The following is a 45,555-nucleotide window of genomic DNA, read 5'->3' on the forward strand; positions in this document are numbered from 1 at the left end:
AAGATACCGATAACTTTCAGCATCTTTCGCGAACTTGTCGCCAAGCCACGGTAATACTTTGAAAGAATACAGGTCATACGCTTTTTTCAGCGGATCCCAGACTTTCGAGAATTCCAGCACCATCACGCGGCCGCCCGGCTTCGCGACGCGGCGCATCTCGGCCAGCGCGGCGTCCTTGTGCGTCATGTTGCGCAGCCCGAAAGCGACCGTGACCACATCGAAGTAGTTGTCCGGAAAGGGGATTTTCTCGGCGTCGCACAGCAGCGACGGCGTCACGATGCCCTTGTCGAGCAGCCGGTCGCGGCCCACGCGCAGCATCGATTCGTTGATGTCGGTGTGCCAGACCTCGCCGGTCGGCCCGGCCGCCTTCGCGAACGCCTTGGTCAGGTCGCCGGTGCCGGCCGCGATATCGAGCACCTTGAAGCCGGGGCGCACGTTCGCCTGCGCGATCGTGAACGCCTTCCACGCGCGGTGCATGCCGGCCGACATCAGGTCGTTCATCAGATCGTAGTTGCTCGCGACCGAATGGAACACGCCCGCCACTTTCTTCGCTTTTTCGGTTTCCTCGACGCTTTCGAAGCCGAAGTGGGTTTTGCTCATCGCGTTGATCCTCAGTAAATGGCAAGACGGCGCCGAGCGGGCGCCGTCGATTTCAGTGGCAGTGGCCGTGCGGCGCGGGGGCCGCCGGCATCGGCGCGTCGCGCTCGACGCCCGCCGCCTGCAGTTTGTCGAAATAGTCGCGCCACAGCGCGTCCTGCTGCGTCGCCAGTTCGTACAGCAGATCCCACGAGTAGATGCCGGTCGAATGACCGTCGGAGAACGTCGGCTGCAGCGCGTAGTTGCCCACGCCCTCGAGCGCGGTGATCGTCACCTCGCGCTTGCCGGTCTGCAGCGTCTCCTGGCCCGGCCCGTGGCCGCGCACCTCGGCCGACGGCGAATAGACGCGCATCAGCTCGAACGGAATCCGGTAATTTTCGCCGTTCGGGTACTGCAATTCGAGCACGCGCGACACCGCGTGCACGACGACGCCGGACGGAATCGGCGTCGTGGAAGTCAAACCGCTCATGGCTGCCTCGAATCGGTCATGCGTTGAATTTCCTCGCGCACCGCATTGTGCAGCAGCGAGGCCTGCGCCGCGCGCGTGCGCAGCAGCGCCTCGGACACGCTGCGCTGGCGCGGCGCCCAGACGGGCTGCGGAAAATGGGCGTCGTTGGAGAAGCGCGGGATCACATGCCAGTGCACGTGCGGCACCATGTTGCCGAGGCTCGCGAGATTCACCTTGTTCGGCTGCATCACGCGGCGCACGGCGCGCTCCACCGCATACACCACGCGCATCAGATGTGCCCGCTCGGGCTCGCCGAGATCGGAAAACTCGGCCACGTGCGTGCCCCAGATCACCCGGCAGAAGCCAGGGTAATCGTGCTCGCCCGTCGCGAGCACGACGCGCAGCGCATCGTCCTGCCAGAGCACCTCGCCGCCGTCTTCACGGCAAAACACGCATTCCATCGTCGCTCCCATGTGGACGGGCGCCGGCGCATCTGCGCCGGCGCCCGCTCATTCCTGGCCCGCCCGGGCGGTCGTCATGCCCGCATTAGACCAGCACGCGCTCGATCCCGCCATTGTTCGCGTGTGCGACATAGTCGGCCATCCAGTTCTCGCCGAGCACCTGGCGCGCGATCTCGACCACGATGTAGTCGGCCTCGAGGTTCGCATCCTCGTTGTAGCGCGACAGGCCCTGCAGGCACGACGGGCAGCTCGTCAGGATCTTCACGTCCGGGCCGTTCGCGCTCGCGGCGGCCGGCGCCGGCGCGTTGCCGGCCACGACCGGGATGCTGCGCAGCTTCGCGGCGCCCTTGCGGATTTCCTCTTCCTTGCGGAAGCGGACCTGGGTGGAGATGTCCGGACGCGTGACCGCCAGCGTGCCCGATTCACCGCAGCAGCGCTCGTTCTTCTCGATCTTGTAGCCGTCCTTCTCCGCGCCCATCAGCTCGTTGACGAGCTTCACCGGGTCCATCGTCTTGATCGGCGTGTGGCACGGGTCGTGATACATGTAGCGCGTGCCCGTCACGCCGTCGAGCTTCATCCCCTTCTCGAGCAGGAACTCGTGGATGTCGATGATCCGGCAGCCCGGGAAGATCTTGTCGAATTCGTAGCCTGCGAGCTGGTCGTAGCAGGTGCCGCACGACACGACCACCGTCTTGATGTCGAGGTAGTTCAGCGTGTTCGCGACCCGGTGGAACAGCACGCGGTTGTCGGTGACAATCTTCTCGGCCTTGTCGTACTGGCCCGAGCCGCGCTGCGGATAACCGCAGCACAGGTAGCCCGGCGGCAGCACGGTCTGCACGCCCGCTTCCCACAGCATCGCCTGCGTCGCGAGGCCGACCTGCGAGAACAGGCGCTCGGAGCCGCAGCCCGGGAAGTAGAACACCGCTTCCGAATCGACGGTCGTCGACTTCGGGTTGCGGATGATCGGCACGATCTTGTTGTCCTCGATGTCGAGCAGCGCGCGCGCCGTCTTCTTCGGCAGGTTGCCCGGCATCTTCTTGTTGACGAAGTGGATCACCTGCTCGACCACGGGCGGCTTGCCGACCGTCGCGGGCGGATGCTGGGTCTGCTTCGTCACGACCTTCTTCAGCATGTCGTTCGCGAAGCGCTGCACCTTGTAGCCGACGCCCATCATCACGCCGCGCGCGGCGTTGATCGTCTGCGGATTGGTCGCGTTCAGGAAGAACATGCCCGCCGCATTGCCGGCGTTGAACTTCTTCTTGCCCATCTTGCGCAACAGGTTGCGCATGTTCATCGTGACGTCGCCGAAGTCGATCTTCACCGGGCACGGCGTCGCGCACTTGTGGCACACCGTGCAGTGGTCGGCCACGTCGTTGAACTCGTCCCAGTGCTTGATCGACACGCCGCGGCGCGTCTGCTCCTCGTACAGGAACGCCTCGACCAGCAGCGAGGTCGCGAGGATCTTGTTGCGCGGGCTGTACAGCAGGTTCGCGCGCGGCACGTGGGTCGCGCACACCGGCTTGCACTTGCCGCAGCGCAGGCAGTCCTTCACCGAATCGGCGATCGCGCCGATGTCGGACTGCTGCATGATCAGCGACTCGTAGCCCATCAGCCCGAAGCTCGGCGTGTACGCGTTGCGCAGGTCGGCACCGTCGAGCAGCTTGCCCTTGTTGAACCGGCCGTTCGGGTCGACGCGCTGCTTGTACGCGCGGAATTCGGCGATCTCGTCGTCGGTCAGGAACTCGAGCTTCGTGATGCCGATCCCGTGTTCGCCGGAGATCACGCCGTCGAGCGAGCGCGCAAGCGTCATGATGCGCGCGACCGCCGCGTGCGCATCCTGCAGCATCTCGTAGTTGTCGGAGTTGACCGGGATGTTGGTGTGGACGTTGCCGTCGCCCGCATGCATGTGCAGCGCGACGAACACGCGGCCGCGCAGCACCTGCTTGTGGATCGCCTGTGCTTCGTCGAGGATCTGCTTGAACGCGCCGCCGTTGAAGATCGCGCGCAGTTCCGCGCGAATCTCCTGCTTCCACGAGATGCGGACCGTGCGGTCCTGCGTGACGTGGAACACGGTCGCGCCCGGCTGCTCGTCCGCGCGATCGGCGAACTTCTCGGCAAGCGCCTCGTAGCCGAGCTGCACGAGGTAGTGCTGCGCCTCGCGAAGCGGCTGGTCGAGCCGGTCGCGCACGAATTCCCAGCGTGCGCGCACGCGCTTGAGCAGCTCCAGCGCCTGCTGCACGCGATCCTCGAGCAGTTCGGCGCTCGGGATCTCGTTCGCGTCGTCGGTCTTGCCGAGCGGCAGGTTGCCGGCGCGGAAGAACGCCTCCAGCGCGTCGACCAGCTGCAGCTTGTTCTTCAGCGACAGCTCGATGTTGATCCGCTCGATGCCGTCGGTGTACTCACCCATCCGGTTCAGCGGGATCACGACGTCTTCGTTGATCTTGAACGCGTTGGTGTGCTTCGCGATCGCGGCCGTGCGGCTGCGGTCGAGCCAGAAGCGCTTGCGCGCCTCCGCGCTGATCGCGACGAAGCCTTCGCCGCTCTTGCCGTTCGCCATCCGGATCACTTCGGACGTCGCGTGCGCGACCGCGTCGGCGTCATCGCCGACGATGTCGCCGATCAGCACCATCTTGGGGAATGCGTTGCGCTTGCTCTTCGTCGCATAGCCGACCGCGCGCAGGTAGCGCTCGTCGAGGTGCTCGAGGCCCGCGAGGATCGCGCCGCCCTGCTTCGACGTTTCGAACAGGTAGTCCTTGATCTCGACGATGCTCGGGATCGCCTCGCGCGCCTGGCCGAAGAATTCGAGACAGACGGTGCGCGTGTGCGCGGGCATCTTGTGCAGCACCCAGCGCGCGGACGTGATCAGCCCGTCGCAGCCTTCCTTCTGCACGCCCGGCAGGCCGGCGAGGAACTTGTCGGTCACGTCCTTGCCGAGGCCTTCCTTGCGGAACCGGCGGCCTTCGATCTCGAGCATCTCCGTCTTCAGCAGCTTCTCGCCCGGCGCGTACGCGCCGTCGAACCACTTCAGTTCGAAACGCGCGACCGCGATGTCGTGGATCTTGCCCTGGTTGTGCTCGTGGCGCGTGACTTCGAGCCAGTTGCCGTCCGGGTCGACCATCCGCCACCAGGCCAGGTTGTCGAGCGCGGTGCCCCACAGCACGGCCTTCTTGCCGCCGGCGTTCATCGCGACGTTGCCGCCGATGCACGATGCGTCGAGCGAGGTCGGGTCGACCGCGAACACGTAGCCGGCCGCCTCCGCCGCTTCCGTCACGCGGCGCGTGACGACGCCCGCGCCGGAGAAGATCGTCGGCACCTTGTGCGCGACGCCCGGCAGTTCGGTCAGCTCGACCGCGCCGAGCTGTTCGAGCTTCTCGGTGTTGATTACCGCGGAGAACGGCGTGAGCGGCACCGCGCCGCCCGTGTAGCCGGTGCCGCCGCCACGCGGGATCACGGTCAGGCCAAGCTCGAAGCAGGCCTTGATCAGGCCCGCGATCTCGGCTTCGGTATCGGGGGTCAGCACGACGAACGGGTATTCGACGCGCCAGTCGGTCGCGTCGGTCACGTGCGACACGCGCGACAGCCCGTCGAAACGGATGTTGTCCTTCTGCGTGCAGCGGCCGAGCGCCTTGGTCGCGCGGCGGCGCAGGTCGGCCATCTTGTCGAATTCGTCGGCGAACTCGTCGACCGCGCGCTGCGCGGCGGCCTCGAGCATCTCGACGCGCTCGGCGCGTTCGCGGCCCGCGTCGTCGTGGTGCGCGGTCAGGTCGGCGCGGCGGCGCTTGCCGATCTCGGTCAGGCGGTGGTTCAGCGCCTCGATCAGCAGCGCACGGCGCTTCGGGTTGTCGAGCAGGTCGTCCTGCAGGTACGGGTTGCGGCGCACGACCCAGATATCGCCGAGCACCTCATACAGCATCCGTGCCGAGCGGCCCGTGCGGCGTTCGGCGCGCAGTTCGTCGAGCACCGACCACGCCTCCGCGCCGAGCAGGCGGATCACGATCTCGCGGTCGGAGAAGGACGTGTAGTTGTAGGGAATCTCGCGCAGACGGGGCGCGGGGTCGGCGGCGACGGCGGCGGCCGCGCCATGCGGATCGAAAACTTGTGGTGCGTTCATGTTCGGACGACTCGGAGGGCCGATACACCGTGCAGGGGCGTCGGCAAGCGCGTGGGCGCAATCTTGGGGAAATCTGTTCTGTTGCCAGGCGTGCGACTAACTCGCATGGGGCCGGAACGGGACTGAACTCACCGTTCCCGACGGGTGGGGCCTGGCGGCACTCGGAGCCATCAGCACGATCGCGCGCGGCGCGCATGCCGCTCCGCCGCGGGGCTGGCTGCGCGCGGCGTCGGCTTCAACGGGGCGATCCGAGGGTGCCTCTGCATCTTCCGATCCTTGATTCAAAACGGAATTCTAACCCATGATCGGGCCACGCGTGACACGCCGGACAGGTCGTGGGGCTATCGCCGCAAGCCGCGCCGGGCTTGGCTCGGCACGTTTTCGCGCCGGAATTCGCCGTCCGTCCGGTCGGTAACCATGCGGTTAAACCGGTAAAAAGGGACGCCTCATGCGGCCAACACGCCGGCCGGCGCGGTTCCGCGACCGTGCGCCCGGCATGCCGCTTGCGTGCGGACCGACCCTTGGCGCTATCATTGATCCTTTACCGTCTGCTTCCGCACTGCACGCGAGCGCCCATGGCATCCCACGATTACCTGAAGAAAATCCTCACCGCGCGCGTCTACGACGTCGCGCTCGAGACGGAACTCGAACCCGCCCGCAACCTGTCGGCCCGGCTGCACAACCCTGTTTACCTGAAGCGCGAGGACAACCAGCCGGTGTTCTCGTTCAAGCTGCGCGGCGCGTACAACAAGATGGCGCACATTCCGGCCGACGCGCTCGCGCGCGGCGTGATCACGGCATCGGCCGGCAATCATGCGCAGGGCGTCGCGTTCTCGGCGGCCCGGATGGGCGTGAAGGCCGTGATCGTCGTGCCGGTCACGACGCCGCAGGTGAAAGTCGATGCGGTACGCGCGCACGGCGGCCCGAGCGTCGAGGTGATCCAGGCGGGCGAGTCGTACAGCGATGCATACGCGCACGCGGTCAAGGTTCAGGCGGAGCGCGACCTCACGTTCGTCCACCCGTTCGACGATCCGTACGTGATCGCCGGCCAGGGCACGATCGCGATGGAAATCCTGCGTCAGCACCAGGGTCCGATTCACGCGATCTTCGTGCCGATCGGCGGCGGCGGGCTCGCGTCCGGCGTGGCGGCCTACGTCAAGGCGGTGCGGCCGGAGATCAAGGTGTTCGGCGTGCAGGCCGAGGATTCGTGCGCGATGGCGCAGTCGCTGCAGAAGGGCGAGCGCGTCGAACTGAGCGAGGTCGGCCTGTTCGCGGACGGCACGGCGGTAAAGCTCGTCGGCGAGGAAACCTTCCGGCTCTGCCGCGAATTCCTCGACGGCGTGTTGACGGTCGACACCGACGCGCTGTGCGCGGCGATCAAGGACGTATTCCAGGATACGCGCAGCGTGCTCGAGCCGTCCGGCGCGCTCGCGGTCGCGGGCGCGAAACAGTATGCGGAACGCGAAGGCATCGAGAACCAGACGCTCGTCGCGGTCACGTCCGGCGCGAACATGAACTTCGACCGGATGCGCTTCGTCGCCGAACGCGCGGAAGTGGGTGAAGCGCGCGAAGCCGTGTTCGCCGTCACGATCCCCGAGGAGCGCGGCAGCTTCAAGCGCTTCTGCTCGCTCGTCGGCGATCGCAACGTGACCGAGTTCAATTACCGGATCGCCGATGCGCAGTCCGCGCACATCTTCGTCGGCGTGCAGATCAAGCGGCGCGGCGAGTCGGAGGAGATCGCCGCGAACTTCGAGTCGCACGGCTTCAAGACCGTCGACCTCACGCACGACGAGCTGTCGAAGGAACATATCCGCTACATGGTGGGCGGCCGCTCGCCGCTCGCGCTCGAAGAGCGCCTGTTCCGCTTCGAATTCCCGGAACGGCCGGGCGCGCTGATGAAGTTCCTGTCGTCGATGGCGCCGGACTGGAACATCAGCCTGTTCCACTACCGCAACCAGGGCGCGGACTACAGCTCGATCCTCGTCGGCCTGCAGGTGCCGCAGGCCGATCGCGCCGAGTTCGAACGCTTCCTCGCGGCGCTCGGCTATCCGTATGTCGAAGAGAGCGCCAATCCCGCGTACCGCCTCTTCCTGTCGTAAAGGCTTCGTGCAATGAATCCCGAACATTCCCCGCTCGGCAAGGCGACCGTCTACGCAGCGCAGTACGACGCGTCGCTGCTGTTCCCGATCCCGCGCGCCGGGGCGCGCGAGCAGCTCGGCATCACGTCGGCGCTGCCGTTCTTCGGCACCGACATCTGGAACGCGTACGAACTGTCGTGGCTCAACGCGCGCGGCAAGCCGCAGCTCGCGGTCGCGACGTTCTACGTGCCGGCCGAATCGCCGAACATCGTCGAATCGAAGTCGTTCAAGCTGTACCTCGGCTCGTTCGCGCAATCGAAGTTCGACTCGCTCGACGCGGTGCGCGACGTGCTGAAGCGCGACGTGTCGGCCGCGTGCGGCGCGAGCGTGTCGGTGCAGCTGGTGTCGCCGCACGATTTCGGCAAGCTCGAGATGGAGGAGCTCGACGGGCTGTCGCTCGATCGGCTCGACCTCGACACCGACGTGTACGAACCCGATCCGTCGCTGCTGTCGGCCGCCGACGCCGAGGACGAAGCGCCGGTCGAGGAAACGCTCGTGTCCGACCTGCTGCGCTCGAACTGCCCGGTCACCGGCCAGCCGGACTGGGGCAGCGTGCAGATTCACTACGTCGGGCCGCAGATCGATCATGCAGGGCTGCTGCGCTACATCATCTCGTTCCGCAATCACACGGGCTTTCACGAGCAGTGCGTCGAGCGGATCTTCCTCGACATCCTGCATGCGTGCAAACCGGTGAAGCTCGCGGTGTATGCGCGCTACACGCGGCGCGGCGGGCTCGACATCAATCCGTTCCGCACGAATTACAACCAGCCGATGCCGGACAACGCGCGGACGGCGCGGCAGTAATAGCGGCCCGCCTGTCACGAAACAGCCCCGCCGGCTCGCGCCGACGGGGCTGTTTCACTGTGCGCAGGGGGGATGCCCGCCCGCATTACTTCACCGGCGGCTTGTAAGCGATGCAATCGATGACCATGCTCGACTGCACGCACGCGCGTGCCAGCGGATGCTCGCCGAAGTACGAAACGAACACCTTGTTGAACGACGCGAAATCGCGCGCGTCGTCGATGCCACACGCCGCAGTGCACGACAAGCTCGAGGCTGTAGCCTGCTCTCTTCAGGAGGTGAGGGGGTACTAGCAGGCGTTTTGGGCCTGCCATCGATCCTGATCCCGTTCTTTGAAATCCGGTCCGACACGCGTGGAGACCCGGCCTTTCACTGCATTGCGGCCAATCGCGCAGCGTTCCATTTTCTTTCTACGGCTGCACGATGCAGCATCGCGAGCGTAATCGATTCCCGCTTGAAGTCGTGGGGCTTTCGTCGCACCCACCGCTGGAATAGCGAATAGAGCAACCCCTCGCCTTCCATCAAAAAATACCGGTGGAAATCGAAATCGCCGGTGTCGACGGCAAATCGCTCAAAAAAATGCCCCATGAAGTCGTTGGCTTCGTCACCGGTCTGCCCAAGGTCTTCCCAGAGCCGAGTGCCGGCGGAGAGCGGCTTCGATGGACCGAGCCCGACCTCTGACCTGACAAAGGCTTCGATCTCGTCCCAACGCACGTTTTCCATCAGAACACCTTATCCTCAGGTTTGACGAGGCTGTTGTACCTTGAGACCGTGCCATGAACGATCCCGAACACGTCGCGCGCCAGCAGCGCCCAACCCACGCCCGGAACGGCGCGCCCGACGAATACGCTGAGCTTCCGGGTCAGGATGATCCGAAATGACTTGATGCTTTGAAGCGTGACGGTTGGCAAAACCTTCCTGTTCAGCTGGTAGCGAAAAATCGAACGCGCCATCACGGATGCGACGGACGTTCCTTTCGTCGCACCGCCGAATTTTTGCCGCGTCGGCAAAACGGGCCAGCCAGCTAGAATCAGGACCACTGCTTCGACATCGTCGATCCCGACCCGTGCGCACGTCTCTTCCACGGCAACGAAAAAGAAAAGTTCGGCGGGCGTGAGATCCGAATGAACGCCATAGCGGCATGTAGTGCTCGTCATGATTCGATTTCACGAAATCGTTGATTGGAATGACGACCATACCCAGCGATCCACCCAATTTGCTCTATCGAGATTCATCGACGCCGCTGGCGTATTGCGCGTCCATTACCGGAGCCGCCCGCCAGACGCGGCATATCGAGTCACGCTCGAGTCACAAGGATTTCATTCAGAGTGTAAAAATTCGGCGCTACTCAGGTCACTCATGCTTGCGTTCCCCACCGAATTATTGCGCTTGCCAGAAGACAAGTGCTCCCGATACCAACCGCCCGCGACATTTCTATTCCGCCAAAACGCAACGAGGCCGGCGCATGTTACTGCGCCGGCCCTGTGACACGACAATTCGCCCGCCCGCGTTACTTCACCGGCGGCTTGTATGCGATGCAATCGACCTCGACCTTGCAGTCGATGACCATGCTCGACTGCACGCACGCGCGTGCCGGCGGATGCTCGCCGAAGTACGACACGAACACCTTGTTGAACGACGCGAAATCGCGTGCGTCGTCGAGCCACACGCCGCAGCGCACGACGTGCTCGAGGCCGTAGCCGGCTTCCTTCAGGATCGCGATCACGTTCTCGATCGTCTGCTTCGACTGCGTGACGATCCCGCCTTCGACGACCTCGCCGTTCACCATCGGCGTCTGGCCCGACACGTACAGCCAGCCGTCGGCCTCGACCGCGCGTGCAAACGGCATCACCTGCCCGCCGGTACCCTTCGCTTCGCCCACGCCATATCGCTTCATCGTTTCACTCCTGGTTGGTCGACCGGCCTCGGCGCGCAAGCGCCGGCGCCGGTCCCATGCAACACACGGTTGCGGATGCGCGCGCCGGCATGGCGCACGCGGCAAATCGGATCAGGACCGCGTTCAGAACGCGGCGTCGGCACTCGCCGCCACGCGCTCGCCGCGCGCGACGAAACCGCCGGCGCGCTCGCCGGTCGGCTGGCCGTTCTCGTAGGTCAGCACGCCGTTCACCCACACCGCGTCGATCCCGTGCGCGGGCTGTTGCGGCTTCTCGAACGTCGCCGCATCGATCACGCGCGCCGGATCGAACAGCACGAGATCCGCGTGGTAGCCGACGTGCACCTCGCCGCGCCGCGCGATCCCGTAGCGGCGCGCGGACAGCGACGTCATCTTGCGGATCGCCTCCTCGAGCGGCAGCAGGTTCGTGTCGCGCACGTAGTGCCCGAGCACGCGCGGGAACGCGCCCCACAGCCGCGGGTGCGGCAGCGGATCGTTCGGCAGGCCATCCGAGCCGACCATCGTCGCCGGATGCGACAGGATGCGGCGCACGTCGTCCTCGGACATGTTGTGGTACACGGCGCCGGCCGGGCGGATCCGCTGCGCGGCCTCCTGCTCGGTCACGCCCCAGTCGGCCGCGATCGCCTTCAGCAGCTTGCCCGCGACTTCCGGATGCGGCTCCGACCACGTGATCGTGATGTCGATGTCGCCCGTCACCTGCTTCAGGTCGAGCGTCGACGAACTGCGGCTGTACGGATAGCAGTCGCAGCCGACCGGCTGGTAGCGGCGCGCGCCTTCGAGCGACGCGAGCACCTCGGTGCTGCGCCCCCAGTTCGACGGGCCTGCGCACTTCAGGTGCGAGATCACGACCGGCACCTGCGCGTGACGGCCGACGCGGTACGCCTCGTCCATCGCGTCGAGGATCGCGTCGAATTCGGTGCGCATGTGCGTCGTGTAGAGCGCGCCCGCGTTCGCGAGCGGCTCGGCGAGCGCCATCACTTCCTCGGCCGGCGCCGCGAACGCGGAGCCGTACGCAAGGCCCGACGACAGCCCGAGCGCGCCGTTCGCGAGCGCTTCCTCGAGTTGCGTGCGCATCCCGGCGATTTCGCCGTCGGTCGCCGCGCGGTCGAGGCGGTCCATCTGGTTGTTGCGCAGCGCGGTGTGCCCGACGAGCGCCGCGACGTTCACGGCCGGACGCGCGTCGTTGACGGCCGCGACGTAGGCAGCGAAGGTCGGATAGCGGAACGCGTCGCGATCGCCGAGCAGGTTCATCGGGTCGGGCGGATCGCCAGCGAGCGTCACCGGCGACGCGCTGATCCCGCAGTTGCCTACGATCACGGTCGTCACGCCTTGCGAGATCTTCGGCAGCATCTGCGGCGCGCGGATCACGTGCGTGTCGTCGTGCGTGTGGACGTCGACGAAGCCCGGCGCGAGCGCGCGGCCGTTCGCATCGACGACGGTCTCGGCGAGCCAGTTCGACAGGTTGCCGATCGCCGCGATCACGCCGTTGCGGATCGCGACGTCGCGCGTGACGGGCGGTGCGCCCGTGCCGTCGTACAGCTGCGCGCCGACGATCAGCGTATCGGCGGCTTCGGGATGCGAATGCATGGTCAGTCTCCTACCGGTTGACGGTCTCCGCCGCCGCGGTGCGCATCGAGCGCATGCTTGATGCGGCGCAGCGATTCTCGGCCCGCATCGCCGAGCCGCAGCGCGACTCCGGTGACGAGCACGTCGATCGCCATCATCATCGCGTAGCGCGATGTCGAAGGCTTGTAGATGAAATCGGTTTCGAACGCGACGACCGGGATCAGGTGGTCGGCGAGCTTCGCGAGCGGCGAAGCCGGCGCGGTGATCGCGATCAGCTTCGCGCCGTAGCGCTTCGCGAGGCGGCAGCTCTCGAGCAGCTCGGGCACGCGCCCGCTCACCGACAGCGCGATGACCACGGTGTCGCGCGACAGCGTCGCCGATACCATCCGCTGCAGCACGCTGTCCTGGTAGCTCGCGACCGGCCGCCCGAAGCGCACGAGCCGGAAGCGCAGTTCGTCGGCGAGCGCGGTCGAGCCGCCGCCCTGCCCGTACACGTAGACCATCTTCGCGCCGGCGAGGAGATCGGCCGCGGCATCGAACGACGTGTTGCGCAGCAGCTGGTGGTTGTGCGCGAGCGCGACGCGGATCTCGTCGTAGACGACCGATGCCGGGCTCGCGTCCGCTTCCGCAGGCTCGCCGGACGGCACGAGAAAGCGCTGGCCGACCGCCGCCGCCTGCGCGACGAGCACCTTCAGTTCGCGCACGTCGCGGCAGCCGACGGCCTTCGCGAACCGCGTGACCGTCGCGACGCTGACTTCCGCGTCGCGCGCGAGCGCGCCGATGCTCGCATGCGCGGCGCGCGCGAGATCGGCGAGGATGAAGGCCGCGACCTTGCGTTCGGCCTCGCGCAGCTCGGGCGCGCATTCGGCGATCCGCGCGACGATGTCGAGGACCGGCTGGGCAACCGGTTGCTCGGCGGTGAACGGAACGGACGGAGTGGCGGACGAATTCATCTGCTGAAAAGGGTGTGGCGCTTTATGTTACTAAATAACATCACCGCGCCGATGCTACTTTCTGTACCATCTGCATGTCAACTTCAATGCAATGCATAGTGATGATGGAGCGGGATGACATGAAAGTTACAAACTATCAGGAACCGACAATCAATCCGTTGGGCAAGGGCCTCGGCAACCTGCCGAGCGCGAGCGTGCCGCTCGACGACGCAGGCCGCCTCGAGTGGAACCTGCTCGCGGAAGACGTCAGCCTGCCGGCAGCGGTGCTGTACGAGGATCGCATCGAACACAATCTGAACTGGATGCAGGCGTTCGTCCAGCAGTACGGCGCGCAGTTCGCGCCGCACGGCAAGACGACGATGGCGCCGCAACTGTTCCGCCGCCAGCTCGCCGCCGGCGCGTGGGGCATCACGCTCGCGACCGCGCACCAGACGCAGGCCGCGTATCACGGCGGCGTGCGCCGCGTGCTGCTCGCGAACCAACTGGTCGGCCGCCAGAACATGACGATCATCGCGGGGCTGCTGTCCGATCCCGACTTCGAATTCTTCTGCCTCGTCGATTCGGCCGACAGCGTCGACCAGCTCGGCCGCTTCTTCGGCGAAGCGAAGAAAACGCTGAACGTGCTGATCGAGCTCGGCGTGCCGGGCGGCCGCGCAGGCGTGCGCGACGCCGCGCAGCGCACCGCCGTGCTCGACGCGATCGCGCGCTATCCGGACACGCTGAAGCTGGCCGGCATCGAACTCTACGAAGGCGTGCTGAAGGAGGAAGGCGAGATCCGCGCGTTCCTGCAGGACGCGGTCGCGTTCACGCGCGAGCTGACCGAAGCCGGCCGCTTCGCGCGCACGCCGGCGATCCTGTCGGGTGCCGGCTCGGCGTGGTACGACGTGGTCGCGGAGGAATTCGCGAAGGCGTCCGATGACGGTTTCGCGGAAGTCGTGCTGCGTCCGGGCTGCTACCTGACGCACGACGTCGGCATCTACAAGAAGGCGCAGACCGACGTGTTCGCGCGCAACCCGATCGCCCGCAGGATGGGCGAAGGGCTGCTGCCGGCGCTGCAGCTGTGGGCGTACGTGCAATCGGTGCCGGAAGCCGACCGCGCGATCATCGCGCTCGGCAAGCGCGACGCGGCGTTCGACGCGGGCCTGCCCGAGCCGGCGCGCCACTTCCGCCCCGGTCGCGACAGCGCGCCGCGCGACGTCGCCGCGAGCGAAGGCTGGGCCGTCACCGGGATGATGGACCAGCACGCGTACCTGCAGATCCCGCCGGGCGCGGACGTGAAGGTCGGCGACATGGTCGCGTTCGATATCTCGCATCCGTGCCTGACGTTCGACAAGTGGCGCCAGCTGCTCGTGCTCGATCCGCAGTTCCGCGTGACGGAAGTCGTCGAAACCTTCTTCTGACGCCTGGCGCCATCGCGCCGCCTCGCCGCCCCACCGCAGCGCGGGGCGGCCGTCACGCGCGCTTCAATCTGCCGGAGTACACTGCGCTTTCGTCCTCGGGGCTGCTTCGCCGCCGCAGCGCATGCCTGCCGCGCCCGGCGCGAACGGCCCCTCAACGCTGTTCAATGGAGAAAGCCATGGCCGCGAAGAAGATCCTGTTCCTGACCGGTGATTTCGCCGAAGACTACGAAACGATGGTGCCGTTCCAGGCGCTGCAGGCCGTCGGCCATCACGTCGATGCAGTCTGCCCGGGCAAGCGCGCGGGCGACAAGGTCAAGACCGCGATCCACGATTTCGAGGGCGACCAGACCTACACCGAGAAGCCCGGCCACAACTTCACGCTGAACGCGACGTTCGACGACGTCGATGCGGCGGGCTACGACGCGCTCGCGATCGCGGGCGGCCGCGCGCCGGAATACCTGCGTCTCGATGCGAAGGTGATCGCGCTGGTGCGCGCGTTCGCCGAAGCCGGCAAGCCGATCGCCGCGATCTGCCATGCGGCGCAGCTGCTCGCGGCCGCCGACGTGATCCGCGGCAAGCGCATCTCGGCCTACCCGGCCTGCGCGCCCGAAGTGAAGCTCGCGGGCGGCGAATATGCGGACATCCCGGTCGACGCGGCCGTGACCGACGCGCCGTTCGTCACCGCGCCCGCGTGGCCCGCGCATCCGGCATGGCTCGCGCAGTTCCTCGCGCTGCTCGGCACGCGCATCGAGCTGTGAACGAGGTGGAATGAATTGAAGTGAAACGCCGGCCGGCGGCGGGTTCGTGCGACCCGTGTGCCGCGCCGGTCGCGAGCGGCCGGGGCGTGCGCCCCTTCGGGCCGCTCCCCGCCCCGCCCTTCAGCGCGATGCCGGCGTCGAGCCGACATCCGCAATCCGCGACTCCAGCATCGCCAGCGCGCCCGACAAGGCGGTCAGCACGTCGTCCGGCAGTTGCGCCATCGTCTGGTCGAGGAACGCCTTGCGGCGCGGCAGGCACGCGTCGAACGCGGCGCGGCCCTCGGCGGTCAGCGTGACGTTGGTCACGCGGTTGTCGCGCGCATCGGACGCGCGCTCGATCCAGCCGAGCGCGTCGAGCGACTTCAACTGGCGCGTGAGCGCGCCCGGATCGATGCGCAGCACCTCGACGAGCTTCTTCTGCGACGAATGCCCGTCCATCGTGTGCAGCGCGACCATGATGCGCCAGCGCGGCATCGGCTGCCCGACGTGCGTTTCGAACGCGGTCATGAACGCGCGATACGTGCGTCCGAATTGCTGCAAGATCGCGACGCGGTCCTGTTCTTCCATGCGCTGATGCCTACTCGTTCAATCGGTGAATCGTTCAATCGGCCGCGACACGCGGCTCGATCTTGTGCCGCAGCGCGATCGGCGGCACGCGGCGGGACTGCCACACCGACACCACGGCGACGACGGCCGCCATCGCGACACCCAGGTGAATCGCGCCGACCAGCGATTCGCGGGCCGTTTCCAGCAGCAGCGCGCCATTATGCCCGGCGCGGGTCAGCTCCGCGACCAGACCGCCTTGCGCGGCGCGGTCGATCAGGATCTGCGGATCGGCGAGCTGCGCGTGCCACTGCAGCGCGTGCTCGCCCGACAGCGCGTCGCGCACGCCGCTCGAATACATCTGGTTGACCAGCGTGCCCGTGAGCGCGGTGCCGATCATCCCGCCGACCATGCGCAGCGACTGCAGCAGCGCGGTCGCGATGCCGAGGTGCTCGCGGCCGGCCGTCTGCTGCGCGAACACGGTGAGGTTCGGCAGCACGAAGCCGAGGCCGATACCGCCCGCGACCATCAGCGCCATCAGCATCCAGGTCGGCGTCGTGTGCGTCGACACGACGATGCCCGCGCATGCGATCGCGAACAGCACGAAACCGACATGCAGCATCGCGTTCGGATTGCGGATGCGCGTGACGACGCGGCCGTTCATGATGCTGCCGATCGTGATGAACACGACGAGCGGCGTGATCACGAGCCCCGCCGCCTTCGGCGACATCCCGAAGCCGCCCTGGAACAGCAGCGGCGCGTAGAACAAGAGCGAGAACATCGAGAAGCCGGCCAGGATCGCGAGCACGAACAGCGCCGACAGCGCGCGGTTGCCGAACATGTCGAACGGCAGAATCGGCTGCGCGCAGCGCTTTTCCCAATGCCACAAGCCGATGCCGGCGCCGACCGCGACGACCAGCAGCAGCGAGGCCCAGCTCATCACGCCGTACTTCGGCAGCCATTCGACGAACAGCTGCAGCGCACCGAGCGAGACCGCGATCAGCAGCGCGCCGGGCCAGTCGAGCCGCATCTTGCGGTCGTGCTCGACGTGCCGCAGGTGCGGCAGGTAGCGCCACACGAAGAACAGCGACAGCAGGCCGACCGGCAGGTTGACGTAGAACACCGAGCGCCAGCCGAACGACTGGGTCAGGATCCCGCCGAGCGACGGTCCGACCGCATTCGCGATGCCGAATGCGGAGCTCATCAGCACCTGCCAGCGCAACCGCACGACGGAATCGGGGAACAAATCGGGAATGCACGCGAACGCGGTACCGACCAGCATCCCGCCGCCGATCCCCTGCAGGCCGCGGGCGAGCACCAGGAACAGCATGTCGTTGGCCATCCCGCACAGCACCGACGCGCCGGTGAACACGACGATCGACGCGATCACGAACCACTTGCGGCCGTAGTAGTCGCCGAGGCGGCCGAAGATCGGCACGGTGATCACGGAACTGAGCAGGTACGAGGTCGCGACCCACGCGTACAGGTCGAAACCCCTCAACTCGGCGACGATGGTCGGCAACGCGGTGCCGACGACCGTCTGGTCGAGCGCGACGAGCATGGTGACGAACGAGATGCCGATCATCGCCAGCAGCGATTCGCGGAACGGCAGGACTTGCCCGCTCGAATGGTGGGCGGCAGTATGGACAGCCATTTTTTGTTGATGCAACTTTTGACGAGTCAAACAATCTCAAAATTCTAGCACGGCGGAGTAATCTAGGCCGGCGAAGGTGCGGGGCCCGTTCCCCACCGCCAAGGAGAAAGATGGAACCGATTTCGATCACGCCTGCCGCGACGCTGTCGCCGGAAGACCAGGATGCGTTGCGACGCGCGAAACAGGTGCTGGAAAGCCCGTCGCTGACGATGAAGCTGACCGGCGTGCTGGGCGCGCCGGTCGAGAAGATGATCGCGCGGCTGCCGGACTTCGCGACCGGCAAGATCAACGACGCGACGCAGCTTGCGCTGCGCAAGTGCCTGAACATCGCGCTGCGCACGCTCGGCAAGCCGCAGACGCCCGATGCCGAGCCGGACAAGCCGAGCAACCTGCTGCACAAGCTCGCGGTCGCGACGACCGGCGCGGCGGGCGGCGCGTTCGGCTTCCTCGCGCTGCCGGTCGAGCTGCCGGTCACGACCACGCTGATCTTCCGCTCGGTATGCGACATCGCGCGCAGCGAGGGCGAGGACCTGGGCTCGGTGGACACGCAGCTGCAGTGCCTGGCCGTGCTCGGCATGGGCGGCAACCCGGACAAGCGGGAAGAGGACGCCGATCTCGGCTATTTCGTGCTGCGCGGCGCGCTCGCGCAGGCGATTTCGAAGGCGTCGTCGGACATCACGACGAAAGGGATCGCCGCGCACAGCTCGGCGGCGGTATTCAAGCTCGTGCAGACGGTGGCATCACGCTTCTCGGTGCAGGTCACCGAGCAGATGGCCGCGAAGTCGATCCCGGCGATCGGCGCGGTGCTCGGCGCGACCGTCAACACGCTGTTCATCGACCACTTCCAGCAGATGGCGCACGGCCATTTCACCGTGCGCCGGCTCGAGCGCAAGTACGGCTCGGTGGCCGTGCAGGCCGCGTATCAGGCGATCGACGGCTCGCCCGCGCGCTGAACCGCCCGCTCGACCGCGACGCGGCGCAGGAACGCGGCCGCCCGGTCGAGCGCGGCGCGCGACTCCGGCACCATCGGCGTGTACAGCTGCCACACGTGCGGCATGTCGGGCCACACCTCGATCTCCACCGGCACGCCGGCCGCTTTCGCGCTGTCGGCGACGCGGCGCGCGTCGTCGAGCAGCACCTCGGTGCTGCCGGCCTGGATGAAGAGCGGCGGCAGCCCGGTGAAGTCCGCATAGAGCGGCGACGCGTACGGATGCGTCGCCGATGCGTCGCCCAGATACAGCTGCGCCGCCTTCGGCAGCGCCGCGGCCGCGAACATCGGGTCGAGGCCGTCGTTGCTGCGCATCGTCGCGCCGGTGCCGGCCAGGTCGGTCCAGGGCGAGAACAGGATCGCGCCGGCCGGCAACGGTTCGCCGCGATCGCGCAGCGCGACGAGCGTCGCGAGCGCGAGGCCGCCGCCCGCGGAATCGCCGCCGAACACGATCGACTCGGGCGGCGTGCCGAGCGCGAGCAATTGCCGGTACGCGGCCAGCGCGTCGTCGAGCGCGGCCGGGAAGCGGCTCTCGGGTGCGAGCCGGTAATCGAGCGAGAACGAGCGCACGCCCGCGCGCTTGGTGAGGCCGAACACGAGCGGCCGATGGGTTTTCGTCGAACAGAAGTAGTAGCCGCCGCCGTGGAAGTACAGCAGCGTGCGGCCGGGCCCGCGCGCGCCGAGCGCATCGGTGCGTTCGAGCCATTCGCCCCGCAGCGGCGCGTCGCCGGGACGGTAGCATTCGCGCAGCCGGTAGCCCGACGGCGCGCGACGCGGCACGACCGTTCTGAGGTCGGTGAAGCGCCGCGCGCGGGCGGGATCGAGCACTGGGCGCGTGGTCTCGGGACGAAACTGCCGGCGCAGCAGCCAGCACGCGAACTTGCTTTGCCAACTCATCGAACCTACTCCGTCATCGCAGTGTCACGATGGTACGTGCGATCGTTGCCGCGCCGCTCGACGGGAGCCTCTACATCAAACGCCAGCCTCGGTTTGCCGGCCTAGGTTCGCCGGCCTCAGTTCGCCGGCATCACCTGGCCGCGGATCTCGCCGGCCGGATGCTCCTTCGTGTGCACGTTGAAGTACCACTTGCCGCTCATCAGGTCGGTCACCTGCGCGTCGGTGAGCGCCTTCGATCCCTTGATCGGGCTCGCGAGCTCGTCCTTCGGGATCGGCACCTGCACGCCGGCGTTCTGGCCGACCGGCGCGGGCCCGTGGAAGTGCGCGGCGGTCGCCGGCCCCGTGAGGTGTTCGTAAGTCACCGTCCACTGCAGCAGGTGGCTGGCCGTGTCGTAGGTCGCATCGACGGCGCCGGCGCCCTTGGTCGCGGTGGGCGGCACTTCGCTCGACGGCTGCAGGTTGGCGGACAGGCGCACCGTTTCGGCAGCGGCGCTGCCGGCGGCCAGCACGCCCGCGAGCAACGCCACCTGGAGCAAACGCAGCTTCGGCATGAATTCTCCTTGTACGACGTGGTACGCCACCCGGCCGGGGGACGCTCCATGATGGTAGTCGATCGCCGCCGATCCGGCAGCCCGCGCGTCGCGCGCCAGCCTGACGGAACCTGGAAGAGACCTTTGCAGCACGCGCCCTGAATCTGCGCGCGGCCTTTCGCTACACTTCGTCTCACAGTTGCTTGTTTCCTTCGTCCGAAGGAGTCTGCGAGTATTCACGCGGCCATCCGGCCGCGTTTTTTTTTGCGCGTGCCGCACGGCATACGGGCATCGTCCGGCACCTTCCGCTGCGCTCACCATCAAGCGTCGCGAATCGATTTCGCCGCGGCGGTCTAGCCCGGCATCGCGCCGGCACCGCGCCTCACGCGCGATAGCCGGGATCGATGCGATCGACGATGCGCTGCAACGCGTCGAACGCGTCCTGCCCCGCACCGTGCTTCGGATCGAAATTCAGCGAATCGCGCACGCAGCCCTCCAGCACCGGCGGCGCGATCGGCAGTGCATCGCCGATCGCATGGGTCGCGACCTGCACCTCGCACGCGCGATTGAGCAGCCACATCAACGAGAAGGTCTGCGCGAGCGTCGCGCCGATCGTCACGGGCCCGTGGTTGCGCAGCAGCAGCACGGGCCGCCCGCCGGCGCTCTCGACGATGCGCCGCCCTTCCTCGAGATGCACGGTGATGCCCTCGAAATCGTGATACGCGATCTTCCCGTACAGCTGCGCCGAATAGAAGTTCGAGAACGACAGCCCGTCGCGCGAGCAGCACACGGCCATCGTCGGCGTCGTATGCACGTGCATCACGCAGTGCGCGTCGGGCAGCGCCGCATGGATCGCGCTGTGGAAGGTGAAGCCGGCCGGATTGATCGGCCAGTCGGAATGGCCGATCACGTTGCCGTCGAGGTCGATCTTCACGAGGTTCGACGCGCACACCTCGCGGTAATGGAGCCCGAACGGATTGATCAGGAAATGGCCGTCCTCGCCCGGCACGCGCAGCGAGATATGGTTGTAGATCAGCTCGGTCCAGCCGAGATGGTCGAAGATCCGGTAGGCGGCCGCGAGCTGCACGCGCGCCTGCCACTCGGCTTCGGAAAAACGGGCGGGACGCGTGAACGGCTGGTTGGGTACACGTTGCATGGGGCTCTCCGGTTGCGGGCTTGCGCGGCCGCGCGGGCGGCGCGCGTATCGTCCCTCGTCTCCTGGCGGCGCACGCGGCGTGCTTGGCGCACATGGCGCGTGCGGCGCGTCGTTCGGCACCGCTTCCGCCCGCATTGCGCGAGCCGTCCGGCGGCACCCTTCACGATACGCATATCGTTGCGCGCACAACCATATCACCTTTCCCCGCGCACCGGTATCGCGGGTTTGGCCCGAGCCGTTCCGGCCCTTACAACTGGTCGTCGACCGGCAGCAGCATGAAAAGGCCGGTCATCACGTTGCGCAGCAGCCCGGCATGCGGATCGACGTGATAGAGGGTCGACTGGCCGCCGTCGACGCCCGTCCATTCGAGTGCCGGCGGCCCGCCGTCCATTTGCTTCACGAGCGTGACGCGATAGCTTTCGTCGGGCTGCGTCACCCGTGCGAAGATCTCCGCGGCCTGCTGCGCGAGCACCGGGCTGTGGATCACGAGCGCGAGCTCGGTGTTGAGGTGCGCCGAGCGCGGGTCGAGATTCAGCGAGCCGATCACCAGGATGTGCCGGTCGATCACGTACGCCTTCGCGTGCAGGCTCGCACGCGAGCGCGAGCCGAACAGCCGCGCGGACTGCTGGCCCGGCTGTGCCTTGAACTCGTACAGCTCGACGCCGCGCTCAAGCAACGGCACGCGGTACGGCGCGTAGCCGGCCTGCACCGCGACCGCATCGGTCGCCGCGAGCGAATTCGTCACGATCGCGACGCGCACGCCGCGCCCGACCGTGTCGCCGAGGATCTTCACGCCGGCATCGTGCGGCACGAAGTACGGCGAAAACGCGAGGAATTCCTTCTGCGCGCCGCGCATCAGCTCGACGAGGCGCTGCATCGGCGGGCTCACGTATGCATCGGTCGGCTGCGCGACCTTGGTCGGCGCATCGACCTTGAATTCGGCCGGCGCCCACACGAGCGCGAGCTGGTCGCGCGCGATCTGCTGCGCGAGCGGTGTCGCGTTCAGCGGCTTCGCGTTGTACGGGTCGGCATTCTTGCGCCAGTGGTCGCGCAGCTCGTCGCGCATCGCGTCGAGATCCTTCGGAGCGAACGTCTGATGATTCAGCACGCGCAACGGATAGCTGCTCGCGCTCGCCCAGTAGCCGTCGAAGCTCTTCGAGACATCGTTCGTCACGGGGCCTGCGGCGAGCACGTCGAGATCGCGAAACTGCAACGTCGGGCTCGCACTGAAGTATTCGTCGCCGAGATTGCGGCCGCCGACGATCGCGAGCTGGTTGTCCGCGATCATCGCCTTGTTGTGCATCCGCCGCGTGAAGCTGTCGATCCGCGTGAAGTAGTTGGCCGTGCGCTCGACCATCCCGTATTGCGACGCGCCGAACGGATTGAACACGCGAATCTCGATGTTCGTGTGCGTGTTCAGCGCGGCCATGACGCGATCGATGTCGTGGAAGTTCAGGTCGTCGACCAGCATCCGCACGCGCACGCCGCGATCGGCCGCATACAGCGCCGCGCCCAGCAGCAGCTTGCCGGTCGTGTCCTCGGTCGCGATGTAGTACTGCATGTCGAGCGTCTTCGTCGCCGCGCGTGCGAGCGCGATGCGCATCTGCAGCGCGGTCGCGCCGTCGGGCAGCAGCCGGAAGCCCGACTGCCCCGGATGCGCGGCTTCCGGCGCGGCCAGCGCAGCGCGCAACGGCGTCGCGGTATCGGTCGGCAACGCGTGCGAGACGGGACGATCGAGCGTGGTGGCGGGCGGATGCGTCGCGCAGGCGGTGGCCAGCGACAGCAGCGCGCACACGGCGAGCGCGCAGGCCGGGCGGCCGACGGCGCGCAACGACAATGCGGCCGGCGCGCACCGGATCAAGGACGTGAGCACGGAAACTCCCTCGACAGGCGGATCAACGGGTCCGCAATCGCCGCGGCGCGCGGCTGACGGGCGGGTTCAATCGATTCTAGGGGGCGCCCGATGAACCGGTCAATCGTGCGCCCGGCGCATGCGGCGCCGAGCCGCCACGCATGCCGCGCGCGGCCGCGGCCCTGAACCGCGGCCGGCGGGCGTCCTCGGATTCGACCGCCAGGCGGACCCGCCGCGCCCATGGTCCAACCAATCTCACGGCGCGTCGTCGCTTCGCTCGAAGTGGCTGCGCACGTAGTCGATATGGGTCTGCATCGCCGTGCGCGCCTCCTCGGGCCGGTGCGCGCAGATCGCGTCGCAGACCACCCGGTGCTGCTGCAGCAGCAACTCCGATGCCTGCTCGTCGTGCGTGGTCATCCCCGCGACGTTGATCGAGATGTGCTCGCGCAGCATCCCGAGCACGCTCGTGTGCAGGTGCAGGAACATCGTGTTGTGCGACGCGAGCGCGATCGCCTCGTGCAGCTTCGCGTCGGCCGACGCCTCGAGGGCCGCGTCGTCGTTCGCGTGCGCGGTCTCGAGCTCGCGCAGCAGCGCGCGGATCCGGCGCCGGTCGTGCGCGTCGGCGCGCAGCGCGGCGAAATACGCGGTCGCGCCTTCAAGCACGCGGCGAAACTCGAGTATGTCGTCGCGCAGCGCCGGATGGTCGGCAACCAGCTGCCCCCACGGCGACGCGATGCCCGCGCGCAACTGGTCCGTCACGTAGACGCCCGCGCCGCGCCGGCTCTGCAGCAGCCCGCGCGCGACGAGCCGCTGGGTCGCCTCGCGCACCGTATTGCGCGCGACGCCGTACTGCTGCGCGAGCACGCGCTCGGCCGGCAGCCGCGCGCCGGCCGGCCACGTGCCGTCGAGCAGCGCCGTCTCGATCTTGCGCATCACCACTTCGGTCCGGCCCCGTGCCGTCATCGCCGCCATCGCCGTCTCCCCATCCGGAATACCCGTCACGCCGATTGGCCCAACCAATTTGAGCTGCGGCGCCGTCGCGGGAATTATGCAGCGAAATCGTCGTCCCGCATTCGCATGCCGGGCCGGCACCCCTGGAGCGAGACATGAACGAAAGGCACTACCCCGCCGCCGCCCCCGCGCACGTCTATCTGTTCGCGACCTGCCTGGTCGACCTGTTCGTCCCCGAAGCCGGGCTCGACGCGGTCCGCCTGCTGGAACGCGAAGGCCTGACCGTCCACTATCCGCGCGGCCAGAGCTGCTGCGGGCAGCCGGCCTACAGCAGCGGCAATCCCGACGAAGCGCGCCGCGTCGCGGCCGCGCAGCTCGACCTGTTCGCCGAGCCGTGGCCCGTGATCGTGCCGTCCGGCTCGTGCGCGGGCATGATCCGGCACCATTGGCCCGCCCTGTTCGCCGACGATCCCGTGCACGGCCCGAAGGCACGCGCGATCGCGGAGCGCACCTACGAACTCGCCGAATTCCTCGTCCATGTGCTCGACGTGCGGCTCGACGCCGTCACCGCCAACGCCGGCCCGGACGAGCGCGTCGTGCTGCACACGTCGTGCGCGGCCCGCCGCGAGATGGGCACGCGCGTGCACGGCGTCGCGCTCGTCGACGCGCTGCCGGGCGTCACGCGCATCGAACATGAACGCGAATCGGAATGCTGCGGCTTCGGCGGCACGTTCTCGCTGAAGCATCCCGACATCTCCGGCGCGATGGTGCGCGACAAGGTCGCATCGGCCTGCGCGACGGGCTGCGACCGGCTCGTGTCGGCGGACTGCGGCTGCCTGCTGAACATCGGCCACGCTGCGGCCAAGGCCGGCGCCGCGCTGCCCGTCGAGCATCTCGCGAGCTTCCTGTGGCGCCGCACGGCCGGTGCCGGCTCGCTGCGCGGAGACACGCAATGAGCGCGCGCGACGCCATCCTCGCGCGCCTGCGCGCCGCCGCCCCCGGCGTCGCCGTGAACGCCGCGCCCGCGCTCGATGCGCGCATCGACATGCATTACGCGGCGCGGCGCGCGGCAGTCGCCCCCGATCCTCGCGCGCTCGCGCAGACGATGCAGGCCGCGCTCGCCGCGTCGCACGCCGAAGTCTGGTGCGCCACCGCCGACGCATGGCCCGCGCAGCTTGCCGCGCGCCTGGCCGAGGCCGGCGTGCGCCGCCTGCTGCTCGACCCGGCCCGCCCCGAAGCCGCGGCCCTCGCGCAGGCGCTGCCCGACGCGGTCGCGCCGGTGCCGTTCGACCGGCCGATCGACGCATGGAAAGCCGAGCTGTTCGACACGATCGACGCGGGCTTCACGGTTGCGCGCTCGGGCATCGCGGCGACCGGCACGGTCGTGCTCGCGCCCGATGCCGGCACGCCGCGCACGGTGTCGCTGGTGCCGCCGCTGCACGTCGCGCTCGTGCATGCGAACACGCTGCACGCGGACCTTCACGCGGCCGCGCACGCGGAGCGCTGGCACGCCGGCATGCCGACCAACGTCGTGCTGGTGTCGGGCCCGTCGAAGACCTCCGACATCCAGCAGACCCTCGCGTATGGCGCACACGGCCCGCGCAACCTCTGGGTCGTGATCGTCACCGAACCGACCGCAACCGCCCGCCAGGACCTGCCGCGATGAGCGAAAAACCGCTGCAATTCGTCGCCCCGGGCGACTTCAAGGCCCGCGCGCGCGCCGCGCTCGACGATCCCGCGCTGCGCCGCAGCTTTCGCGGCGCGATGGATTTCCTGCAGGGCAAGCGCGCGACCCAGTTCCCCGACGACACCGAGCTGCAGCAGCTGCGCGATCTCGGCGAAGCGGTGCGCCAGCACGCGCTCGCGCAACTGCCCGCGCTGCTCGAGCGGCTGGAGGCGAAGCTCACCGCGGCCGGCGTGCACGTGCACTGGGCCGAGACGGCCGCCGACGCGAACGCGATCGTGCTCGGCATCGCGCAGGCGAAGAAGGCGCGCCGCGTGATCAAGGGCAAGTCGATGGCGAGCGAGGAAATCGAGTTGAACCATTACCTCGCGGATCACGGCGTCGACTGCATCGAGTCCGACATGGGCGAGTTCATCGTGCAGCTCGCGGGCGAAAAGCCGTCACACATCGTGATGCCGGCGATCCACAAGACGCGCGGCGACATCGCCGAGCTGTTCGAGGAACACATCCCGGGCACGCGTTACACGGAGGACGTCGACGAGCTGATCCAGACCGGCCGGCGTGCGCTGCGCCGCGCGTTCGCGGAAGCCGACATCGGCCTGTCCGGCGTGAACTTCGCGGCGGCCGACACGGGCACGCTGTGGCTCGTCGAGAACGAGGGCAACGGCCGGCTGTCGACCACCGTGCCCGACACGCACGTCGCGATCATGGGGATCGAGAAGGTCGTCGAGAAACTCGAGCACATCGTGCCGCTGTCGAGCCTGCTCACGCGCTCGGCCACCGGCCAGGCGATCACGACCTACTTCAACCTGATCTCGGGCCCGCGCCGCGACGGCGAACGCGACGGCCCGCGCGAGCTGCATCTCGTGCTGCTCGACAACGGCCGCACGCAGGCCTACGCCGACGAGCAGCTGCGCGCGACGCTGCAATGCATCCGCTGCGGCGCGTGCATGAACCACTGCCCCGTCTATACGCGGATCGGCGGCCACGCATACGGCACGACCTACCCGGGCCCGATCGGCAAGATCATCTCGCCGCACCTGCTCGGCCTCGACGCGACGGCCGACCTGCCGACCGCATCGACGCTGTGCGGCGCGTGCGGCGAGGTGTGCCCGGTCCGGATTCCGATCCCGCAATTGCTGGTGCGGCTGCGTACCGAGGCGAACCGCAAGCCCGACGAACCCGTCGCGCATCCGCTGCGCGGCCAGGGCGCGAACTACAACCGCGCGGAAGACCTCGTGTGGCGCTTCTGGTCCGGCGCGTTCGCGCATCCGCGCGCGTATCGCGCGTTCCGCTGGAGCGCGACGCGGCTGCGCGCGCTGACGCCCGCGAAGCAGATGGGCTGGACCCAGCATCGCACGCCGCTCGAGCCGGCGCCGCGCAGCCTGTCCGACCTGCTGCGCGCACGCGGCCAACCCGAATAGACCACCCCGCTTTCAAACCCGTACCGATAGAAATCCATGGAGGAGACAACCATGCAGGTTTGGCATCAGATCTACACCCCGCTCGGCAGCCTCGGGCTGTCGGCGTTCGTCGCCGCGATCCCGATCATCTTCTTTTTCGTCGCGCTCGCCGCACTGCGGATGAAGGGGCACGTCGCCGCCGCGATCACGCTGCTGCTGGCGCTCGGCGTCGCGATCCTCGCGTATGGCATGCCCGTGCCGCAGGCGCTCGCCGCAGCCGGCTTCGGCTTCGCGTACGGCCTGTGGCCGATCGCGTGGATCATCGTCGCGGCGGTGTTCCTGTACAAGATCGTCGTGAAGACCGGCCAGTTCGAGATCATCCGCGCGTCGGTGCTGTCGATCACGGACGACCAGCGGCTGCAGATGCTGCTGATCGGCTTCTCGTTCGGCGCGTTCCTCGAAGGCGCCGCCGGCTTCGGCGCGCCCGTCGCGATCACGGCCGCGCTGCTCGTCGGCCTCGGCTTCAAGCCGCTGCACGCGGCAGGATTGTGTCTGATTGCAAACACCGCGCCGGTCGCGTTCGGCGCGATGGGCATCCCGATCATCGTCGCCGGACAGGTGACCGGCATCGACGCGTTCCACATCGGCGCGATGGCCGGCCGCCAGCTGCCGCTGCTGTCGCTCGCGGTGCCGTTCTGGCTCGTGTTCATGATGGACGGGCTGCGCGGCGTGCGGCAGACCTGGCCGGCCGCGCTCGTCGCCGGCGGCAGCTTCGCGATCACGCAGTACTTCACGTCGAACCATATCGGGCCCGAGCTGCCGGACATCACGTCGTCGCTCGTCAGCCTCGTCTCGCTCGCCGCGTTCCTGAAGGTCTGGCAACCGGGCAGCGCGAAGCAGACGGCCGGCGGCCTCGTCGCGTCGGGCGGCGGCGCGGCGCTCGCGGGGTTCGGTGCGGGCGGCAACGGTGCGGGCGCGAGCCGCCAGGCGTCGCCGTACTCGCTCGCGCAGACCGTGCGCGCGTGGTCGCCGTTCCTGATCCTGACGGCCGTCGTCACCGTGTGGAGCATCGCGCCGTTCAAGGCGCTGTTCGCCGCGCACGGCGTGCTCGCGTCGACCGTCCTCAAGTTCCACGTGGCCGGGCTCGACCAGCTCGTCGTGAAGACCGCGCCGATCGCCGCGATGCCGAAGGCGCTCGACGCGGTGCTGAAGCTCGATCTCGTGTCGGCGGTGGGCAGCGCGATCCTCGTGACCGCGCTGATCTCGATGGCGCTGCTGCGGATGAAACCGCGCGACGCGCTCGTCACGTTCGGCGAAACGCTGAAGGAGCTCACGCGCCCGATCCTGTCGATCGGCCTCGTGCTCGCGTTCGCGTTCGTCGCGAACTACTCGGGCATGTCGTCGACGCTCGCGCTGATGCTCGCCGCGACCGGCGCCGCGTTTCCGTTCTTCTCGCCGTTCCTCGGCTGGCTCGGCGTGTTCCTGACCGGCTCGGATACGTCGTCGAACGCGCTGTTCTGCTCGCTGCAGCAAGCGACCGCGCACCAGCTCGGCGTGCCCGAGACGCTCGCGGTCGCCGCGAACACGACGGGCGGCGTGACCGCGAAGATGATCTCGCCGCAGTCGATCGCGGTGGCATGCGCGGCAACGGGGCTGGTCGGCAAGGAATCGGAGCTGTTCCGCTTCACCGTGCGCCACAGCCTGCTGTTCGCGGTGATCGTCGGCCTGATCACGCTCGTGCAGGCGTACGTGCTGCCGGGGATGGTGCCGTAAGCACGCGGCGCGGCCGCTTTCCGGCCGCTTTCCGCTTCCCCGGAAAACAAAAACCCCACGCCCGCAAGAGCGTGGGGTTTCGTTCATCCCGGGCGCCGGACGAGGCCGGCGCCATCCGGCGGCGCTCAGCTGCCCTTCGCGATGCGATCCTGGATGTGCTGCGCACGGCTCGTCGACGACGGGTGCGAGCTCATCATCGAGCTCTTGCCGCCATCGAGCTGCGCGAGCTTCTGGAACGCGGTGACGAGGCCCTTCTGGTTCATGTTCTTCTGCTTCATCAGGTCGAACGAGTAGTCGTCGGCCGCGCTTTCCTGCGTCTGCGAGAACTGCGCGTTGATGAACTTCTCGGTGATGTCGCCGAGCTGCGAGCTCGTCAGGGCCGCGACGCCCGGCGATGCCGCGCCGGCCGCCGTGCGTGCCGCGCTGACCGCGTAGGCAGTCTGCATCGCTTTCTTCGAGTGACCCAGCGCGACGTGGCCCATTTCATGGCCGATCACGCCGCGCAGCTCGTCGTCGTTCATCATGTCCATCAGGCCGCTGTACACGCGCACGCAGCCGTTGCCCATCGCCCACGCGTTGACGTCCTTGGTCATGTAGACCTTGTAGTTGATCTTCTGGCCGTTCAGCGTCATGTCGCCGAAGCCCTTCATCACCTTCGTCAGGCGCTTCGCGTACGCGCTGTTCGGCGCGGCGATCTTCGATTCGGCGTCGCTCGCCTTGCACGAGTCGTTCGACAGTGCCGCGATGTCGCTGTCCGACAGCGTCGCCGCCTTGAACAGGTTGGTCCCCGCCGACGTCAGGCTGTTCGCGTCGAGACTCTGCACGCCACCGCATGCGCTCAACAGGAAAACCATGCCGCACGCGGCCGCCGCTTTCTTGATATGCATCCCGGATCCCTCGGTAGTTGTATTTGGGAGCGGCGATTTTGCATAATCCGGCAGAAAATTACCAGATGTTTACATCGAATGACAGCTTGATTACTGACAAATACGGAATGAACGGCGCGATTGCTCAGCCGATTGATGACAATCGGACTGTCAATCGCCGCGGCCGGACGACCGGCCGAACGCGGAACGCGACCGGCGCGTCAGCCGCCGCGCGACCAGCATCGGCAGCCGCACCAGGAAACCGGCGAACAGCCGCAGGTGCATCCACGCGAGCAACGCGTTGTCGCGGCCGTAGTGGAAATGCGACACGCCGCCCTCGTGCGCGCCGAAGTAACGCACCGGCGCTTCGATGCGGATCGGCCGCACGCCGGCCCAGCACAGCCGCACGGCGGCTTCCGGATCGAAGTCGAAGCCGCGCATCCACGGCTGGCGATGCATGATCGCGGCGAGCGGCGCGACCGGGTACACGCGAAAGCCGTACAGCGAATCGCCGATCCCGGCCCACAGAGTCTCGAGGTCGGCCCATCCGTTCGACAGCCGCCGGCCCTGCACGCGCAGCTGCGGCGCGCTCGCGTCGAACTTCGGCAGGCCCAGCACCATCGCATCCGGCGCCCCCTGCGACGCGGCCATGAATTCGGGAATCAGGTCGGCCGGATGCTGGCCGTCGGAATCCATCGTCAGCACGTGCGTGAAGCCGCTCGCGGCCGCCGCGTCGAGCCCGGCCAGCACCGCGGCGCCCTTGCCGCGGTTCGCCGGCAGCACGATCACGCGCAGCCCGGGGTCGCGCTCGGCCATCGCCTGCAGGCGCTCGGCGCTGCCGTCGGTGCTGCCGTCGACGACGACCCACACCGGATTCCACTGCGCGCGGGCGTTGCGCACGGTCGTGTCGACCTTGACGCCCGGGTTGTAGCTCGGAATCAGTACGAGATGGGTGGACGAGGCCTGCAGCGTGGACATGGGAACGGCCGATTGCGAAGACGAGGATCCTGACAAAAGTTTATGACCTGCAGGCGACTGCCGACAGGCTTCGTCGACGCCGCCCGCGTGCGGCGACGGTTCGCGCAGCGACAGGCCCGCGCGCTTCACGACAGGTGCTCCAGCGGATGGCCGGCGCTCGCCTCGATCTCGACCAGCAGATCGTCGCGGCACACGTCCGCGTGGACGAACAGCGGCCGCACGCCGGGGCCGGCCGCATCGCGCAACGTGCGTTCGATCGCGGCGAGCGCCGCGGCATCGCCGGCGTCGCGCACGTAGACGCGGTAGCTCAGGTCGGCAAGCGTGAACGGGCCGTGCCCCTGCCGCGCGGCCTGCTCGAGCACGGCGGCCAGGTTCGCGAGCGTCTCGCGCGTTTGCGCGACGACGTCGCCGTGATGCACGGTGCGATGCCCGACGATGCTGGCGGTGCCCGACACGAACAGCAGCGGCGCGGCAGCGTCGCCCGGCCATGCGGCCGCGCGCGCGAACGTCGGCGCACGCGGGCCGTACTCCGCCGGGTAGTGATACGCGCTGACCTGGCGCGGGTTCTCGACCGCATCGGCCGGCGCACGGCTCGCGATGAAATGGATCGCGAGCGGCGCGGCCGGCGGCGTGTCACCCGCGACCGGCACGACGGAACCGAGCGCGCAGGCGGCCGGCACGCCGCCCGTCAGCGCGCGGCGGCACGCGTCGAACGCGCGCTGCCTGCCGATATTGAACTGACGATAGCGTTCGATCCCGAACTGCTGCGCGTTGATCGCAGGCACGGTGTTCCAGATCCGCAGCGGATGCGGGATGCCGAGCGTATCGAGTACGTCGAACAGCGCGCGGTACGCGTCGTACGTCGTGCGCTCGAGCGGCGTGCCGCCGTCGCGATCCGCATCGGCCGATTCCTGAGCTTCATGCGCTGCCTGCGCTTCCTGCACGACGATGCTGCCGAACACGAGCCCCGCCGTTGCGCTGTAGCGGTACTGCAGCGCGCCGCGTCGCTCGCTGCGCAGGTCGCGCGCGTCGCACTGCCAGATTTCGCAGACCGCACCGGCGCGTGCATGGCTGCCGGCATCGAGCAGCGCCATCTGCACCGGTGCGAGCGGGAGGTCGGGCGCGGCGGCGAGCACGCGCGCCATCGCATCGGCCGGCGAGCCGGCCGCACCGATGCAGACCGCACCCAGCGCACCGGGAAACACGCGGTCGAATGCGTCGCCCCGCTGCTGCGCATCGTGCAGCAGCGCAGCCAGCCTTGCCTGATCGATCTGGACGAGCCGCAACGCACGATTGCCGCCGTTCGCGGTGGACGTGGCCGCCACGGGTCCGTGTGCGACCGCGCGCGTGGTGGACGACGGGGAACACGCTCGCCGTTCGGCGTCGACTGGATGCACTGACACTTCGATTTCCTCACTATGCGGCGCGGGCTCGCGGCATCGTGGCCACGCGCCGCGTTGCGCGCCGTTGCTTCGCGTCAAGCCGACGCGGCGCGCGTCGTCATGCGAGGCCGCCGTTGACGGACAGCACTTGCCCCGTCACATAGGCGGCCGCATCGGATACCAGATACGCGACCATCGCCGCGACTTCGTCGGGCCGGCCGGCGCGCTGCGCGGGCACGAGCTGCTTGATCCGTTCGGCGGGAAACGCATGTTCCGCCATCGGCGACTCGATGATGCCGGGCGCGACCGCGTTCACGGTAATGCCGCGCGACGCGAGTTCCAGCGACAGCGACTTCGTCGCGCCGATCAGCCCCGCCTTCGCGGCCGCGTAGTTGACCTGTCCGCGGTTGCCGGTCACGCCGGCGACCGACGCGATGTTGACGATCCGACCGCGCCGCGTGCGGATCATCGGCAGCAGGAGCGGCTGCGTCACGTTGAAAAAACCGTTGAGCGTCACGTCGATCACGCTGTGCCATTGCTGGCGCGACATGCCGGCCATCGGCGCGTCGTCGTGAATGCCCGCGTTGTTGACGAGGATCTGCACCGGCGCGTCGTCGACGAACGGTGCGAGCGCGGCGAGCGTCGCATCCGCGTCGGTCACGTCGAATGCGATCGCATGCGCGATGCCGCCGGCCGCGACGATCTGCTGCGCGACGGCTTGCGCCTGCGCGAGATTCCGGTTCGCGTGTACCCAGACTTCGTGGCCGGCCTGCGCGAGCGTCGTGCAGATCGCCTGCCCGAGTGCGCCGCTGCCGCCCGTTACGAGCGCCCGCATCGAATTGCTCCGTTCATCGCGTTCCTCCTCGATCGACGCGGCGGCGGTGCATCCAGCCACCGCCGCCGCGTGCCGTCATCCCCTGCGTGCCGCGTCGCGCCCGCGCGCGCCGCCGTCACTTCGTGCGATGCGCGGCGACGTACGCGGCAAGCGCGCCGAGCGTCGCGAAGATCTTCTGGTTGTCCGGATTGTCCGAGCGCAGCTCGAAGCCGTACTTCTTCGAGATCAGCAGCGCGATTTCCAGGATGTCGATGGAGTCGAGCCCGAAGCCCTCGCCGTACAGCGGGGTCCCGGCCGTCACCGTTTCGAGCGGGACGTCTTCGAGATTCAGTTCGCCGATGATCAGCGTGGCGAGCTCTTGTTCCAGTGCGTTCATCATGCTTGCGGGCAGGCGGCCCATGGCAGCGGGAGGCGCCCGGAAAACGGCAACCGTCGTGCACGCCCGGCGCGGTGCGAGGCGCGCGAATCTCCGTCCCTCCGGCGTCTGCCGGCTTCCCCGCCTGCGTTATTGGGGATCGTTTGTAAAAGTTACGCGGATTCTAGACGATGGGTATCGGCACGTATACGGGGAATGGTTACAGACTGAAGGGCCCCCGCCGCGGCCGGTTTCGGGACCCGATCGCAGCAGACGCTTGAGCCGCTTCGGATGGAAATGGATCGTCGCCGCAAAAGCTTCAGTGCGCTGCCATACATTCGGTTACAAAACCCGGCTGCACCTGCCTCGAACCGCCGCGCCGCGGCCCTAAAATGTGCGTGCACGACAGCCGGCCCGGACTAGCGTCCCGGCCGCCATTCATATGATGTTTGCCGGCCCGACGCACGCGTCCGGCCCCGATCCGCCCGATGTTTCCAGCAACCATGCCGCGCCCGACCGCTCCCCTCGCTCCGGTTTGTCCGTCCGTTTGCCGCCGTGCCGCGGCAGCCGGCGGCAACGCGCACCCGCGCCGCGCGCCCGGAGCGCCGCGATGAGCACGCCGCTCGGCATCGCACGCGGCGCCGGCGCGGTCGCCGCGGTGGCGGCGTACCAGATCGGCGCGCACTACGCGGCCGCGACGCCCGGCGCGCACGGCTTCGGCCTCGCGATGGCGCTCGTGCCGCCACTGCTGCTCGCGCTCGGCGCGGCACTGCGCTCGCCGCGGCGCGCCTGGCTCGTGCCGGCGTGGCTGCTGGCCGCCGTCGCGCTGTGGGCCGTGCGCATCCCGCTCGCGCGCCATTTCGAATGGGGCCTGTATCTGGAGCACGCGAGCTTCAACCTCGCGATGGCGCTGCTGTTCGGCCGCACCCTCGCGGCCGGCCAGGTGCCGCTGTGCACGCGCTTCGCGACGCTGATCCACGGCACGATCACGCCGGCCGTCGCGCGCTACACGCGGCACATCACGCTCGCATGGACGCTGTTCTTCGTCGCGATCGCCGCCGTGTCGACGCTGCTGTTCGCGACCGCGCCGATCGTCGCGTGGTCGACATTCGCGAATTACCTGTCGCTGCCGCTCGTCGCCGTGATGTTCGCCGCCGAGCATGCGTGCCGGCGCTTCGCGCTGCCGCACGACGCGCGGCCGCGGATGGTCGACGCGGTGCGCGCGTACCGCGCGTCGACGCAGCCGTCACGATGAATTCATGGCCGTCGCGGCGCCGCATCGCGGCCGCGCCGGTGACCGCCTTTCGCTTTGACCGATTTATGCCGACTCACCCGCTGGTATTCCATTCCTCGCCGGACCAGACGATCGCCTGGCGCGACGGCACGCCCGTCACCGTCCGCACGTTCGTCGCCGATGTCGCGCGCGTGGCCGCCGCACTGCCCGCCGGCCGCCACGTGTTCAACGTGTGCCGCGACCGCTACCGCTTCGCGGTCAGCCTGTGCGCGGCGCTCGTCACCGGCAGGATCAGCCTGCTGCCGTCGACGCACACGCCCGAGATGGTGCGCCAGCTCGCGTCGTTCGCACCCGACGCGTTCTGCCTGCACGACGCGCCGGACTGCACGATCGACCTGCCGCGCTTCGCGTATCCGGACGCCGCACCCGGCGAACTCCCCGACGACGCACCGTGCGTGGTGCCGCAGATCGACGCGTCGCGGATCATGGCGTACGTGTTCACGTCCGGCTCGACCGGCGCGCCGGTGCCGCACCGCAAGACCTGGGGCTTCCTGGTCGGCTGCGTGCGCGCGGCGGCCGAGCGCCTCGGCCTGCTCGACGGCCGCGCGGCCACGCTGATCGGCACCGTGCCCGCGCAGCACATGTACGGCTTCGAATCGACGGTGCTGCTCGCGCTGATCGGCGGCCTCGCGTTCAGCAACCGTCAGCCGTTCTACCCGGTCGACATTCGCGACGAACTCGCCGCGATCCCGCAGCCGCGCGTGCTCGTCACGTCGCCGATCCACCTGCGCGCGCTGCTGTCGGCCGGCCATGCGCTGCCGCCGGCCGCGCTCGTGCTGTCGGCCACCGCGCCGCTGTCGGAAAAACTCGCGTACGAAGCCGAGGCCGCGCTCGAGGCGCCGCTCGTCGAAATCTACGGCAGCACCGAAACCGGCCAGATCGCGACGCGCCGCACGTCGCAGGGCGCCGCGTGGCAACCGTTCCCGGACATCCGGCTCGACGCGCGCGCGGCGCACGACGCGTCGGACCACGATGCCGCGGGCGACGACAGCGGCCCGACCGTGTGGGTGTCGGGCGGACACGTCGAAACCCCGGTGCCGATGGGCGATGCGCTCGAGCTGCTCGGCGACGGCCGGTTCCTGCTGCACGGCCGCAAGGCGGACCTCGTCAACATCGCCGGCAAGCGCACGTCGCTCGCCTACCTGAACCATCAGCTGAACGCGATTGCCGACGTCGTCGACGGCGTGTTCTTCATGCCGGACGACATCGCGCCGGCCGACGCCGATGCGACCCGCGAACCGGTCACGCGCCTCGTCGCGCTCGTGGTCGCGCCGACGCTCGCCGCGGCCGACCTGCAGCGCGCGCTGCGCGAACGGATCGATCCGGCGTTCATGCCGCGCCCGCTCGTGTTCGTCGACGCATTGCCGCGCAACGAAACGGGCAAGCTGCCGCGCGACGTGGTCGCCGCGCTCGTCGCACGGCACACGCGCGCCGCCGGGGCCGACGTGCGCGAGCGCGCCGCGACGGCCGCGCCCGATGCGCCGCTCGCGTTCACGATTCCCGCCGATCATCCGGCGCTGCCCGGTCATTTCCCCGGTCGTCCGATCGTGCCGGGCGTCGTGCTGCTCGATCACGCGATCGCCGCACTCGGCGCATCGCTGAATCGCCCGCTCGATACGTGGCGGCTGGCTTCCGCGAAATTCCTGAGCCCGGTCGCGCCCGGCGAGGCGCTCGATCTCGCGTTCGATGCAGCGGCCGGCGGCGCGATCCGCTTCACGCTGCGCGCGGGTGCGCGCGACGTCGCGACCGGCGTGCTGTCCGCGCCGCCGGCCGCGCAGGACGGCGCGCAGCGATGAAGCGCACCGCATGGGCCGAGCGCCAGGAACGCAGCAACGCCGGGTTGCTGCGCGTGATGACCTGGATCTCGCTGCGTTTCGGCCGTCGGCCATCGCGCATCGTGCTGCATGCCGTCGCGACTTATTTCGTGCTGTTCTCGCCGGTCGCGTGCGCCGCGTCGCGCGACTACCTGCGCCGCGTGCTCGGCCGTCCCGCGCGCTGGCGCGACGTGTACCGGCACGTGTTCACGTTCGCGGCGACGATCCACGACCGCATCTACCTGATGAACGGCCGCTTCGACCTGTTCGACATCCGGCTGCACGGCGAAACACGGGTCGACGCCGCGCTCGCCGGCGGGCGCGGCGCATTCCTGATGGGCGCGCACCTCGGCAGCTTCGAAGTCGTGCGCGCGATCGGCCGCACGCGCCCGGACCTGCGCGTCGTCGTCACGATGTTCGAAGAGAACGCGCGCAAGATCAATGCGACGCTCGCCGCCGTCAACCCGGCCGCGAAGCCGGAAGTGATTCCGCTCGGGCAGGTCGACTCGATGCTGAAGGTGCGCGAACGCCTCGACGCGAACTGCATGGTCGGGATGCTCGCCGACCGCACGCTGCTCGACGACGCGACCGCGTCGCTGCGGTGGCTGCCGCTGCTCGGCGCGCCGGCGGCATTCCCGCTCGGGCCGCTGTACATGGCCGCGATGCTGCGGCGTCCGGTGCTGTTCATGACGGGCCTCTATCGCGACGGCAATCGCTACGATGTGCACTTCGAGACGCTCGCCGATTTTTCCGACGTGCGCCGCGACACGCGCGCGGCGGCCGTCGACGCGGCGCTCGCGCGCTACGTCATGCTGCTCGACCAGTACTGTCGCGCGGCGCCGTACAACTGGTTCAACTATTTCGATTTCTGGCAGACCGGCACGGCCGCCGCGCGCCGCGACGCGGCGCACGCGTGCGCCGGCCTGTCCGCCACGAGGGATTCCGACGCATGACCGCCGTTCGCCGCTTTCCGCCGATGTTGCTACCGATGCTCCCGCTGCCGCACCCGCGCGCGCTGCGCCGCGCCGCACGCAGGTTCGCCGTCACGGCCGCCGTCGCGCTCGCCCTGCCCGCGCACGCGGCCGACACCGGTTCGGCATGGACCCTCGACCGGCTGATGTCGACACTCGCGCAGCACAAGTCGGGGCGCGCGACGTTCACCGAGACGAAGACGCTGTCGATCACCACGCAGCCGCTCGAATCGTCGGGCGAGCTCGTGTTCGTCGCACCCGACCATCTCGAGAAGCACACGCTGAACCCGAAGCCCGAACATCTCGTGGTCGACGGCGACATGCTCACCGTCGAGCGCAACAACCGCAAGTACACGCTCGCGCTCGCGCGCTATCCGGAGCTCGGCGCGTTCATCGACAGCATCCGCGCGACGCTCGCCGGCAACCGCTATGCGCTCGAGCAGGTCTACAAGGTCGCGCTCGCCGGTCGCGGCGACGACTGGACGCTGACGCTCACGCCGCTCGACTCGCGGATGCTGAAGGTCGTCAGCACGATCACGCTCGAAGGCTCGCGCGACGTGTTGCGCAGCGTCGCGATCCGGCAGGCCGACGGCGACCGTTCGACGATGCGCCTGCAACCCGTCCCGGCGAACTGATGGACGATCGCACCCGGCCGCCCGCCCTCGTCACGCACCGCCTGCCCGCGTGGCGGCAACGCGCGGTGCTCGTGTGGCTGCTCGCGCTCGTCGCATGCGGGATCGCGATCGCCCGCGCGAACTTCACGGCCGACCTGTCCGCGTTCCTGCCGCGCGCACCGAGCGCGGGGCAGCGCGTGCTCGTCGATCAACTGCGCGACGGCATCGTGTCGCGGCTGATCCTCGTCGCGATCGACGGCGGCGATGCGGCCACGCGTGCCGCGCTGTCGCGGCGCGTCGCCGGCACGCTGCGCGCCGACCGGCAATTCTCCTCGATCAACAACGGCGAAGCCGTCGACGACACACACGACCGGCAGTTCGTGTTCGACCATCGCTACCTGCTGAGCCCGGCCGTCGCGCCGCAGCGCTTCAGCGCGGACGGCCTGCACCAGGCGCTCGGCGACAGCCTCGACCTGTTGAGTTCGTCGGCGGGGCTCGTCGCGAAGGCACTGCTGCCGCGCGACCCGACCGGCGAAGTGACGGCGCTCGTCGACCAGCTCGACAGCGGCGCGCAGCCCGCCAGCCGCGACGGCGTATGGGCGTCGCGCGACGGCACGCGCGCGGTGCTCGTCGTGCAGACGGCCGCGCCCGGCTCCGACACCGATGCGCAGGCACGCGCGATCGACGCGGTGCGCCGCGCGTTCTCCGCCGCGACGCAGGCGCTGCCGAACCCGGCCGCGTACACGCTCGCGATGACCGGCCCAGGCGTGTTCTCGGTCGACACGCGCGACACGATCCGGCACGACGTCGAGCGGCTGTCGACGGCGAGCGTCGTGCTGATCGTCGCGCTGCTGCTGACGCTGTACCGCTCGCCGCGCACGCTCGCGCTGGGGCTGCTGCCGGTGCTGACGGGCATCGCCGCCGGCATCGCGGCGGTCGGCATCGCGTTCGGCACGGTCCACGGGCTGACGCTCGGCTTCGGCACGACGCTGATCGGCGAAGCCGTCGACTATTCGATCTACCTGTTCGTGCAATCGGCGCAGGCCGGCTCGCGCGGCACCGCACGGCCCGCCGACGCGACGCGGGCATGGATCGCCGCTTATTGGCCGACGATCCGGCTCGGCGTGCTGACGTCCGTGTGCGGCTTCGCGTCGATGCTGTTCTCCGGTTTTCCGGGCCTCGTGCAGCTCGGGCTCTACTCGATCGCCGGGCTGACGGCCGCCGCGCTCGTCACGCGCTTCGTGCTGCCGCACCTGCGCGGCGAGCACGTCGCGATTCGCGACGTGTCGCGCGTCGGCGCGGTGCTCGCGCGCGCGGCCGCTGCCGCGCCGCGGCTGCGCTGGCCGCTCGCCGCGCTCGTGCTCGCCGCGTGCGCGACGCTCATGCTGCATCGCGACGGCCTGTGGAGCCGCGAGCTTGCGGCACTGAGCCCCGTGCCCGCTGGCGCGCAGGCACTCGACGCACGCCTGCGCGCCGATCTCGGCGCGCCGGACGTGCGCTATCTCGTCGTGATTTCCGCGCCGACCGAACAGGCCGCGCTCGAACGCGCGGAACGGGTCGCCGCGCAATTGCAGCCGCTCGTCGAGCGCGGCGCGCTCGCGGGCTTCGAAAGTCCCGCGCGCTACCTGCCGAGCGACGCCGCGCAGCGCGCGCGCCAGGCGAGCCTGCCGGACGCCGACACGCTTGCCGCACGCATGCGCGCGGCCGTCGCGAACCAGCCGATCCCGGTCAGGCCCGAGCTGTTCGCTCCGTTCATCGCCGATGTCGAGGCCGCACGCCACGCGCCGCTGCTCACGCGCGCGGACCTGCGCGGCACGTCGATGGCGCTCGCCGTCGACGCGCTGCTGACCGAGCGCGCGGGCCGCTGGCGCGCGATGCTGCCGCTGCGCGCGCCGGACGTCGCACGCACCGGTCCGGCCGCTCCGGCGCTCGATGCCGCGCCGATTCGCGCGGCCGTCGCGCGCGCCGGCGTGCCCGACGCGCTGTTCGTCGACATGAAGGCCGAGGCCGACCGCCTGTACGTGAACTACGTGCACGAGGACATCCGGCTGTCGCTCGCGGGTTTCGCGGCGATCGCCGTGCTGCTGCTGATCGCGCTGCGCTCGCCGCGCCGCGTCGTACGCGCGCTCGCGCCGCTGGTCGCGGCCGTGCTGGTGGTGACGGCCGGCTTCGCGCTCGCCGGCGTGCCGCTGACGATCCTGCACCTCGTCGGGATGCTGCTGATCGTCGCGGTCGGCTCGAACTATGCGCTGTTCTTCTGCAAGCGCGACGACGCGCAACCGGTCACGCCGCACACGCTCGTGTCGCTGCTGATCGCGAACCTCGCGACGGTCGCCGGCTTCGGCCTGCTCGCGCTGTCGCGGGTGCCGCTGCTCGAAACCTTCGGGCTGACCGTCGGCCCCGGTGCGATGCTCGCGCTCGCGTTCGCCGCGATTCTCGCGCCGCGCGCGGCGGCGGTGGCCGCTGGCAGCCCTCATCGTGAGCCGACAGGAGGTCGCGCATGAACGCGCCGTCGTCCGTTCCGCCTCGCCAGCCCGGCGATGCGCGCCGCTGGAAACCGACGCCGCTGATCGCGGGCACGGCCGCGCTGCACGCGGGCGCGCTCGCGGCCGTCGTCGCGCAACCGGCCGCATGGCCGTGGGCCGCCGGTGGCGTGGTCGCGTCGCATCTCGCACTGACCGCCGCCGGCCTGTGGCCGCGCAGCGCGCTGCTCGGGCCGAACTGGACGCGCCTGCCGGCCGGCGCCGGCCGCCGGATCGCGCTGACGATCGACGACGGCCCGGACCCCGACGTCACGCCGCGCGTGCTCGACCTGCTCGATCGCCACGACGCGCGCGCGACGTTCTTCTGCATCGGCGATCTCGCGCGCCGCCATCCGCAGTGGATCGAAGCGATCGTCGCGCGCGGCCACGCGGTCGAGAACCACAGCCAGCGGCACCGGCATACGTTCTCGCTGTCGGGGCCCGCCGCGCTGCGCCGTGAAATCGCGGCCGCGCAGCAGACGCTGACCGAGATCGCCGGCACGCGCCCGCGCTTCTTCCGCGCGCCGGCCGGCCTGCGCAATCCGTTTCTCGAGCCGGTGCTGTGCGAGTTCGGCCTGCAGCTCGCCAGCTGGACGCGCCGTGGCTTCGACACCCGCGCGCGCGATGCGGATACCGTCACGCACCGCCTGCTGAACGGCCTGGCTGCGCGCGACATCCTGCTCGTGCACGACGGCCACGCGGCGCGCGACGCGCGTGGCGAACCAGTGGTGCTCGACGTGCTGCCCGCGCTGCTGCACGCGGCCGCCGATGCGCAGTTGCACTGGACCACGCTGCGCGCCGCGCTCGCGCCCGAACCGTCCGATCCGCCCGCCGGGCCGGGCATCCCAGCCGCCCCGTTTGATAAAATCTGACCACGCCCGGCGCGCCCGCCAGCCCCGCTGCGGCGCCCGTTCCGGCCACCGGATACGACCCTCGTGAAACCTCTCCTGCTCTCGCACTTCACCGCCACCAGCTGCATCGGCCGCGGCCTCGACGCGACCGTCGACGCGCTGCGCCACGCACGCGGCGGGCTCACGCCGTGCGACTTCGAACGCGCCGATCTCGACACCTGGATCGGCGCCGTGGACGGCGTCGATGCGCAGCCCGTGCGCGCGGATCTCGCCGACTTCGACTGCCGCAACAACCGCCTCGCGCAACTCTGCCTCGTCCAGGACGGCTTCGACGCGCGCGTCGCGGCGGCCGTGGCGCGCCACGGCGCCGCGCGCGTCGGCGTGTTCGTCGGCACGAGCACGTCCGGCATCCTCGAGACCGAGCGCGCGTACGAGCAGCGCGATCCGGCCAGCGGAGCCCTGCCCGCCGGATTCCGCTACACGCACACGCACAACCCGTATTCGCCGGCTGCGTTCGTGCGCGCGTATTTCGCGCTGCGCGGGCCGGCGATGGCGATCTCGTCGGCGTGCTCGTCCGGCGCGAAGGTGTTCGGCTCCGCGCGCCGGATGATCGAAGCGGGGCTGATCGATGCGGCCGTCGTCGGCGGCGTCGATTCGCTGTGCCTGACGACGCTGTACGGCTTCAATTCGCTCGAACTGCTGTCGCGCCGGCCGTGCCGCCCGTTCGACGTCGCGCGCGACGGCATCTCGATCGGCGAAGCGGCTGCGTTCGCGCTGCTCGAACGCGTGCCCGACGCGCCCGCCACGCTCGACGGCGACGCGATCCTGCTGCTCGGCATCGGCGAATCGAGCGATGCGCATCACATGTCGTCGCCGCATCCGGAAGGGCTCGGCGCGCGCATCGCGATCGAACAGGCGCTCGCGTCGGCCGGCCTCGCTGCAAGCGACATCGACTACGTGAACCTGCACGGCACCGCGACGCCCAGCAACGATGCCGCCGAAAGCCGCGCGGTGGGCGCGCTGCTCGCGCGCACGCCGTGCAGTTCGACGAAGGGCGCGACCGGTCACACGCTCGGGGCGGCCGGCGCCCTCGAAGCGGTCGTCGCCGCGCTGGCGCTGCGCGAACAGTTCGTGCCGGCCGGCGTCAACACGACGCAACCCGACCCGGCGCTGGCCGCCGACTACGTGCTCGCGAGCCGCGATGCGCGCGTGCGTGCGGTCCTGTCGAATTCGTTCGGCTTCGGCGGCACGAACTGCAGCCTGATCCTCGGCCGCGCCGGGCATGCGAGCCGCCGGGAGCCGACATGACCGTCACCGCCTTCATCGAAAGTGTCGGCCTCGTCGGGCCGGGACTGAACGACTGGCCGCACGCGGCCGACGTGCTCGCGGGCCGCGCGGCCTATGCGAGCGCGCGCACCGTGCTGCCGCCGCCTGCCGGCCTGCCGCCGGCGGAACGCCGCCGCACCGGCCCCGTCGTGCGCGTCGCGCTCGCGGTCGGCCTCGAAGCGGCAGCCGCGAGCGGGCGCGATGCGGCCACGCTCGCGACCGTGTTCAGCGCGTCCGGCGGCGACGGCCAGAACTGCCACGCGATCTGCGAGACCCTCGCCGGCGACGATCGCCACCTGTCGCCCACGCGCTTTCACAACTCGGTGCACAACGCGCCGGCCGGCTACTGGAGCATCGCGACCCGCGCGATGGCGACGTCAAACGTGCTGTGCGCGCACGACGGCAGCTTCGCCGCGGGCCTGCTCGAAAGCGTGTGCCAGGTCATGGTCGATCGCGTGCCGAGCCTGCTGATCGCCTACGACACCGACTATCCGGAGCCGCTGCACGCGGTGCGGCCGATCGTCGACGCATTCGGCGTCGCGCTCGTGCTCGCGCCCGACGCGAGCGAACGCACGCTCGCACGCATCGACGTGCGGCTCACCGACGCGCCGGCGACGACGCTCGCGAACCCCGAACTCGACGCGCTGCGCACCGGCAATCCGGCCGCGCGCGCGCTGCCGCTGCTCGACGCGCTCGCGGCGCGGCGCGCGGCGAGCGTCGTGCTCGACTATCTGGAAGATACGCGCGTGCAGGTCGATATCGCACTGCCGAATGCCGCGGCGAGGCACGCGCGATGACGACGCCCGTTTCGACGCCGATGCCTGCGCCGGCGCCGGCCACGCTCGATCGCGCATGGATCGCCACGCACATTCCGCACGACGGCGCGATGTGCTTGCTCGATCGGGTCGAAGCGTGGGACGCCGCGCGCATCCGCTGCAGCGCGACGAGCCACCGCGACCCGCACAACCCGCTGCGCTCGCGCGGCCGGCTCGCGTCGGTCTGCGGGATCGAATATGCGGCACAGGCGATGGCCGTGCACGGCGCGCTGCTCGGTGCGCAGCAGGCGCAGGCGGAACCCGCGCGGCCGCGCGCCGGCTATCTCGCGAGCGTGCGCAACGTCGACGCGTTCGTCGACCGGCTCGACACGTTCGAGCTGCCGCTGATCGTCGACGCCGAACGCATCGGCGGCGACGACCGCTCCGTGCTGTACGGCTTCACGCTGCGCTGCGGAGAGCGCGTGTTGCTCGGCGGCCGCGCCGCGGTGATGCTCGATGCATCGGCAACCGGCGTGCGCGTTGCGCCGCCCGCGGGCCGCGCGGACCCTAGATGAACCAGCCCCAAGGAAACCAGGCCGTGAAAGCACGTCAGTTCATTTGCACCGCGTTCGTTCTCGCGCTGATCAGCCCGATCGCGCACGCGGACATGTCGGAAGTGAAGCAGGACATCAAGCGCGATTCGAAGGAAGCGGCGCACAAGACCGGCGAGGCCGCGCGCAGTTTCGGCCACGCGACCGCGAGCGCCGCGAAGACGGTCGGCCACGGCATCGCGCACGCGTCGCGCGAAGGCTGGGATGCCACCAAGCGCACGACGAAGCGGATCTTCCACAAGAACGATTCAGGCGAAGGCGCGCGAAAGAGCGATTGAGTGCGAACGTCCCGCGCACCGCAGACGGATGCGCGGGACGCGGCACGACGCGTGAACGCGGCGGTGCCGCACCGCCGCCGTCAGCGCGCGCCGCCGCGCGTGCGACGCGCCGGCCCGCGCGCGAAGCACTTGCCGTACGCGACCAGCCAGCAATCGCGATGATCGAAGTTGCGCAGCAGCCGCGCGCGGCGCCGCTCGAGCCAGTGAAGCGCGATCGCCATCGTCAGCGCGACGGCCAGTGCCGAGCCGCCGATCGCGAGTCCCATCCAGGTGTCACCCATGCCTCCTCCGGAATGCGAGGCCGGTGCGGCGTGCGTGCCGCGACGCGGTAGCCGGCGCGCGGGCGCACCCGGCCCGCCGCATGCGCGGCGAACCTGCGTCCGTGTTCCGTCACCGCGCGCGGGCGCGCCGCCCCGGCGCTGGATACAGCGGGAGCACGGCCCGGACGCGCGCGCGAACGCCGCCCGGGCCGCCGCGCGTCAATGCATGTGCTGGCCGCCGTTGATCGCGATGTTGGAGCCCGTCACGAAACCGGCCTCTTCCGAGCACAGATAGGCGACCAGCGCCGCGACTTCCTCGGGTTTCCCGAGCCGTCCCGCCGGAATCTGCGGAAGGATCTTGGTATCGAGGATGTCCTGCGGGATCGCCGTCACCATCTTCGTCGCGAGGTAGCCCGGCGACACCGTATTCACCGTCACGCCCTTGCGCGCGGTCTCGAGCGCGAGCGATTTCGTGAAACCGTGCATGCCGGCCTTCGCGGCCGCGTAGTTGGTCTGGCCGACCGAGCCCTTCGAGCCGTTGACCGACGCGATGTTGACGATGCGTCCCCAGCCGCGCTCGACCATGCCGTCGCAGACCGGCTTCGTCATGTTGAACACGGAATCGAGGTTGGTGCGGATCACCGCATCCCAGTTGACCTTGTCGAGCTTGCGCAGCGTCATGTCGCGCGTGATGCCCGCGTTGTTCACCAGGATGTCGACCGGGCCGACGTCCCGGACGATTTTCTCGACGCATTGCTGGCACGAATCGTAATCGGCCACGTCCACCGGATACGCGTGGAATTCGCGACCGGCCGCGTGCATCTCGGTCAGCCAGCGATCGGCGCCGGTGTTGTTCGGCGAATACGTGACGACGACCTGGCAGCCCGCATCGTTCAACCGGATGCTGATCGCTTCGCCGAGACCGCCCATCCCACCCGTCACAACTGCAATTCGCTTAGTCATCCTATGAGTTACCGACAAGAAAAGTAGTCAAAGGTGCGGGGCGACGGCATGGCACATGCTGCCGCCCCGCCGCTGCGATGCGCTGGCGCCCGCAGGGCGGACGTGGCGCGCACCGGAACATCACGCTTGTTGTTGGCAGCTTGTTGTGCGCGAAGTTTGCTGCATGTGTGTGCGGCGCTGGCCGGCGCCGCATGCGTGCACTATCGTCAGACTCTGCTCAACCGCGCTCGACCGCGAGCGCGACGCCCATCCCGCCGCCGATGCACAGCGACGCCAGCCCGCGCTTCGCATCGCGCTTGGC

At 69.1% G+C, this 45,555-nt stretch carries 43 protein-coding genes and 2 pseudogenes (1 of these 45 only partly in view); 21 read left to right on the forward strand and 24 right to left on the reverse strand.

The features are described from left to right. The 4 genes from ubiE to DIE02_RS09580 all read right to left on the reverse strand — a co-directional run. Positions 1 to 600 carry the 5' portion of a bifunctional demethylmenaquinone methyltransferase/2-methoxy-6-polyprenyl-1,4-benzoquinol methylase UbiE gene (gene ubiE / locus DIE02_RS09565; protein ID WP_044846838.1) on the reverse strand. 132 nt of this gene lie to the left of the window's left edge, so the window shows 600 of its 732 coding nt (coding positions 1–600); its start codon is at positions 598 to 600; its stop codon lies off the left edge, out of view. A gap of 52 nt (positions 601 to 652) precedes the next feature. Next, positions 653 to 1,066, reverse strand: coding sequence for a gamma-butyrobetaine hydroxylase-like domain-containing protein (locus DIE02_RS09570; RefSeq protein ID WP_124488601.1), 414 nt, complete (start codon positions 1,064 to 1,066; stop codon positions 653 to 655). Continuing rightward, positions 1,063 to 1,506: an HIT family protein gene (locus DIE02_RS09575; RefSeq protein WP_044846840.1), complete on the reverse strand. Its 444-nt coding sequence runs from the start codon at positions 1,504 to 1,506 to the stop codon at positions 1,063 to 1,065. The genes DIE02_RS09570 and DIE02_RS09575 overlap by 4 nt, the downstream gene beginning before the upstream one ends. 85 nt (positions 1,507 to 1,591) lie before the next feature. Next, a complete protein-coding gene (locus tag DIE02_RS09580; protein ID WP_124488600.1) occupies positions 1,592 to 5,617 on the reverse strand; it encodes a DUF3683 domain-containing protein in 4,026 nt (1,341 codons plus the stop codon). On the opposite strand from DIE02_RS09580, the pseudogene DIE02_RS36425 reads away from it, so the two are divergent. From DIE02_RS36425 to queF, 3 genes and pseudogenes are all read left to right on the forward strand, one after another. Continuing rightward, positions 5,603 to 6,052 (forward strand): annotated as a pseudogene (locus tag DIE02_RS36425) (hypothetical protein). The gene DIE02_RS09580 and the pseudogene DIE02_RS36425 sit on opposite strands and share 15 nt — an antisense overlap. A gap of 140 nt (positions 6,053 to 6,192) precedes the next feature. After that, entirely contained in the window at positions 6,193 to 7,716 is a 1,524-nt protein-coding gene (gene ilvA, locus DIE02_RS09590) for a threonine ammonia-lyase, biosynthetic (protein ID WP_044848605.1), read from the forward strand. 12 nt (positions 7,717 to 7,728) lie between these two features. Beyond that, positions 7,729 to 8,559: an NADPH-dependent 7-cyano-7-deazaguanine reductase QueF gene (queF, locus tag DIE02_RS09595; RefSeq protein ID WP_044848604.1), complete on the forward strand. Its 831-nt coding sequence runs from the start codon at positions 7,729 to 7,731 to the stop codon at positions 8,557 to 8,559. Between the two features lie 85 nt (positions 8,560 to 8,644). On the opposite strand, the pseudogene DIE02_RS09600 reads toward queF, so the two are convergent. The 6 genes and pseudogenes from DIE02_RS09600 to DIE02_RS09625 all read right to left on the reverse strand — a co-directional run. Further along, positions 8,645 to 8,834: pseudogene (locus tag DIE02_RS09600) on the reverse strand (RidA family protein); the annotation flags it as partial. 91 nt (positions 8,835 to 8,925) lie between these two features. Beyond that, complete coding sequence (locus DIE02_RS09605; RefSeq protein ID WP_124488599.1) at positions 8,926 to 9,279, reverse strand: DUF1493 family protein; 354 nt, start codon at positions 9,277 to 9,279, stop codon at positions 8,926 to 8,928. Further along, a complete protein-coding gene (locus DIE02_RS09610; RefSeq protein ID WP_124488598.1) occupies positions 9,279 to 9,713 on the reverse strand; it encodes an STM2901 family protein in 435 nt (144 codons plus the stop codon). Before DIE02_RS09610 ends, DIE02_RS09605 begins: the two co-directional genes overlap by 1 nt. Positions 9,714 to 10,066: 353 nt before the next feature. Further along, positions 10,067 to 10,453, reverse strand: coding sequence for a RidA family protein (locus DIE02_RS09615; protein WP_006477830.1), 387 nt, complete (start codon positions 10,451 to 10,453; stop codon positions 10,067 to 10,069). A 123-nt stretch (positions 10,454 to 10,576) separates the two neighbouring features. Continuing rightward, a complete protein-coding gene (locus DIE02_RS09620) occupies positions 10,577 to 12,058 on the reverse strand; it encodes an amidohydrolase family protein (protein ID WP_124488597.1) in 1,482 nt (493 codons plus the stop codon). 2 nt (positions 12,059 to 12,060) lie between these two features. Continuing rightward, on the reverse strand, positions 12,061 to 12,990 hold the full coding sequence (locus DIE02_RS09625; RefSeq protein WP_124488596.1) for a MurR/RpiR family transcriptional regulator: 930 nt from the start codon (positions 12,988 to 12,990) through the stop codon (positions 12,061 to 12,063). A gap of 119 nt (positions 12,991 to 13,109) precedes the next feature. Between DIE02_RS09625 and DIE02_RS09630 the strand changes: the two genes are divergently transcribed. Both DIE02_RS09630 and DIE02_RS09635 read left to right on the forward strand, forming a co-directional pair. Beyond that, positions 13,110 to 14,390, forward strand: coding sequence for an amino acid deaminase (locus DIE02_RS09630; RefSeq protein ID WP_124488595.1), 1,281 nt, complete (start codon positions 13,110 to 13,112; stop codon positions 14,388 to 14,390). Positions 14,391 to 14,566: 176 nt separating this feature from the next. Then, entirely contained in the window at positions 14,567 to 15,148 is a 582-nt protein-coding gene (locus tag DIE02_RS09635) for a DJ-1/PfpI family protein (protein ID WP_044848600.1), read from the forward strand. Between the two features lie 120 nt (positions 15,149 to 15,268). Here the strand turns inward: DIE02_RS09635 and DIE02_RS09640 are convergent, their stop codons facing one another. Continuing rightward, a complete protein-coding gene (locus tag DIE02_RS09640) occupies positions 15,269 to 15,715 on the reverse strand; it encodes a MarR family winged helix-turn-helix transcriptional regulator (RefSeq protein ID WP_044848599.1) in 447 nt (148 codons plus the stop codon). Positions 15,716 to 15,749: 34 nt separating this feature from the next. Continuing rightward, positions 15,750 to 17,345 carry an MDR family MFS transporter gene (locus tag DIE02_RS09645; RefSeq protein ID WP_124488594.1) on the reverse strand — a complete coding sequence of 532 codons (1,596 nt, stop codon included), beginning with the start codon at positions 17,343 to 17,345 and terminating at the stop codon, positions 15,750 to 15,752. A 110-nt stretch (positions 17,346 to 17,455) separates the two neighbouring features. Between DIE02_RS09645 and DIE02_RS09650 the strand changes: the two genes are divergently transcribed. Beyond that, positions 17,456 to 18,298, forward strand: coding sequence for an EcsC family protein (locus tag DIE02_RS09650; RefSeq protein WP_044848597.1), 843 nt, complete (start codon positions 17,456 to 17,458; stop codon positions 18,296 to 18,298). Here the strand turns inward: DIE02_RS09650 and DIE02_RS09655 are convergent. The 5 genes from DIE02_RS09655 to DIE02_RS09675 form a co-directional block, all read right to left on the reverse strand. Next, the gene (locus tag DIE02_RS09655) at positions 18,268 to 19,230 is read right to left on the reverse strand and encodes an alpha/beta hydrolase (protein WP_124488593.1); all 963 of its coding nucleotides are present in this window, start codon (positions 19,228 to 19,230) and stop codon (positions 18,268 to 18,270) included. The genes DIE02_RS09650 and DIE02_RS09655 overlap by 31 nt on opposite strands. A gap of 116 nt (positions 19,231 to 19,346) precedes the next feature. Then, on the reverse strand, positions 19,347 to 19,781 hold the full coding sequence (locus DIE02_RS09660; RefSeq protein ID WP_044848607.1) for a CHRD domain-containing protein: 435 nt from the start codon (positions 19,779 to 19,781) through the stop codon (positions 19,347 to 19,349). A gap of 361 nt (positions 19,782 to 20,142) precedes the next feature. Further along, a complete protein-coding gene (locus DIE02_RS09665; RefSeq protein WP_124488592.1) occupies positions 20,143 to 20,916 on the reverse strand; it encodes a class II aldolase/adducin family protein in 774 nt (257 codons plus the stop codon). Between the two features lie 247 nt (positions 20,917 to 21,163). Continuing rightward, entirely contained in the window at positions 21,164 to 22,789 is a 1,626-nt protein-coding gene (locus tag DIE02_RS09670) for a phospholipase D family protein (RefSeq protein ID WP_124488591.1), read from the reverse strand. A gap of 234 nt (positions 22,790 to 23,023) precedes the next feature. Continuing rightward, entirely contained in the window at positions 23,024 to 23,740 is a 717-nt protein-coding gene (locus tag DIE02_RS09675; protein WP_124488590.1) for a FadR/GntR family transcriptional regulator, read from the reverse strand. Positions 23,741 to 23,874: 134 nt separating this feature from the next. Here DIE02_RS09675 and DIE02_RS09680 point away from each other — a divergent pair, with 134 nt between their 5' ends. The 4 genes from DIE02_RS09680 to DIE02_RS09695 are packed head-to-tail and all read left to right on the forward strand — an operon-like array spanning position 23,875 to position 28,579. Beyond that, positions 23,875 to 24,675 carry a (Fe-S)-binding protein gene (locus DIE02_RS09680; protein ID WP_124488589.1) on the forward strand — a complete coding sequence of 267 codons (801 nt, stop codon included), beginning with the start codon at positions 23,875 to 23,877 and terminating at the stop codon, positions 24,673 to 24,675. Next, the gene (locus tag DIE02_RS09685; protein WP_124488588.1) at positions 24,672 to 25,385 is read left to right on the forward strand and encodes an LUD domain-containing protein; all 714 of its coding nucleotides are present in this window, start codon (positions 24,672 to 24,674) and stop codon (positions 25,383 to 25,385) included. Before DIE02_RS09680 ends, DIE02_RS09685 begins: the two co-directional genes overlap by 4 nt. Continuing rightward, the gene (locus tag DIE02_RS09690; protein ID WP_124488587.1) at positions 25,382 to 26,827 is read left to right on the forward strand and encodes a LutB/LldF family L-lactate oxidation iron-sulfur protein; all 1,446 of its coding nucleotides are present in this window, start codon (positions 25,382 to 25,384) and stop codon (positions 26,825 to 26,827) included. Before DIE02_RS09685 ends, DIE02_RS09690 begins: the two co-directional genes overlap by 4 nt. 51 nt (positions 26,828 to 26,878) lie before the next feature. Next, positions 26,879 to 28,579 (forward strand): lactate permease LctP family transporter, encoded by a 1,701-nt coding sequence (locus tag DIE02_RS09695; RefSeq protein ID WP_124488586.1) that lies wholly within the window; start codon positions 26,879 to 26,881, stop codon positions 28,577 to 28,579. A 125-nt stretch (positions 28,580 to 28,704) separates the two neighbouring features. Here the strand turns inward: DIE02_RS09695 and DIE02_RS09700 are convergent, their stop codons facing one another. From DIE02_RS09700 to DIE02_RS09720, 5 genes are all read right to left on the reverse strand, one after another. After that, a complete protein-coding gene (locus DIE02_RS09700; RefSeq protein ID WP_044848588.1) occupies positions 28,705 to 29,466 on the reverse strand; it encodes a M48 family metalloprotease in 762 nt (253 codons plus the stop codon). A gap of 150 nt (positions 29,467 to 29,616) precedes the next feature. After that, complete coding sequence (locus DIE02_RS09705) at positions 29,617 to 30,423, reverse strand: glycosyltransferase family 2 protein (protein WP_124488585.1); 807 nt, start codon at positions 30,421 to 30,423, stop codon at positions 29,617 to 29,619. Between the two features lie 125 nt (positions 30,424 to 30,548). Next, the gene (locus DIE02_RS09710) at positions 30,549 to 31,826 is read right to left on the reverse strand and encodes an endoribonuclease L-PSP (protein ID WP_124488584.1); all 1,278 of its coding nucleotides are present in this window, start codon (positions 31,824 to 31,826) and stop codon (positions 30,549 to 30,551) included. 97 nt (positions 31,827 to 31,923) lie between these two features. After that, positions 31,924 to 32,640 carry a 3-oxoacyl-ACP reductase FabG gene (fabG, locus tag DIE02_RS09715; protein WP_124488583.1) on the reverse strand — a complete coding sequence of 239 codons (717 nt, stop codon included), beginning with the start codon at positions 32,638 to 32,640 and terminating at the stop codon, positions 31,924 to 31,926. A gap of 115 nt (positions 32,641 to 32,755) precedes the next feature. Beyond that, positions 32,756 to 33,040, reverse strand: coding sequence for a phosphopantetheine-binding protein (locus tag DIE02_RS09720; protein WP_014896047.1), 285 nt, complete (start codon positions 33,038 to 33,040; stop codon positions 32,756 to 32,758). Between the two features lie 565 nt (positions 33,041 to 33,605). On the opposite strand from DIE02_RS09720, the gene DIE02_RS09725 reads away from it, so the two are divergent. The 10 genes from DIE02_RS09725 (at position 33,606) to DIE02_RS09770 (ending at position 44,031) form a co-directional block, all read left to right on the forward strand. Continuing rightward, positions 33,606 to 34,250 (forward strand): hypothetical protein, encoded by a 645-nt coding sequence (locus DIE02_RS09725; RefSeq protein ID WP_124488582.1) that lies wholly within the window; start codon positions 33,606 to 33,608, stop codon positions 34,248 to 34,250. A gap of 65 nt (positions 34,251 to 34,315) precedes the next feature. Beyond that, a complete protein-coding gene (locus tag DIE02_RS09730; RefSeq protein ID WP_124488581.1) occupies positions 34,316 to 36,085 on the forward strand; it encodes an AMP-binding protein in 1,770 nt (589 codons plus the stop codon). After that, positions 36,082 to 37,056 (forward strand): acyl-CoA synthetase, encoded by a 975-nt coding sequence (locus tag DIE02_RS09735; protein WP_124488580.1) that lies wholly within the window; start codon positions 36,082 to 36,084, stop codon positions 37,054 to 37,056. The genes DIE02_RS09730 and DIE02_RS09735 overlap by 4 nt, the downstream gene beginning before the upstream one ends. After that, a complete protein-coding gene (locus tag DIE02_RS09740; RefSeq protein ID WP_124488579.1) occupies positions 37,053 to 37,709 on the forward strand; it encodes an outer membrane lipoprotein carrier protein LolA in 657 nt (218 codons plus the stop codon). Before DIE02_RS09735 ends, DIE02_RS09740 begins: the two co-directional genes overlap by 4 nt. Continuing rightward, positions 37,709 to 40,192, forward strand: coding sequence for an MMPL family transporter (locus DIE02_RS09745; RefSeq protein WP_124488578.1), 2,484 nt, complete (start codon positions 37,709 to 37,711; stop codon positions 40,190 to 40,192). The genes DIE02_RS09740 and DIE02_RS09745 overlap by 1 nt, the downstream gene beginning before the upstream one ends. Continuing rightward, positions 40,189 to 41,082: a polysaccharide deacetylase family protein gene (locus DIE02_RS09750; protein ID WP_124488577.1), complete on the forward strand. Its 894-nt coding sequence runs from the start codon at positions 40,189 to 40,191 to the stop codon at positions 41,080 to 41,082. The genes DIE02_RS09745 and DIE02_RS09750 overlap by 4 nt, the downstream gene beginning before the upstream one ends. A 63-nt stretch (positions 41,083 to 41,145) precedes the next feature. Next, the gene (locus DIE02_RS09755; protein WP_124488576.1) at positions 41,146 to 42,369 is read left to right on the forward strand and encodes a beta-ketoacyl-[acyl-carrier-protein] synthase family protein; all 1,224 of its coding nucleotides are present in this window, start codon (positions 41,146 to 41,148) and stop codon (positions 42,367 to 42,369) included. Continuing rightward, complete coding sequence (locus DIE02_RS09760; protein ID WP_124488575.1) at positions 42,366 to 43,184, forward strand: beta-ketoacyl synthase chain length factor; 819 nt, start codon at positions 42,366 to 42,368, stop codon at positions 43,182 to 43,184. Before DIE02_RS09755 ends, DIE02_RS09760 begins: the two co-directional genes overlap by 4 nt. Beyond that, on the forward strand, positions 43,181 to 43,717 hold the full coding sequence (locus DIE02_RS09765) for a hotdog family protein (RefSeq protein WP_124488574.1): 537 nt from the start codon (positions 43,181 to 43,183) through the stop codon (positions 43,715 to 43,717). Before DIE02_RS09760 ends, DIE02_RS09765 begins: the two co-directional genes overlap by 4 nt. Beyond that, positions 43,714 to 44,031, forward strand: coding sequence for a hypothetical protein (locus DIE02_RS09770; RefSeq protein ID WP_124488573.1), 318 nt, complete (start codon positions 43,714 to 43,716; stop codon positions 44,029 to 44,031). The genes DIE02_RS09765 and DIE02_RS09770 overlap by 4 nt, the downstream gene beginning before the upstream one ends. A gap of 80 nt (positions 44,032 to 44,111) precedes the next feature. Here the strand turns inward: DIE02_RS09770 and DIE02_RS09775 are convergent, their stop codons facing one another. Continuing rightward, a complete protein-coding gene (locus DIE02_RS09775) occupies positions 44,112 to 44,312 on the reverse strand; it encodes a hypothetical protein (RefSeq protein ID WP_044847444.1) in 201 nt (66 codons plus the stop codon). Between the two features lie 198 nt (positions 44,313 to 44,510). After that, entirely contained in the window at positions 44,511 to 45,254 is a 744-nt protein-coding gene (gene phbB / locus DIE02_RS09780; protein WP_124488572.1) for an acetoacetyl-CoA reductase, read from the reverse strand. A 55-nt stretch (positions 45,255 to 45,309) separates the two neighbouring features. On the opposite strand from phbB, the gene DIE02_RS35945 reads away from it, so the two are divergent. Beyond that, positions 45,310 to 45,555 (forward strand): hypothetical protein (locus DIE02_RS35945; protein ID WP_260426898.1); only part of this gene is annotated, 246 nt, incomplete at its 3' end.

It is taken from the genome of Burkholderia sp. Bp8991 (assembly GCF_003853795.1).
In the GTDB taxonomy this organism is placed as follows: domain Bacteria; phylum Pseudomonadota; class Gammaproteobacteria; order Burkholderiales; family Burkholderiaceae; genus Burkholderia.

What these genes read in the sequence shown, in the direction of transcription:
- DIE02_RS09635 (WP_044848600.1), top strand. Translation starts at nt 14,567, where the DNA reads ATGGCCGCGAAGAAGATCCTGTTCCTGACCGGTGATTTCGCCGAAGAC.
- DIE02_RS09770 (WP_124488573.1), top strand. Translation starts at nt 43,714, where the DNA reads ATGAACCAGCCCCAAGGAAACCAGGCCGTGAAAGCACGTCAGTTCATT.
- DIE02_RS09615 (WP_006477830.1), bottom strand. Translation starts at nt 10,453, where the DNA reads ATGAAGCGATATGGCGTGGGCGAAGCGAAGGGTACCGGCGGGCAGGTG.
- DIE02_RS09675 (WP_124488590.1), bottom strand. Translation starts at nt 23,740, where the DNA reads ATGGCGGCGATGACGGCACGGGGCCGGACCGAAGTGGTGATGCGCAAG.
- DIE02_RS09650 (WP_044848597.1), top strand. Translation starts at nt 17,456, where the DNA reads ATGGAACCGATTTCGATCACGCCTGCCGCGACGCTGTCGCCGGAAGAC.
- DIE02_RS09625 (WP_124488596.1), bottom strand. Translation starts at nt 12,990, where the DNA reads ATGAATTCGTCCGCCACTCCGTCCGTTCCGTTCACCGCCGAGCAACCG.
- DIE02_RS09605 (WP_124488599.1), bottom strand. Translation starts at nt 9,279, where the DNA reads ATGGAAAACGTGCGTTGGGACGAGATCGAAGCCTTTGTCAGGTCAGAG.
- DIE02_RS09645 (WP_124488594.1), bottom strand. Translation starts at nt 17,345, where the DNA reads ATGGCTGTCCATACTGCCGCCCACCATTCGAGCGGGCAAGTCCTGCCG.
- DIE02_RS09750 (WP_124488577.1), top strand. Translation starts at nt 40,189, where the DNA reads ATGAACGCGCCGTCGTCCGTTCCGCCTCGCCAGCCCGGCGATGCGCGC.
- phbB (WP_124488572.1), bottom strand. Translation starts at nt 45,254, where the DNA reads ATGACTAAGCGAATTGCAGTTGTGACGGGTGGGATGGGCGGTCTCGGC.
- DIE02_RS09745 (WP_124488578.1), top strand. Translation starts at nt 37,709, where the DNA reads ATGGACGATCGCACCCGGCCGCCCGCCCTCGTCACGCACCGCCTGCCC.
- DIE02_RS09705 (WP_124488585.1), bottom strand. Translation starts at nt 30,423, where the DNA reads ATGTCCACGCTGCAGGCCTCGTCCACCCATCTCGTACTGATTCCGAGC.
- ilvA (WP_044848605.1), top strand. Translation starts at nt 6,193, where the DNA reads ATGGCATCCCACGATTACCTGAAGAAAATCCTCACCGCGCGCGTCTAC.
- DIE02_RS09695 (WP_124488586.1), top strand. Translation starts at nt 26,879, where the DNA reads ATGCAGGTTTGGCATCAGATCTACACCCCGCTCGGCAGCCTCGGGCTG.
- DIE02_RS09575 (WP_044846840.1), bottom strand. Translation starts at nt 1,506, where the DNA reads ATGGAATGCGTGTTTTGCCGTGAAGACGGCGGCGAGGTGCTCTGGCAG.
- DIE02_RS09765 (WP_124488574.1), top strand. Translation starts at nt 43,181, where the DNA reads ATGACGACGCCCGTTTCGACGCCGATGCCTGCGCCGGCGCCGGCCACG.
- DIE02_RS09685 (WP_124488588.1), top strand. Translation starts at nt 24,672, where the DNA reads ATGAGCGCGCGCGACGCCATCCTCGCGCGCCTGCGCGCCGCCGCCCCC.
- DIE02_RS09660 (WP_044848607.1), bottom strand. Translation starts at nt 19,781, where the DNA reads ATGCCGAAGCTGCGTTTGCTCCAGGTGGCGTTGCTCGCGGGCGTGCTG.
- DIE02_RS09735 (WP_124488580.1), top strand. Translation starts at nt 36,082, where the DNA reads ATGAAGCGCACCGCATGGGCCGAGCGCCAGGAACGCAGCAACGCCGGG.
- DIE02_RS09730 (WP_124488581.1), top strand. Translation starts at nt 34,316, where the DNA reads ATGCCGACTCACCCGCTGGTATTCCATTCCTCGCCGGACCAGACGATC.
- DIE02_RS09655 (WP_124488593.1), bottom strand. Translation starts at nt 19,230, where the DNA reads ATGAGTTGGCAAAGCAAGTTCGCGTGCTGGCTGCTGCGCCGGCAGTTT.
- fabG (WP_124488583.1), bottom strand. Translation starts at nt 32,640, where the DNA reads ATGCGGGCGCTCGTAACGGGCGGCAGCGGCGCACTCGGGCAGGCGATC.
- DIE02_RS09570 (WP_124488601.1), bottom strand. Translation starts at nt 1,066, where the DNA reads ATGAGCGGTTTGACTTCCACGACGCCGATTCCGTCCGGCGTCGTCGTG.
- DIE02_RS09640 (WP_044848599.1), bottom strand. Translation starts at nt 15,715, where the DNA reads ATGGAAGAACAGGACCGCGTCGCGATCTTGCAGCAATTCGGACGCACG.
- DIE02_RS09610 (WP_124488598.1), bottom strand. Translation starts at nt 9,713, where the DNA reads ATGACGAGCACTACATGCCGCTATGGCGTTCATTCGGATCTCACGCCC.
- DIE02_RS09700 (WP_044848588.1), bottom strand. Translation starts at nt 29,466, where the DNA reads ATGCATATCAAGAAAGCGGCGGCCGCGTGCGGCATGGTTTTCCTGTTG.
- DIE02_RS09760 (WP_124488575.1), top strand. Translation starts at nt 42,366, where the DNA reads ATGACCGTCACCGCCTTCATCGAAAGTGTCGGCCTCGTCGGGCCGGGA.
- DIE02_RS09740 (WP_124488579.1), top strand. Translation starts at nt 37,053, where the DNA reads ATGACCGCCGTTCGCCGCTTTCCGCCGATGTTGCTACCGATGCTCCCG.
- DIE02_RS09580 (WP_124488600.1), bottom strand. Translation starts at nt 5,617, where the DNA reads ATGAACGCACCACAAGTTTTCGATCCGCATGGCGCGGCCGCCGCCGTC.
- DIE02_RS09775 (WP_044847444.1), bottom strand. Translation starts at nt 44,312, where the DNA reads ATGGGTGACACCTGGATGGGACTCGCGATCGGCGGCTCGGCACTGGCC.
- DIE02_RS09720 (WP_014896047.1), bottom strand. Translation starts at nt 33,040, where the DNA reads ATGGGCCGCCTGCCCGCAAGCATGATGAACGCACTGGAACAAGAGCTC.
- DIE02_RS09620 (WP_124488597.1), bottom strand. Translation starts at nt 12,058, where the DNA reads ATGCATTCGCATCCCGAAGCCGCCGATACGCTGATCGTCGGCGCGCAG.
- queF (WP_044848604.1), top strand. Translation starts at nt 7,729, where the DNA reads ATGAATCCCGAACATTCCCCGCTCGGCAAGGCGACCGTCTACGCAGCG.
- DIE02_RS09680 (WP_124488589.1), top strand. Translation starts at nt 23,875, where the DNA reads ATGAACGAAAGGCACTACCCCGCCGCCGCCCCCGCGCACGTCTATCTG.
- DIE02_RS09725 (WP_124488582.1), top strand. Translation starts at nt 33,606, where the DNA reads ATGAGCACGCCGCTCGGCATCGCACGCGGCGCCGGCGCGGTCGCCGCG.
- DIE02_RS09665 (WP_124488592.1), bottom strand. Translation starts at nt 20,916, where the DNA reads ATGCAACGTGTACCCAACCAGCCGTTCACGCGTCCCGCCCGTTTTTCC.
- DIE02_RS09690 (WP_124488587.1), top strand. Translation starts at nt 25,382, where the DNA reads ATGAGCGAAAAACCGCTGCAATTCGTCGCCCCGGGCGACTTCAAGGCC.
- DIE02_RS09630 (WP_124488595.1), top strand. Translation starts at nt 13,110, where the DNA reads ATGAAAGTTACAAACTATCAGGAACCGACAATCAATCCGTTGGGCAAG.